This window comes from Moorena sp. SIO3H5, assembly GCF_010692395.1.
Lineage (GTDB): Bacteria > Cyanobacteriota > Cyanobacteriia > Cyanobacteriales > Coleofasciculaceae > Moorena.
This window is the reverse complement of the sequence record NZ_JAAHHS010000012.1, coordinates 1-57,671: the sequence shown is the minus strand read 5'-3', so window position 1 is coordinate 57,671 and position 57,671 is coordinate 1. Positions and strand designations below refer to the sequence as shown.

Genomic DNA, 57,671 nt, shown 5'->3' with positions numbered 1-57,671 from the left:
CGATCCCCCCTACCCCCCCTTAATAAGGGGGGAAAAGAGCAGGGAACAGAACAAAAATCCTGTGTACCTTATAGTTATGAAAAACGCTGTCTTTTTACCTATACCCATTCGCCCACACCCAGTAAGCCTAAAAATGCTCCTTGTCACTTCTTGATGCAGTCGCTCATGGGGGAAACCCCCAAGACCGCGCTGCATCGCTCCCTCAGCAGAACTGCTATAGTGTATTTTTCAAGCTAGTAAGGTACAAAAATGATGATACCTCAGATAATTGTACTCTAGCATTTTTTAGTCTAATGAGGTGCAAGATATTTTTTAAATCTTCCCTGTTCCCTCTTATTGAAAAATTATTTCTTCCCTGTTCCCTGTTCCCTGTTCCCTGTTCCCTGTTCCCTGTTCCCTGTTCCCTGTTCCCTAACAAAAAAATGTACCTCAAATAATTAAAAACTGCTATACATATCATCATGGTTAACACAGACACGACCTTAGAAGAAGGTACCAGCCTAACAGTAGAGACTCGAATCTCCCAAGTGACCGTCTACTCTAACCAGGCAAGGGTGACGCGGCGCACTAAGGTGTCACTGACTGGGCAAGAGCAAGAACTGGTAATCCCTCGGCTACCGATGACCATCGAAACGGAGTCGGTGCGAGCAACAGGGACTGGTACAGGGGTTGTGCGATTATTGGGAGTACGGACAGAAAAAGTCTTTGACTCTGAACCAGTGGGGGAACAAGTTGCTCAATTGAGTGGGCAAATCAAGGAGTTAGAAAAGCAAAAACGCCACCTCCAAGACCAGCAGGCGTCAAAGGAGCTAGCACGGAATTTTGTGGAGGCTTTGAGTGATAAAGCTGTCCAACATTTTTCCCGCAGTCTTGCCCAACAACAGATTGGCGTGCAGGAAACAGGTGAATTTCTGAACTTTCTGGAGCAGCGTCACCATGCAGATGCTAGCGCGATCGCTCAACAACAAGAACAACAGCAAGAGTTACAAAAACAATTAAATGCTCTGAAAGCTAAGCTACAACAGTTGAAAACTCCCCGTCCCCAGGAGAGTTTGAGCATTATTGTCACCTTAGCAGCAGAGGGGGCAGTGGATTTTGACCTAGAAGTATCCTATGTAGTGAATCGTGCCAGTTGGATACCACTTTACGACTTGCGCAGCAACAGCAGTAGCGATCGCATAAATCTGAGCTACCTTGCACAAGTCAAACAAAACACTGGGGAAGATTGGTCCAACGTTAGCCTTACTCTTTCCACTGCTAAGCCTGGACTGGGAACCCTACCCCCTAAGCTGGAACCATGGTACATTGAGGCACTAGACCAACAACCTATCCGAGCTTTGCGAAGGGTAAAGAGTAGAGCAATGTCTAGCTCAATGTCAGAATCATCTCCAGATCAAGACTATGAGGATGAGTCGGAAGCATTGACAATTCGTAGTGCTCTTAGCCTGTCAGCACCAGCACCAGTTGCTGCCCAAGCAGTGGTAGCAGTAGTATCGACAGAAGGAGGTGTGGTTACCTTTGAGTTAGATGGTAATAGCAATATTCCCAGTGATGGTTCCCCGCACAAAGTGACTATTTTCAGTGATGAATATCCTAGTAATCCTGAGTATCTCGCCATTCCTCGGCTAGTTAGCTTCGCTTACCTACAAACTGTTGTTACCAATCCTGTTACTGGTGCAACGTTGTTACCAGGCAAAGCGACTATCTTTCGTGATCAAACCTTTGTTGGTACCACTAAGTTGGAGAATATTGCACCAGGACAAGAATTCAGGCTGAACTTAGGCATAGATGAGGGAGTCAAAATTGAGCGGGATTTAGTAGAGCGTCAAGTTGATAAGAAATTAATTGGCAACCAGCGCCGCACCACTTATGCCTATCGACTAGTAATTACTAATTTGCAAAGTGTGCAAAAAACTTTGGTAGTTAAAGAACAGTTGCCAGTAAGTCGTGATGAAAAAATCAAAGTGCGGCTGAGTCAGACTAATCCTAAAATACAGACCGGTGAGATGGGATTGCTAGAATGGAAAATTGATTTATCAGCCCAGGATAAGCAAGAGCTATATTATCAGTTTATCATAGAGCATTCCCCTGAGTTAAAAGTGATTGGTTTGGATATTTAGCTGGGATACTGATTTTTATGGGTTGTCTCATTACAGGATAATTTGAGTTTTTCAAAAGTAATTTGATACAGCGTTTTTCATAGCTATTAGGTACACAGGATTTTTTACCTATTACCTATTACCTATTACCTATTACCTATTACCTATTACCTATTACCTATTACCTATTACCTATTACCTATTACCTGTTCCCTATTCCCTGCTCCCTGCTCCCTACTCCCTGCTCCCTAACACCAAGGTACCCGATCGGGTACTGCTAAGAGTCTGACTGATGAGCCACACTAGAAGTAGGGAGTATGAAGGGAGGATAGCATTTATGACATTTCAGGCAACTTTTTGCTGCGATACTGCATCATATAGCATCAGGATTGGGAATAATGTTACATTTTATTGCGATGAACGGAAAATGTCAATTGCATAATGTGTAGCTATTAAGTCGATAGATTATATAGAGGCTATAGCGCCAATAGCGCTATAAGCCTCTAGTTGTCAGCTATGTCGATCTGGCAGATATCGGGGTGCCATCTGACTATAGTCAATTCGTCTACCGGGGGAAATTTTAATGACAGTGAATTTCAGCAGATTTTTTCGGGTCTGTAATCCCAGTAAAACCCTGAATCTGGGCAAGGCTGAAGACCAACAATATTACATTGATTTTTCTGAGGTGCGGGGCAGCAATATTATTCGAGAACTCAGACGCACCATTACCTTCTCAGAAGACGAGCCCACCTGTCAGTTGTTTACGGGACACATGGGCTGTGGCAAGTCTACGGAGTTATCGCGATTGAAACGGGAATTAGAACAACAGGGATATCATGTCGTTTATTTTGAGTCCTCTAATGACTTGGATCTGGCAGATGTAGAGATCAGTGATATTTTGCTGACCATTGCTCGTCAGGTGATTCAAAGTCTGGAGGAAGCTAAAATTAAACTCCAACCCACCCGCTTCCAATCCTTAGTGCAAGGGGCGGCTAAGTTGTTAAACTCCGAGGTGACCGGGTTGAAATTCAAAGTTCCTGAGTTTCAGGCCGGTGGTGTAGGGGTGAAAATACCTGATGAGATTGGCCTCAGCTCACAAGAGGACGAGTATTCCCTAGCCTTTGGGATTGGGGAAATTACTACGAAAGCTAAGAATTCTAAGGACATTCGCTCCCTATTGCGACAACATCTAGAGCCACGGGTCAACAATATTTTAGAAGCGATTAATACAGAACTGATTGAACCAGCTCAACAGCAGCTGCAACAGCAGGGTAAAGCTGGACTAGTGGTGATTGTGGATAATCTTGACCGGATCCATAATAAACCTAAGTCAGGGCAACGCAATCAGCCAGAATATTTGTTTGTAGACCAGGGGGAGTATCTTAATCAACTCAAATGCCATGTGGTCTACACCATTCCCCTGATTTTGGCATTTTCTAATGACCAAGAAAACCTCAGGAATCGCTTTGGTTGTGAGCACCAAGTGTTACCGATGGTACGGGTAAAAGAAGCAGATGGTAGTCCCAGTGATGCTGGAATTGCTTTGCTGCGAGAGATGGTCTTAGCCAGAGCCTTCCCAGATGTGGAGCCAGAGCAACGGCTCGGTTTAATTACAAAAGTGTTTGATAGCCCACAGACCTTGGATCGGCTGTGTCTATTTAGTGGGGGTCATGTCAGGAATTTGCTGGTGCTGCTCCGGAACTGCCTCAGGAAAGACGAACCGCCTTTATCTGGTAACTTGCTAGACAGTGTGATTAGTCAGCGTCGCAATGAATTGAGCAGGGCAATTACACCGGATGAGTGGCAATTGCTCAGAAATGTGGCTGAACACAAAACTGTCAGGGGTGAGGAGGAATACCAAATCCTGTTGAAGAGTTTGTTTGTGTTTGAGTATTGTAATGACCACGGATGCTGGTATGATATCAATCCCGTGTTAGCTGATGCCAAAGAGTTGAATGGAAGCTAGACTTCGCGGCAGAAGTAGGGAACAGGGAACAGGGAACAGGGAACAGGGAACAGGGAACAGAGAACAGGGAACAGGGAACAGAGAGTCAGCTAATGCGCTACGCGCACGCGTGCGCGTTCAGCCAAAAAATGTGCGAGAGGTTCATGACCTGATGCCGTCAGCTCTTCATGAACTTCCTAAAGATTATTATAAACAACTGGGAGACAGTGGTCAACTAGACATAGAAATTGAGCTAGAGGAGTTGAAGCGAGCCAAAAAGCTTTATCATCAACAGCCGCTTAAATCCGTATTGGATGTTATTAAGGACTCTCAAAGTTATCCCTATTTGGTGGTTTTAGGAGACCCAGGCTCCGGTAAATCTACCTTGCTGCAATATTTAGCATTAAATTGGGCAAGAACAGATTTGAATACTGCCCTTTCTCTACCAATTCCCTTACTGATTGAATTACGCACCTATATCCGCAATCGCGATAGTGGACAGTGTAATAACTTCTTGGAATTTTGCAATCAAAGCAGTGGCTCCATCTGTCATCTGAATCAACATCAACTGCATCACCAGTTAAAGGCTGGTAAAGTATTAGTGATGTTTGATGGCTTGGATGAAGTGTTTGAGCCAGGGAAACGAGAAGATGTGATTACCGATATTCATCGTTTTACCAATACCTATCCTAAGGTACGAGTAATTGTTACATCTCGCGTCATTGGTTATAAACCCCAACGGCTACGAAATGCTGAATTTCATCATGTTATGCTCCAAGACTTGGAGTCGGAACAAATTCAAACCTTTATCGAGAAGTGGCATGAATTAACCTTTACTAATCAAGCGGATAAAGTTAGGAAACAGGAGCGCTTACAAAAAGCCATAGACACATCCTCCCCGATTCGACAACTGGCGGTAAATCCCCTATTACTAACCATGATGGCAATCCTGAACCGCAATCAAGAATTGCCTCGTGACCGGTCTGAACTCTATAACCAAGCGTCTCGCTTACTGCTCCATCAATGGGATGTAGAGCGAGCATTACTAGAAGATAATCGTGTTGATCCCAAGACTATTGATTATCAAGATAAGCAACAGATGCTGGGAAAAGTGGCATATTTCATGCAGGGAAATCAAGCAGGGTTAGCGGGAAATTTGATTAGTGGAGAGGATTTAGAAACGATTATAAAAGAGGAGCTTAAATTACGGGATGTTAATGACCCGAGAGCCGTTGCTAAGGTAATGATTAATCAGTTGCGCACCCGCAATTTTATATTGTGTTTCATGGGAGCCGATTACTACGCCTTTGTGCATCGGACATTTTTGGAATATTTCTGTGCTTGGGAATTTGTCAGGAAATTTGAAAAAAAACAGGAGATTTCCCTAGAACAGTTACAAACCGAGGTATTTGGTCAGCACTGGCGGGATGAATCTTGGCATGAAGTGCTCAGATTGATTGTGGGCATGATTGATTCCAACAAAGCTGGAGAAATTCTTGATTATTTGATGGCACAAGATGGAGAAGGTGATGAGTTTGGTAATTTATTTCTGGCAGCAGATTGTTTGTCTGAGGTTAGGAATCGGTATGAAATTCAATCAACGGATACTGAATTACTGAATTGCTTCAAAGACTTAAGTGATTATGATCTAAATCATGATTATTACCAGTATGGAGATGAGGCAAGGTTAGTTCGTGATATTCGCACTAAAGCTGTTGTAGCAGTAGCCACCCATTGGCAAGACCATCGAGATACCTTACCCCTACTTCAACAATCGGCTCGCTCTGATAAAGATTGGAAGGTGCGACTTACAGCAATTGAACAGTTAGTTGAAGGTTACAAAGACCACCGAGATACCTTACCCCTACTTCAAGCATGGGCTCGCTCTGATAAAAATTGGTCGGTGCGATGTATAGCAATTGAAAAGTTAGCTCAAGGTTACAAAAACCAGCCATATACCTTAGCCCTACTTCAACAATCGGCTCGCTCCGATAAATATTTGACGGTGCGAGTTACAGCAATTGAACAGTTAGCTCAAGGTTACAAAGACCACCCAGATACCTTACCCCTACTTCAACAATCGGCTCGCTCTGATACTGATTCGGATGTACGAGCTACAGCAATTGAAAAGTTAGCTCAAGGTTACCAAGACCACCCAGATACCTTACCCCTACTTCAACAATCGGCTCGCTCTGATAAAGATTCGTGGGTGCGATGTGCAGCAATTGAACAGTTAGCTCAAGGTTGGCACGATCGCGTAGCGTGGCCTACGGCCAATCAGCCTTGGTTATTTAAATTTTTATGCGTTCGCGTAGCGGCTCTTTCAGAGCATCGCACTCTCAATGACCCCTTTGAGCGTAAGAAAAGCTGGATAGACAATCCTCGACAAATAGCCCTTCAGGCCATCCTCAAATATTATCCTAACCATTCCCAAACCCGATCCTTATTGCAGAATAGAGCAGAGCATGACCCTGATCCTAAACTGCGGCAGTATGCTCAAGAGAAATTAGCAAAATTACGGTAGTTCTGATAGTAATCAAGTATACAGGATTTTTTACCTATTCCCTAAAATTCTCAACTGATTTACCTCACCGAATTTATAACTGCTAGCTATTATCAATAAGCTTTAAAAAAGACTTGACAACTATTATGAAATATAGTAATTTCATGATTGACACCCAGTAAAATACTCCCAAAGTCGCAAACCCTGGGAGAGTCATTTTAGGTTACATTAAATCCAGTCTAGCATCCCTGTTTGATTTGTAAAAATCCAACCATGGGAATAGATTTGAATTTAGAATTTAGAATTTAGAATTTAGAATTTGTAACCAGGTACACAAAAATGATTACACATTTTACAAAAATCAAAGCCTTACAATGTAAGGATTACAGAAATTGAGAGTACGTAATTAATTCTGTGTAGGTGTTTAATTCTACATTCTTAATTCTACATTCTTAATTCTACATTCTTAATTTTACATTCTTAATTCTACATTCTTAATTCTACATTCTTACCTCCTTCGACAACAATCGCTGTCTTGATGCAGTCGCTCCAATAACGGTTTAGGAATTGTTTCGAAATCCTCCAACAAGAAATCCATAATCGCCAGATGGCGCAAGTGACCAGGAGTGGGAGGGTAACAGCGACAACTGGTGTTAAACCAGCCGTTAACAGTTTGAACGGAGCAAGAGCAGATCAAGGCCATATCTTCCCTAGTCAAGTCCCACTTTTGGTAAAACCGTTGCGGTGTCATACCCAATTCGGAGTAACTGTAAAGTCGGATCAAGATTTGCTCGCGCTCGGTCATGGGATAGGGATAGGAATTCTCGCCCTTTAACTCCCTCTGTTGGGCAAGCTGTTCAAGGCGCTCTATTGTGCTACACACACGCTACGCGAACGCTTCGTGATAATCGATGGAATGATAAACAAATCGCTTTTTTGCCATTATTATAGAGTTACCTCCATTGAACTTGGGGGAAAAGCCGCGCTTGCAGGTTGGTGGCCGGAGAGCGCGGTTTTTTTCAATGATTATAATATAACTATTGGCTACTCTTATTGTCAAGAATAAAACAAAAAAAATCAAAGCAATTTACAAAATTTTTCATAAATAGTTACAAAATAACGATTATAATGGTATTTTTTTTAGCTAATAACTTAAATTTCTATAGTAAAGGAAACAGAGAACAGGGAACAGGAAACAGGGAATAGAAAGTAGGAAGTAGGGAGTCGTAAAAAAAATTATCACAATTCATTGATGATTTCTAGATTAACTGTTTATAAGTTGATCAACTTATCTCATGTTAGGATAATTACCCATAATAAAAATATCCCCATCTCCCTATCTCCCCATCTCCCCACACTTCCCTTATTTTTTACAAATATGAGATGCACCCAATTGATAGTATTACTTGAGGGTCTCCTTAAAGGTATCCTCAAACTGATCGTTAGTCATTTTGCCAGCTTCTAGGTCTTCAAACAGGGTTTGAATTTTTTCTGTAAGCTGCTGATATGCATCTGGGTCTCCAAGCAAGGCTTTTTGCTTTTTCTTAAGGAGACGAAACAACCAAGGCTGGATAAATCCTGACTTCGGTTCTTGCCATAACCCTTTGCCTTGGCGTTCCGCATCTGCCTCTGCCAACAGAAGAGAGATAGCCATCTCCCGAGGGCACTTACTAAAATAATCGTAATAAATCAGTGATAATCCTTCTTTTACTAAACTATGCTGAAGAAACGTGCCATCCAATAAGTAAACTTCGCCAATTCTACGATTGTAGCGAGTGTCGATGTCAGTAATTCTTAATTTAACTTTATCACCGTTTTCTTCGACCAAATTTTTGACCCAGTCTTTACCTTCATTGCCCCACTTAAATTGACTTTGATAGAGGGCATTGTCCTGATTTTTATCCTCAAGTTTTTTGTAACCCCACCCCTTAGGAGTTTCTGGTGCATCAATGTAAACGAAACGCACTGTAATCTCTTCTCCGGAGCCATCAATCACATCAATGGTGTCAGCATCGGAAACTTTCTTAACAGCGTAGGTTTCTAGGGACTCAAAGTATGGCGGTACTTGAGGAGGAACTGACCCTACTTTACTTAAAATTTCAGTAATCAAGTCTGTCATGGTGTAAATCCTATCAGGACTCAGATAAAAGTAATCGATGAACAGGCAATCAGTGCCTCAAATCAACAGTTGATGCTATTCTAGATTTAAGACTAACCATAGCAAAACACTTACTAGCTGTCTATGGGCTTCAATCATCCAGAAGAAAAGGACTAAGATTTAATCGCAGACGGTTTTTTATCACTAATTATCCTGACACTATATAACCTGACAAGCATTATTGATGGTAGTTGTGTCATCAGCGGTTAGCGGTCAGCGGTCAGCGGTCAGCAGTCAGCTTATTTTATTCAAAGGTGCGCTACGCAAACGCTGCGCGAACAGTACCGTGGCCACAGGCCAATCGCTGATAGCTGAATGCTGATAGCTTACCTTACCTCAAAGCCTTTACCCCGTCTTCTTTCCTAGAGCGATCGCTTATGAGTTGGGTAGCCCACTGTCCTAATAAATTGTAGGATAATAGTTTTGGGAAATCTTTAGTCAAAATAGTACACAAGATAGTACAGAGGAAGTTATATGTCCCGATATAGAGGCCCGCGTCTGCGGGTCGTTCGCCGTCTGGGTGATTTGCCCGGTTTAAGTCGTAAAACACCCCGCCGTGCCTATCCCCCTGGTCAACATGGTCAAAACCGTCGGAAACGCTCAGAATATGCGATCCGTCTCGAAGAAAAGCAGAAACTGCGCTATAACTACGGAGTGACTGAAAAGCAGTTAATTCGCTATGTCCGTAAAGCTCGTCGAGCCACCGGTTCCACTGGACAAGCTTTGCTGCAACTGCTAGAGATGCGACTGGATAACACAGTCTTCCGGATGGGTATGGGAGGTACCATCCCAGCGGCTCGTCAGCTCGTGAATCATGGTCATGTTACTGTAAATGGTCAAGTAGTTAATATTGCTAGCTATCAGTGTCGCCCTGGCGATGTGATTGCGGTTAGAAACCGTGATCAATCCCGCCGTCTAGTAGAACGCAACTTGGAATTTCCTGGCTTAGCAAACCTTCCTAGCCATTTAGAGTTTGATAAGAACACCTTCACCGGGAAGGTGAATGGGATTATTGATCGGGAATGGGTAGCATTACAAATTAACGAGCTACTGGTGGTTGAGTACTACTCCAGGAAAGTCTAACCCGGGTTGAAGGTTAACAGGTTGAAGGTTAACAGGTTGAAGGTTAACAGGTTTAAGGTTAACAGGTTGAAAGTTAACAGGTTTAAGGTTGAACGCGCACGCGTGGCGGAAAGGCCAAGGTTCTAAGCTGGAACCTACTAAGCTCGAACCGGCTAACCTGGAACCAAGACCAAGAACACCTGTAACCTTCAACCTTCAACCTGAATAACCTTCAACCTTCAACCTGACTAACCTGACTAACCTGCTAACCTGCTAACCTGCTAACCTGTAACCTAAAAAACTATCCGCCAATTTGTGACATCGTCCTTGTATATGAACTATCAGTACCAGAGTCTCTCTCCTTAAAGTTGATTTCTGGTTTAATCATCAGCAACTGTCTGACCTGCTCTCTTAAGTCAGCGGTATCAACGCCGCTGCGTAGAGCAGTTTTTAAGTCAACTTGACCTTGTTCATTAAGTAGGCAGGGACGCAGCCAACCATCAGCAGATAGACGCATCCGATTGCAGCGATCGCAAAAACATTCTGACATCTGACTAATAAATCCCAGGGTGCCTTTGGCACCAGGAATCTGGAACACATCAGCTGGGCCATTACCCCGGACACTCGATTCTATCAAACCCCAGCTTTCGCGAATCCGCTGCCGTAATTCTTCCGAAGGTACCCACGCTCGCTCACCAAATAGCTGGGAGTTCCCGATGGGCATAAACTCGATAAATCGAACGTGCCAGGAGCGGTCAATGGTTAGAGCAGCTAAATCCAGCACTTCCTGGTCATTAACTCCTGGAATTACCACCACATTCAGCTTTAACGGGTCAAATCCAACCTGATGGGCAGCTTTTATCCCTTCCCAAGTCTGTTCCCAGCGCGAACGTCCCCGATTGCCAATAATTTTGTCAAATGTCTCTCGATTGAGGGAGTCCAGACTAATATTAATCCGCCGTAAACCCCCCTGGTAGAGTTGGTTTGCCATACCAGCCAGTAAAAAGGCATTGGTAGTCATGGCTAAATCTTGTGTTTCTGGTAAAGATGCGATCGCTCTAACTAACTCCACTACACCTGGACGCAATAGGGGTTCACCTCCAGTGAGGCGAAACTTTCTAAACCCTACCGGGATAAACACCTCCTTGAGCAGAGTCAGCAGTTCTTGGTCAGTGAGTAATTCTTGGCGTAGGATATAGTCAAGCTCTGCTCCTTGAGGCATACAGTACTGACAACGGAAATTGCAGCGGTCAATCAAGCTAATCCGGAGATAGTCTACAGTATTCATCATTGCTGGAACCATCGGGTTTCAAACAGTTTTGGTAATAGGTTATATCTATTCCGGAATAAGTCCCTCAGCCCTTGTAGCTAATGCTATGCAGCATCTCTTTCCAAGAATCCAGTGATACTGCAACGGTTAGGGTGCATTCCTTTTCTTGCAAAGCCTATTATGTGTTGTGTTCCTCAAGGGAGTGTCACAATTGCCTACTCATGGTTTACTGCCCTACCTAAAATCGAGAAGAAACTACCAGTATCCTAGATTTAGGGGCAATGACCGACAAACCAGATTTTATTCTATACGCACAACACGGATGGGCGGATAACTCTAAAGCGATCGCAAGCCTTGCCCAATCCTTAGCCACATCCCGCACTGCCATCATTGCTCCCGATCTCGGTTGGTTCAAAACCTGGCTCTGGATAGAACCCCTAATCAACCAACTCGAACACATCGTCTTAGATACCATTGTCACATATCCCCAAACACCAATCCGAATTATTGGTCATTCCATGGGTGGCTTAATTTGGCTAGAACTCCTCAGTCGTCACCGAGACTGGTGGTCACAAGTAGAATCCTTAGTGTTGATTGGTTCTCCTATTGGTGGTGCCGATCTAGCTAGAATTATTGACCCCTTGGGCATTGGTATTGGTATCGCAAAGGATTTAGGTATCAACCGCCGACAACTAGCAGAGTCCATTGGCGCAGTGATTCCCACATTAGTAATAGCTGGTGATAGTGATCACGGTAGCGACGGTACGATTACAATACAGACAACCAAGTTTTCTCCTAGTCAATTCGTTTGTTTACCTAATCTGCGTCATGCTGCTCTCAAAAATCATCCGTTAGTCGCAGCAGAAATCCAGAAATTTTGGGCGAATCCAGTTATAACAAAATCTCCTCCACCAGAAGACTTTATTACTAGCTTAATTCAACAATTACACTCCGTCCCAGGTATGACTGATGGTCATGGTCGCAATTTTCACCGAGCCAAGACCTATATAACATTTAAAAATGGCATTTCCATTCGGACTTGGCAGAATCCTTTACTAATACACCATGTATTTGTAGCTAGCCCTGAAGGAGACTGTCTCTACAGTGGTTTTGTAGGTTGGATACATACTCAAGCCTTATATCAAACCCTTCGGAATATAGCAAAGAGAACAGGGAGTACTCAGTAGCGATGCAGAGGTCAAACTGGTATAACTAAGCGTCCGCAAATTTCACCTGTTTACATGACGACCTCCCTACCTAAATCTGGATATACCTTACCAGTATTCGCCTGTGCCTCAGCCATAGCCGCCCTCCATCAGTTACGCAACGGTCAACCCTTTGAAACGGTGTCAGTGGACTTAATTAACCCTCCTGAAACCGCAGACATTCCCATTGAGCAAGTGGCTAGGATTCGAGAAGGGGTAGCGCTAGCTATCACTCACTCTAACCCTGGTGATAACCTTGACCTTACCCGTAATACCCCGATTTGGGCAGTCGTAGAATGGGGTTCCTCCGAGCAAACTGAATCGATACAGTTATTAGGGGGTGAAGGAATTGGACGACAAATCAATGCCGGAGGGAAACCAGCCATCTATGCTTACGCCGAGAAACTATTGCACCATAACTTGAGTGCTTTGCTAGCACCGTCAGAGAAAATTCAGGTGACGATTATCTTGCCAGAAGGGCGGAAGTTGGCACAGCGTACTTCTAATTCTGCCTTTGGTGTAGTAGAAGGACTTTCCCTACTAGGAACTACTGGCATTTCCCAGCCTCTGAGTGCTCCTGGTCAATTAGCTGCTTACCAGGAGGAATTAAAAGCAAAAGCCAGCAAATTGCTAAAAGAGCAAGCCTCCTCACATTCGAGAACACTAGTATTCTGTGTGGGAGAAAATGGCTTAGATTTGGCGCGAACCTTGGGGATTAATCCCGAGCGGCTGGTTAAAACAGCCAATTGGCTCGGACCGTTGTTGGTAGCAGCTGGGTACTCCCAGGTGCCAGAAATTTTGTTATTTGGTTATCATGGTAAGTTAATTAAACTGGCTGGAGGCATTTTTCACACTCACCACCACCTAGCTGATGGACGACTGGAAATTCTCACCGCTCACTGTGCGCAGTTAGGAGTACCAACCCCACTGATCAGGCAAGTATTTGGCAGTCAAACCACTGAAGCTGCTCTGAATTGTCTGCGTCAATGGGATCAGACTCAGGGCACTGATTGGGTAAATCAGGTTTATCATGCGATCGCATTGACCATTGACCAACGCTGCTTTGACTACATCCGCAAACACAGTGAGCAGCATATCCAGGTGGGCTCTGTATTGTTCGATCGCGATCGCAAGATTATAGTTACCAGTGCCACAGGTTGCACATTATTTTCAAATTTGTGATAAATTTTTATAAATCTTCATACATTGGCAGGCGGATTTTGTAGCCGAACCCAATGTATGATAAATTAACCTGATTATCAGCTGAAACTTCGGATTTCAGGACATATAAACTGAAACCCTGAAAAATCTCGTGACTAGAAGTCACGAGAGTGTCAACAGACATACCACTGCCAGGCAGGTCTATGAAGTGCGTGTGGGAGTGGAAACTGACATAACCGTAAACAGATAGAGTTCTGTATCGTCGATGAGAGTCTACGACTCAGACTAACTGGTTAATGCCAGCGCTACCATCTACATCAAAGTGTTGGGGCGTTGAAGGATTAATTTACGGAAACCATCAGCTTTCAACCTATCTGTTCATAGGAATTAATTTATGCTGCCCAGAAGCACACCTAGGCAGCGACCTGTTCGTACATTCACACAACTAAACATGACGAACACAGCAGTAACCCTAAGGACCAACAAACTATCTTATCAGAAAGAGGCATTGCCTGTAGCCTCTCTAGGAGAGCAGTTGAATCGCCAGATAATTGTGATTCTGGACTTCGGCTCTCAATACTCGGAACTGATTGCTCGTCGAATTCGCGAGACTAACGTTTACTCCGAGGTACTATCCTATCAGACCACAGCTCAACAGCTACAGCAGCTTCATCCCCAGGGCATCATTCTATCTGGAGGTCCCAATTCCGTCTATGACGATGAAGCCCCCCTATGTGATCCAGAAATTTGGAATCTCGGCATACCCGTGCTAGGGGTTTGCTATGGGATGCAGTTGATGGTGCAACAACTAGGTGGAACAGTCACCAGGGCAAAAAAAGCTGAGTATGGCAAAGCCGCCTTACTAATTGATCACCCCACTGACTTACTGAGCAATGTGCGAGACCACTCAACCATGTGGATGAGCCACGGAGATTCCTGTGTGACTTTGCCAGATGGCTTTGAAGTCCTTGCCCATACTCAGAATACCCCTTGTGCCACCATCGCTAACTATCAGAAAAAACTTTATGGGGTGCAATTCCATCCAGAGGTTGTGCATTCAACCGATGGTCTTGCCCTAATCCGTAACTTTGTTTACAACATCTGCGAATGTGAACCCACTTGGACCACTGCTGCTTTTATCGAGGAAGCGATTCGAGAAGTGCGTGCCAAAGTAGGGGACAAACGGGTTTTGCTGGCTCTGTCTGGTGGAGTAGATTCCTCTACCCTTGCTTTCTTACTCCATCGCGCAATTGGGGATAAACTAACTTGTATGTTTATTGACCAAGGCTTCATGCGCAAAGGGGAACCAGAGCAGTTGGTGAAGCTATTTGAGGAAGAATTTTGTATTCGAGTAGAGTATGTGAGCGCTCGCGATCGCTTTTTGGAGCTCCTTGCTGGTGTCACTGACCCAGAAGAAAAGCGTCGCCGCATCGGTCACGAATTCATTCGCGTCTTTGAAGAAGAATCCCAGCGTCTTGGTCCATTTGATTATTTAGCTCAGGGTACCCTCTATCCCGATGTGATTGAATCAGCCCATACCAACGTTGATCCCAAAACCGGTGAGCGGGTAGCTGTGAAAATCAAGAGCCATCACAATGTCGGAGGCTTACCCAAAAACCTGCGCTTCAAGTTAGTAGAACCATTACGCAAGCTATTTAAAGACGAAGTGCGCCAACTCGGTCGTGACCTCCACTTGCCAGAAGCGATTGTGCGCCGACATCCCTTCCCTGGACCAGGATTGGCGATTCGCATCATTGGTGAAGTAACCTCAGAACGCTTGAACATTCTGCGGGATGCTGATTTCATCGTTCGAGATGAAATTCGCCAACAGGGAATGTATAACGACTTTTGGCAAGCCTTTGCGGTGTTGCTCCCAATACGCAGTGTGGGAGTAATGGGGGACAAGCGCACTTACGCTCATCCGATTGTATTGCGCTTTGTTTCCAGTGAAGATGGTATGACCGCTGACTGGTCACGAGTACCTTATGACTTACTTGAAACTATTTCCAACCGGATTGTTAATGAAGTCAAGGGAGTTAATCGGGTAGTGTATGATATTACCTCTAAACCTCCTGGAACCATAGAGTGGGAATAGTGTCTTCAAAGGGTGATTAGTGATTAGTGATTAGCCATTGTTAATTGCTCAAATGACTCATCACTAAACAATATAAAACCGAAGTTTCCAATTCAGTGAAACTTCGGTCGATACACTATGGCAAAACCAATATTAAATAATTTTCAAATCTTCTTACTCCGTTTTGTTTGTGTCAACAGCCCCAGTCCTACCAAACCAAGACCGATAACACTGGTAGGTTCTGGCACCGACTGGTACTCGTAGGTCAATGTAACTTCCCCTGCTACCTGTGTCTGAAACCCAGAAAGCAAATTGCCCGCACCCGTTACTGTGGAAGTACCAAGGGCTGTGAAGATCAAGTCCTGGTCTCCAGATCCTAAAAAGTAACTCAACTCAGAGTCCCCAGACATAAACGTATTACTTGTGCGATCGGAAGCGGTACGCTCAGGCAATGTGACTCCAGAAGATCCTGCGAAATCAAGTACACCGTCATACCTATCGAGAGCAACCTGTTCTGAAACTAAAGGCATCACCTCAACTAGGGTAATATCAGGTTCACTCAAGATTAAGGCAATTTCAGATGCCAGGTCCAAGGTTACTGTACTCGGAGCGCCTTCCTGGCTTTCCGCACGGGCATTTCCCTTGACAAATCCGATCAGGTCAATCGTGACAGTTTCGAGAGTCCCCAAAGCCTCATCAAATTTGGGGATAATGAAAAATTTATCAACAGTTGTCGGTCGCCAATCAATGGTTTGAGTATGGGTGATACTAGCTGCATTCGCTACACCAGTAGTCGCCAGCATACCAACCAAAGTAGTCGCAGTAGTTGCTAGAAATACTTTCAGACGGGAATAGGTCTTTGCCGTGGATTGAGTCATGGTACTAACGAGTGATTAAGGTCTTCTGGTCATATCTCTGTAAAAGTCACTCCAACTTCGGATTTAGCTGGAGAGCTAATTTGTGTCTCTTTGAGCTCAGCAACTGTAGCGATCGCATAAATTGCCTGATTTCCGACAAAAAGCTTAAAATTTAGGAATTACCACCAGTTGTAAGGGTTTGTCAGTATAGATGCGGTTAAGCAGTTAAGTAGTAGAATAAAATTAAAGTAAACTGTTAAGAAAAGGTAACTTCGGACAAGGCAACACGAAACAGAGAGGGATTCAATGCCTTGACAATTCTTGACAACGTTAACTTTATTTATTTTCAGGTACTTACCACTAGGACTCTGTTGACCTTGCAAAACCAGCTCAACAAACTTCTAAAAGCTGACCATAATAGTGATGAAATTGGAAGAGCAAACTGTGATTTTATCCGATAGTCATAGGGTTGTTCATGGTAGCTCAATCAGTCAATCCCAATTTTTTTTGTCTATAAATTTATCGTAGAAACCTCATGTTTTTCATCAGGTTTAAATTAAGCTTAAAATGTATGTTAAATGTATATTTTTTGTATAAATACTTTTTGTACAAAATCCGTATTGATAATCCCTTTATTTTTAGGGCTATAACTTTAAATCTTATTCATAAAGTAAACCTTATCCCAATTTGATTTATTCGAGCTACAGATGGTGAGGAGGTTACAGGTTACAGGTTACAGGTTGCCAGTTCCCGGTTATCCCTTACAGGTTGCCAGTTATAGGTTATAGGTTACAGGTTATATCAAATCTGATAGAATCTGAATTGTTTACAACTTGCATTTGCCTCAATTAACTCTCTTCCCATCCACCCATCTCTCCATCAATGTTTACAATTAATATGTAAATTAAATTTATAAAAATAGTTGTAGATAAGTTAATTATAAAAATGGGGTGAAAAAGATAAAGTCCACTTCTTAATTGGCAAGAATAAATAAATTAGTTTAGATGCCAACTGCTCTATTCCCAGTTCAGCTTTTACCCTCCTGGGAGGGGTTAGGGGTGGGTTCCTGTTCCCTAAAAACCCATAAATATGTAGTTAAAAACTCGCAAACCCTTATACTTTGTAAACTTACTAATTAATACCATTAAGAAATCCCCTACCTAAAGGCAGGGGATTTAACCTAAGTGCTCATATTTATATTGTAGCTAAGTAATGGTGTTTTATCAATAAAAATAATAGTTTTAAACGGAATCAACTGCCATAAATAAAACTATCATTATTAAAAAATAATAGTTTTTTAATAAAAAAACTTTAAAAACAATGCAAAAAAAACAGAAAGCTTAAAATCATAACCTTACCCCTTAATCTAATCCTACCACCATAGTAAATTAAGCTAACTTGGTATTACTACTTTACTCTAGGTCACGACATGGGATCAGAAATGTAGCACCTAATAAGACCAAACTAGCTATCGTTATTGGCTCAGGAGCAGACTCTAAATCATCAACACTCACTAAAGACTGATTAAAGTGAAATCCAATGGGATGCTGCCTAGGAGATTGCTGCCAGCTCAAGCTAGTTTCACCAGTGAGATTTTGACTTGCTACCCAAGAGATACGATCATTAAGACCCTCCAGCAAAATACTCAGAATAGTGCCTGGTGCAACGGTTTGACTACTAGCTAACTGAGCAAGTGCAGAAACTATACAGACAGCAGCAGCAAACGTTTTCAGTAATACTTTTAACTGAAAGTGATTGCTGAAGATAAGTTGTTTCCGTTCTAATAGTGTATTAAGCTTGACTGGTGAGATATCTACAAACGTTAATCCTGCTTCATATTTAGCTGGTGAATCTAAACCAATTTCCCTTTGCCAGGCAATTTTAACCATAGAAGTAGCTGTGTAACTTATTCCTGGTAAGCAAAACTTAATTTTTTTATGCTCCCCAGTTTTTAATGGTTTGTTAATGTAAATTTTGCCACCGCCTCGACTCAGATTAACTACTAAATCATTTTGTTCGGAAATCAGTCCTTCTATCTGATAATTTAGTAAGGTTATATGACGTGGAAATTTCCTACGCTCTTTGAGTAGATGAGTGTTAGTCAAATTAATCTCCTGAAAGATAGGTGTTAGGAGTTTGGTGTTAGGAGTTACGGGTTAGGGGTTAGGTGTTTGGTGTTAGGTGTTTGGTGTTTGGTTAATGAGTAATGGTTTTAGTAATTAATGCCTGAGTTAATACCTAATATCCCTAATATCTCAAGTCTACAGCCTAGGGCCTAGGATTTTTCAGTAATTTCTTATTGTGCTTGTCTTAATGATTAACACCTGTTGAGTATTTTTGATGGTTGAGAGGATGAGGTTTTATTCCGATTGCCTAAGTTATAGTTTTGTTTGATTAACCGATTGTAAGTTCGATAGGGCATATATTGCAAAGGATTATAGCCAGAAAACCGTAATATCAATACACAAGCCCAGGAATACTTGCCAGAAATGATTGCTTCTATAACTTGATTTAATTGTTCAGTACTCATAAATCTATATAAAGGTAGATGCAACTAAGCAAAGGGTTTAATTCACTGTAACAACTCCTAAGGAAGTTGTGCTAGGTGAAGTTCTGAAATGATAGCAGATGGTAAGATTACCGATCCTGCTGTGTATAAATCTATTCTTTAGACCATAGGTTTACGTTTAGGTTTGCGTTCAGGTTTGATTTAGTATGATTTATGTATATTTATGTATACTTTTTTTTTGAGGTATATGAGCATTCAAAAAATGTTATAATTACTCATAAACAACGAAATAAAAAGCACAGTAAAACTGCCATAAACCTTGACATAGTCCATGGCAGTTAACTTATTGGATATCACTGATTAAGACCCCTTATGTAGATAGTCTGCTTAATACCCCCCAAATCTCTTATCGCCTTACTGGGCAAAGATTTGACTTTATCAACAGATTTTTTACTCTGAAAGGAATGCCCAGTTAATTTTTGATCACAAATTAACTAAATTGGACGCATAAACTTGTGAATAAGAACCTGGTTAAGTTGTCAATATTAGTTGAATTGAGTGGGCTTATCTACGTCAATCGTTTTAATAACCACAAGCTGGTTTGTGTTCCTTGACATTAAGTTGATCAGTATAAATAACTAATCAGATAATTTCAATTTATGTGTACGCTTGTTATAAATACATACTGTTTTGTAGTAATCGCTAATCGGTAATTTTTTGCTCAATTCCCAATTACATTATTATCAATTACCAGTCAATTATCTTTAGCCTTAATAACTAAAAATGGTCTAATAGTTAAGATTGACTGTCCTTGATTTTCACTCCTGATGATCAAGTTAGCAAAGCGATGCAGTCGCTCATAGGGGGTACTTCAATGAGCGACTGCATCAAGACATGATCTATATTTGATTGCAACTTATACCAAGTTTACTTAAAATTAATACTTAAAATTAATCAGTAGTAACTGCTTACCTTATTACTCATTAACCCCATCACTCGTCATCTGTTCAAAGGGTAATATCTTTTCTGGAAGCGCCACTTAGTCTTAGGATTAGGTATAGCAAGTGTTAGAAGTCTTATCCGGATAATTTTTTAGTAACTTATTCAGCTGAAGTTGAGGCGTTGAAATAGGTGTTGCTGGCAGACCCAACAGACAATCTAGATTGTCTGGTGAAACTGTTACAAACTGTAAACCAGCTCTATATTTTTCTAGAGAATTTCCTTTAGAACCTTTGCACCACATGACTTTAACTGTAGCAGTAACTGTGTGATTTTGTGGCAAGAAAAACTGTATTTTTATAACTTGACCGACTGGGATAGGTTTTTCACTGCAAATGCTGCAACCTCCTCTACTAATATTAAGGACTGGCTGACGAGCTGAGAAGAGACCAGCCAATCGATAAGAAATAGAGGTTTGTTGGCGAGGTGATCTTCTTTTTTCTCGCATGCTGCTGGCATTAATCATACGCTTGACATTTGTTAAGTAAAACGTTTCCCTGTCTTGATGTAAAGCGTGAGTGGGGAGGGGCTGTGTGCGGACACAGGTTCCGCACACAACCCCGTGGAAACCCTCGTGAGGCCACTGCATCGCTTTTTATTTGTCCATTGTCTCAACCCGAGGTTTACGCTATGGTTCATCTATCTGTTTGACTCTGTATGGTTTTTGTATGAGTTAAGAAGACATGAGATAATCGTAAGCATTTAGCGATCAGCTTTGGTCTACTAAGCTCTTGAAGCAAGGAAAACTTAGGCATTTGGCTGAGGAGCGTGAGTATATGATTATTTGTGGACAACCCTCAAGAAACTGATAGCTGATACGCGACAAGCGCTATAGCTGAACTCAGGAGGGTAGACACTGCTGAGCTGCATGAAGCTGTTGTAATAATGGAGGACACAATCTATGGCTTATTTCTGGTTCAAGGCGTTTCACTTGATTGGTGTAGTGGTTTGGTTTGCCGGTCTGTTTTATCTGGTGCGTCTGTTTGTCTATCATGCAGAGGCTTCACAGGAGCCAGAACCTGCCCAAACCATTCTCAAAAATCAGTATGAGATTATGGAAAAACGTCTCTACCACATAATTACTACCCCAGGTATGGTGGTAACGGTAGCGATGGCAATTGGTTTACTGCTAACAGAACCAGAAGTGCTCAAGCAAGGTTGGTTACATATCAAGCTGGCTTTTGTAGCACTTTTACTGGTCTATCATTTCTATTGCGGTAGGATTATGCGACGGCTGGCTGCCAATGAATGCAGTTGGACTGGTCAGCAGTTTCGTGCTCTTAATGAGGCACCTACTGTCTTGCTAATGGTAATTGTTTTACTGGCAGTGTTTAAGAACAGTTTGCCTACAGATATTACGTCTTGGTTAATTGTTGCGATGGTTATAGTAATGGCTGCCTCAATTCAGCTGTATGCCAAAAAGCGGAAGCGGGACAAAGAGAAAAGCTTGGCTACCATGTCCCAAGCAGAGCCTCAGCTTTGATTATCAGCTTTGATTAATAGTCATTGGGGACCGATGTTAGTCCCCATAGGAAAGTATAATAAGGGCTTAATGTTTTTGCCCTTGAAGTTAACCGTTTACCGTTGACTTGAACTGCATTGGCTGGGTGACATGTTTCGTTTATTTTTACTGACTTAACTTATCAACCACGATTAACAAACAATCGATAACATCTTAGAGTTGCCTTATGTCCGCTATACCACTTAAATTAAATCTTAATGACGGTTCGGTGTCTTTTCCATTCACCGCCGATGCTGCGAAAAAATTAAAAGGTGAGGTTTACCAACTAATGCAGAGTCTGAAAGCTGCTGCTCAGGTATCTAGTGGTGGTAGACCCAAGCCTCAAAAACCGATGGAGTACCAATTTACTGGGGATGTCTTTCTTGAGATTTTCTGCAATCCCAATATCTATCCTTCTCCATTTGCTGCTAAAGTCTTAATTACTCTCAGAGATGATCGCATCCGCTTGAGTACGGAAGCTGAACTTACTCGTGTGCTAGAAGATGTTAACCTGTATTTGGAACAAGTCAGCTGAAGGCTTGGGTGTCATTTCCAGCTACTGTTGTCACGTGACATCCTGCCTAATGTCTCTCAAGAAACTAAGGTCAGAGGCAACAGGCGGGTCAGAGGCAACAGGGGGAGATGGTTAAGATGGGGAAGAATTTGTTAACCGTTTCGGCTCTTCCATAGCAGATGAACTGCACGTCCTTGGGACGTTCTTAATAAAAAATTTATGGGAAATCGTTAGTATAAATGAACTCCAACAATCTCCTGGAATTACTGCACACTGGGTTTCGCGCCTCCTTGGGGGCAACAGCCTCTTTCGTTGAAACCCTGCAAGACCCTCAAAAGCGTGAAGAAAGTCTGGCTCAGCTTCAGTCAGATTTAAATCAACAGGTGACTGAGTGGGCGGAAAAAGGAGAGACTACTGAACTTGAAGCCCGACGTTTTATTGATCAGATCTTGAATCAACCAGGTAATCCCGTGGGTCCACCGACAACAGATACCTCCAGTGATCCTGCTGCACCTTCATCTAGCAATCCTGTTCAGACCAATGCACAGGATGATATTGAGGAACTGACAACACAACTTGCTGATCTTCGCAATCAGTTAGAGGAGTTGCGTAAATCAGACAGTAATAGTTAGATTGACGCGGAGCGTGAAAAAACTCAGCCTGAGTGGGATACTAAAGTGGGAGACTAATAGGCTAGAAATCAACCACGGGAAACAGAAACTCTGCTCAATCTCTGGCATTTCTGTTCCCATCTAATCTAATGGATTTACCCACTCAGCGCTGAGATACCATCAATTCAAGGCTTTTTAAAAATGGCAGTTTAAAACTCCCCAACACCATTCCCTGAAGTTTGCTGATATGTACTCAACCGCTTACGGTTGCCCAACCAATCCGGTTAGTCACTATAGCCTTTATCGGTGGCATTGATGGGGTTTTGCTGGTTACCGACTCGATCGCACTTTTTATTCTAAAGATCAGCTTCTATGCCGTTTGATTGAGGTCCTTTAGTCATTTTCCCATTGTTGAGAACCAATCAGGTCAGCAATGCGGTCTCTGAGCAGGAATTCGCACTGCTCTAGTTCACACTCCACACACAGCCATTCTCGAGCTGGAATATATTGGCAAAGAACGTAAATAGGCTGTTGACGACTGACAAATCCTTTATCCACCAAGCGACGTGCTTCGTCTTGGATCACATCGATTGAGTAACGGATAGAAGGGGTAGATGGCACTGTGTTAACACTCATGGATATCTTATCAGCTTGATCTAAAAAACGGGGATACGATTATCTTAATCGAAATTTACTTACTGTGAAATAAAATTATTTCAGTATAAGAAGTTACCATTGACCAAGATTTGTTGATAAGGATCTTCAAATACCTTGGCCAAGTTGTCAAAGTCTAACCCATGCTCAGCTAAAATGGCTACTGGGTTATAACTGAGCCATTCATCATTGGCTGTAGGAGCTACCGTCCTCTGAAATACCCTATCTCTGTATGGATCACCTGATTGCCAAACCTGTCTGACCACTCCAACGAAATAACTTTGGTTGAGTAACCAGAATATGGCATATATTTTAGAGACTTTTTGTTAAATAAAGCTTAAATCCTTGCGTAGGGTTGGATAGGGGGGGAGTACTTTAGCAGTGCGACCTTGGTCGGGTTTTCCGACAAGGGTGAACGCGCACTAAGAGAAAAGCTCATCTTCTAACAGAGCTTTCCGCCGTAACCAACCCATATTCATCACTCTAGCTGTCTTAAGATTTACTTTATAAATAGTCTCTCAATAATCAAGGGATTGGGAATAGCAGTACAGCTGGAATTATTGCTGTTTCTTTAGATTGGATTGGGTATTTTGTCAACTCCAATTAATTGACAAGAGCTATATGGTTCTGTTATACTCCCGTATTTTTTTAAAAAAATATTTACTATCGGTATTGCAGTAGTTCATCTTCATCTTGTCCTCTGATCAAGCTGTAGAGGGGCAAATTGGCAAAAATTATCTTAAAACTCAATAAAACTTAAATAAATCTCACAAAAGTATCTATTGTTGAGCTTTCGGGTAACAATGCTTCAAGAGCGATCGCTTGAGCTGCTGGCATCTGCCCGTAAGAAAATACATATGGTGTTTCCGGTGGCAACTCTGGCAGGAACTGCTCTAACACATAAGGACTACCGTAAATCACGAGAGCTTGTAAATCCCCAGTTTTCAACAACATCTTAAGCCATGCCCTAGCTACTGCTGTCAATCCAGCACTACCCCGAAACGGGTTACCTCGGATAAATAGCTGTAGCAGAGTAGTTTTAGCACCAACAGGATTATCGACTACTTCCGAAGGTAGGGTCGTGTGACTATCAACCAGTTGGAGTTTGTAACCCAGCCTTCTTGGTAAAGCGACTGCTGGTGTATGCTGCCCCAAAAAGTCACAAGCTAAGAGATCATCGACCAAAATTAGATTACGTAATGGTTGATTACTGCTGCTGGGTATTGATGATAAAGCTAGAAAACCTCTACTTATCTGGGAAGCTTGGAGAATATCGGCTACAGTCGTGATTGTGCTTGGTTGAGCTAGTTGCGAGAGCCAATTGGGGTTGGGTTGAAATGTTATCGGTTGTTGAGCTGGATCATCTTCATTTAAGCTGGACTCCAGGACAGGTTGTGAGGGCGGGTTTTGTAGAGATGGTATTTGTTGTGCAGCGGAGTGTTCGTGTAAACCCTCTCTTTGAGAGTGATACCCCACTTTACGTTTTGCACGACTGATGCGCTCTACTGATGCCTGAATCCGCTCCCGTGAGATCCGTCCTTGTTCGACTGCTTGACAGACTGCCTTAATTGCTGTTTCAGGATTAACGGGCATTAAGAGAATATCAGCACCGGCTTCTACAGCCATGACTGTGGCTTCATCGGCACCATAGCGATTAGCAATTGCCCCCATCACTAGAGCATCGGTCACAATCAGTCCTTCAAATCCCAAGTCTGTGCGCAACAGTTGAGTCAAAATCGCTGATGAGAGGGTGGCGGGGTGTTGGTCATCCCAAGCTGTAATTAGGAGGTGAGCGGTCATGATGGCATCTACCCCAGCAGCGATCGCATTGGTAAAGGGAGGCAATTCAACCGTAGCTAGTCGGGGTGGTGAGTGGGGCAAGACTGGTAAATCCAGATGGGAATCTGTAGCGGTATCGCCATGACCGGGAAAATGCTTGGCAGTGGTTAAAACTGGATAGGGTTGGGTTCCTTGGATAAAGGCAGAAGCCAATTGGCTAACGATTTGAGGGTTATCACCAAACGACCGGACATTGATAACAGGATTTTGGGAATTGTTGTTGACATCAACCACTGGTGCCAGGATCCAGTTAATCCCAATTGCCAACGCTTCAGTAGCGGTGATTTCTGCCATGGTACGGACATACTGCAAAGCTGGCTCAGGATCGTTTTGGGCAATGGCTCCCAGTGCCATCGGTGGGGGAAACCAGGTGGCACCGGCAAACCGTTGACCCACACCTTCTTCAATATCAGCAGCGATCAGTAAGGGAATTTTTGCCCACTCTTGGAGTTGTTTCGACCTGAGGGCAAGTTCCACAGCACTCCCGCCTAGTAAAATAACACCCCCAATACCTAACTCTTGCAACCAACGCTGCAATTGTTCGGCTGGGGGTTCCCAAATCGGATACTGAATTTGGTGATCAAATAGGTAGCCGGATGCTCGAACCACTACCATTTGCGCCACCTGTTCTGCTAGGGAAAGGTTATTTAGATCAGGCAGTGACTTTGGGAGAGAATTCAAGCTTGTGCTCCAGAAATATCGTCTTCGAGTTGCTTGCTCTGGCGTTCTTGAGAAAGCTGATTCAGTAAGTTCAGCATCTGATCGCCTCCTTCGAGACCACGGTCTTCAATAAACATCACCTCTGGTGTGCGGCGCAGGCGAATCCGCCGACCTAGTTCTCGGCGGACATAACCTGTAGCTGATTTTAATCCAGCCATTGTTTTGGATCTGGCCTCATCAGTACCATAGATACTGACATAGATCTTAGCGTGCTGGAGGTCACCAGAGACATCAACGTTGGTAATGCTAACCATCCCACTACCGACCCGGTCATCTTTGATATCGTTAAGCAACATTTGACTAACCTCCTGCTGAATTAGGGAGGAAACCCGAAAAACACGGCGATTTGTAGTCATGACGTTCCCTTTGTTAAAGTATGGGCATCATCGAAAGCTGCGCGCACCTAGTCTAAACCTACTCTAAACTTAGTCTAAACCGGACTGAAGCCGAGCATCCCACGTAGGGTGAAAACCATGAATATAGAAACTCCTACGGCTATGCCAATTAATGCGATCGCAGTTAGGGGGCGGTTCAGTAGTGGTTTTACCAGCAAAAACACGGAATAGAATATTCCTAGAGTAATACTGATTAGATAGCGTGGGTAACGAGATACATTTTTAAAAAAGTCTTCCATTGTCCTATAAATTCTTATAGTGCCATTTTTAATACTGGTAGCACTTTTTTAGCTTCTTCCGTACTTATTCTGCTAATTTGTCATAAACAATGCCAAAAATTTCCCCCCTCTTAGTAAGGGGGGATTAAGGGGAGTTAGCACAGGATAAGTAGGGGCTTTACCCTACAATCACTTACTCAACTCCTTGAGGCAAAAGCTCTCGGTTTTCCTTACGACTGACTTGTACCTTACCCTCTTCATTGACATCAACATAGGCAATATCTCCTTCCTTAATGCGACTGGAGAGAATTTCTTCTGCCAGCACGTCCTCCAACAACCGCATGATGGCTCGGCGTAATGGTCTTGCCCCGTAGCTGGGGTTGTAACCCTCTTCGATCAAACGGTCTTTGAATTTCTCGCTGACTTCTAGAGTAATGCCTTGTTCGTACAGACGACCAAACACTTCTTTTAACAGAATCTTGGCAATGTCCTTGACTTCTTCTTTGGTCAACTGACGGAAGACGATAATCTCATCTAAACGATTCAGGAACTCTGGGCGGAAGTACTGTTTAAGTTCTTCGTTCACTAGATTCCGAATTCGATTGTATTGGGATTCTGCTTGATTATCGCTGAACTCGAAGCCCAGTTGTCCGCCACCCTTTTCGATAACCTTGGAACCGATATTGGAGGTCATGATCAGCAGGGTGTTTTTAAAGTCTACTGTCCGACCCTTGGAGTCAGTCAACCTGCCATCCTCTAGGATTTGCAGCAGCATATTGAACACATCTGGGTGTGCCTTTTCAATTTCATCGAACAGCACTACTGTGTAAGGACGACGACGCACTGCCTCAGTTAGTTGACCACCTTCGTTGTAGCCCACATATCCAGGAGGAGAACCTACCAACTTACTAACGGTATGGCGCTCCATGTATTCGGACATATCTAGGCGCACCATGGCTTCTTCAGACCCGAAGAAGTAAGCTGCCAAAGACTTAGCTAATTCTGTCTTACCGACCCCTGTAGGTCCAGAGAAGACAAAACTGGCAATAGGACGGTTGGGATTCTTTAAGCCTACCCTTGCTCGACGAATTGCTCGGGAAACGGCTTTAACCGCATCTTCCTGACCAATCAGGCGCTGATGCAGGGTATCTTCCATGTGCAGTAATTTCTCTGACTCTGATTCAGTCAGTTTTTGTACCGGCACACCAGTCCAAGAGGCAACAATGTGAGCAATGTCCTCTTCATCTACAACTGGGCTGTCATCAGTACCCCGAGATTCGCTCTTCTTGCTTTGGGCAATTGAGCGAATTTCCGCCTTTATTTCCATTTCGCGATCGCGTAGTTCCCCAGCTCGATCAAAGTCCTGGGAGCGTACCGCATCATCTTTTTCTTTTAGGACCTGACGCAGTTCTTTATCTAGCTCTTTTGCTGCTGGGGGCAACTGGGAGTTAATCAAACGCACTCGGCTTCCTGCTTCATCGATCAGGTCAATGGCCTTATCTGGCAGGTAACGGTCAGAAATATAACGGTCTGAGAGGTTTGCTGCTGCTTCGAGAGCCTCATCGGAAATTTTCAATTTGTGGTGTTGCTCGTAGCGCTCCCGCAAGCCGTATAGAATCTCAATAGTTTCTTCTACTGACGGTTCACCGACCATTACTGGTTGGAAACGACGTTCTAGGGCTGCATCCCGCTCAATGTGTTTGCGGTACTCATCCAAAGTTGTCGCTCCAATGCACTGCAATTCTCCCCTTGCTAAGGCTGGTTTGAGGATATTTGCCGCATCAATTGCGCCTTCAGCTGCACCTGCACCAATCAGGGTATGAACCTCGTCAATCACCAGGATTACGTTAGATGCCTGACGAATTTCATCCATAATTTTTTTCAGGCGTTCTTCAAACTCACCCCGGTATTTGGTTCCAGCCACCAGTAAGCCAATATCGAGGGTAACGACTCGCTTTTCTTCCAAAATGTCTGGAACATCATTGTTAGCGATTCGTTGGGCTAAGCCTTCTGCGATCGCAGTTTTCCCTACCCCTGGTTCTCCGATCAATACTGGGTTATTCTTGGTACGGCGTCCCAATATCTGGATTACCCGTTCTATTTCCTTTTCCCGTCCTACTACTGGATCTAGCTTGCCTTCACTAGCCATCTGGGTTAGGTTTGAGCCAAACTCATCGAGAGTAGGAGTTTTCGTACGACCTTGAGATGCTCCTGCTGTGACTTCCGCCGTTTCACCCAACATTCGGATAACTTGGGTTCTGACTTTAGACAGGTCTACTCCTAGGTTTTCCAAAACCCTAGCCGCTACGCCTTCTCCCTCTCGTATTAGCCCAAGTAGCAGATGCTCTGTACCAATGTAGTTATGGCCTAGCTGGCGAGCCTCTTCTAGGGATAGCTCCAGAACCCGCTTTGCTCTGGGGGTAAAGGGGATTTCGACAGCAACGAAGCCGGAACCCCTGCCAATAATTTTCTCAACTTCAATCCGAGCGTCTTTGAGATTTACGCCCATAGATTTGAGGACCTTGGCAGCTACGCCAGTTCCTTCTCCAATCAAACCCAGGAGGATTTGCTCTGTGCCTACGAAATTATGACCTAGGCGACGTGCTTCTTCCTGAGCCAGCATGATCACCTTAATGGCTTTTTCTGTAAAGCGTTCAAACATGGCGTATTCCCATCACCTGTTGCATGCCCGTGTAAGCTGATTCTAGCACAGGTAAATCAGCCCACCGTTGATTTTTACACAACTCCCAGCAATTGAAACAGTTATTTACTTACTTTCCAGCCATTTATAGTGATTAGCCATTAACCAATTTCCAGGTCAATCGCAGCCAAGCGCTGTTTAATTTCCTCGTAACAATCAGCCATTGTTTTCTCAAATTCAGGGGTTTTCAGACCCCCTCGCCATAAAATCAGAGCATCCTCTCCAGTGTCTTTGTAATAGTTTTTTCGTCGTCCAGCTTCAGTGAAGCCGAACTTTTGGTAAAGAGCCAGTGCTGCTTGATTAGATGGTTTCACCTCTAAGGTTGCCCACTTTAAATTACGCTGTTTAGCTTCCTTTAGCAAGGAATAAAGCAATAATTGACCCAAACCTTGACTTTGGTAGTCAGGATGGACTGCCAGAATAATAATATGGGCTTCCTCCAAAATTGACCAAAAACAACCTAAGCCTACCAGGCAATTGGGTAATGAGGTGATGGGAACACCTGTGCCTTCAAGCAAAGTTTCTTTTTTGCCCCCTTTTGGAGGAGCTTCCAAAACCAACAACTGACTGTTGGGGCTATCCAACTCTCGCTCGTAACCCGACCGAGTCCAAAGTCCACCAAAACACAGCTGATCTAGTGCCACTGCGGCACTTAGATGCTCTGCTTTGAGGGGTTTAAGTTTTAAGACAGTCACAGCCTTCAATTGTACACTGATTAACGAGACGTAAGTTCCAACTCTAAAGCAAAATCAGGAAAATAATTACATAATGCTATCGACTCAACCCACTCAGGTTAAGAATTCAGGGCTTCAGTATCTCAATTCATCTATCACTCCAGACCCAAACAATGGTGGGTCAAACCCCTCACCGAATCAGAAACTCCTACCTCTAACCGCCAAAGTTAACAGCCGTGACTGCTTGGAAATTGGTGGTTGCGATGTGACGACTCTAGTCGAGCAATTTGGATCCCCCCTTTACATTCTCGACGAAGTAACCTTTAGAACTGCTTGTCATCAGTATCGGGAAGCCTTTGCTAACTACTACCCCGGAGAATCTCTAGTCCTCTACGCTTCTAAAGCCTGGAATTGTTTAGCAATTTGTGCGATCGCAAACTCTGAAAGCCTCGGAATCGATGTGGTTTCTGGTGGTGAGCTGTACACTGCTCTACAAGCTGGTGTTAGTGCTGACAAACTCTATTTCCATGGCAATAATAAATCTACTAGTGAACTGGAACTAGCTACCGAGAGTGGCTGCACCATCGTAGTGGATAACTGGCTGGAGTTAAAAGCCCTGGCTTCGTTACCACAACAGAGTATCCGGATCATGATTCGCTTGACCCCAGGGATCGAGTGTCACACCCACGAATACATCCGCACTGGTCACCTAGACAGTAAGTTTGGCTTTGATCCCGATACCTGGGATGAAGTTTTTACCTTTATCAGCCAACACCCAACCCTCAACTTTGTTGGTTTACACGCCCATATTGGCTCTCAGATTTTTGAGAGGCAACCCCATCAAGATCTGGCGAAAGTGCTAGTTGAGTGTATTGTTAAAGCGGCTGACTACGATTTACAAGTACAAGAGATAAATGTAGGAGGAGGCTTAGGGATTTGTTATCTAGAATCCGATGACCCCCCTAGTATTGATGATTGGGTTAAGGGAGTCTGTGACTCCGTTGTTGCTGCTTGCACTTCTCGGGAACTCGTCCTACCAAAACTGCTATCAGAACCTGGGCGTTCCATTGTTGGTCCAGCCTGTGTAACAGCCTACACTTTAGGGAGTTCTAAAGTGATCCCCGAAATCCGGACTTACTTGACAGTTGATGGAGGTATGTCAGATAATCCGCGTCCGATTACCTACCAATCCGTTTATCGCTCTGTGGTTGCCAACCGGATGTCAGATCCCCTAACCGAAAAAATCACAATTGCTGGTAAACATTGTGAATCAGGGGACATTTTGATTAAAGATGCCACCTTACCTCAAACTCAACCAGGAGATATTTTAGTGGTAATGGCTACTGGTGCCTACAATTACAGCATGGCATCTAATTACAATCGGTTACCCAGACCAGCAGCAGTTTTAGTCAAGGACGGAGAAGCCCAGGTGATTGTGCAGCGGGAAACTTACCAAGATTTAATTCGCCTAGATCGAATGCCAGAACGACTCACCCAGAGCATAAATTAGCTAAAAGCTAAAAGCTAAAAGCTAAAAGCTAAAAGCTAAAAGCTAAAAGCTATTGGTTGTTGATGGTTGACTTTTGGCTAACCGCCAATCATTAACCATTAACCATTAACCATTAACTTTTTAATAACTAATCACTTGGCTGACGCTAAAATCAAGCCAGTTCGATTCCATCTCCATCCTTAATTCTTTCCTGAACGTTCAATGCCTCCGTTGCCGGGTCCTGGTACTGACCATAGCTGGGCTCAGTCATTGTTGCTTCACAGCATCGATGTTGGGTTGGTTCTAGCCCTTACTTATCTTGTGCTCCTCATCATTGGGGAGCGACGCACCTTATGGATGGTTCGAGGGCTAATTGTCCTGATGTTAGCCGCAGCAGTAAGTAATAGGTTAGGGTTGACGCTATTGAGTTTTGTGCTAGAAAAGTTGGTGGTTGGCTCAGCTGTGGCAATGGCTGTCATCTTCCAATCAGAGTTTCGTCGATTTCTTGAACAGTTAGGTCGAGGAGAGATTGTTCAGTTGTTTCAAGGACAACGACGTCCCACTCCTAAGCCTGACAGTGTAATCAATGAAATCGTAGACGCGGTCAAAGAGTTGTCTCAAAATCGAGTTGGCGCTTTGATAACTTTAGAAACCAATGGTCCAATTGATGAGCGGGATGTTTCTGTACCAGGTGTTCAGCTCAATGCTGAAATTTCTAAAGAACTACTGCAAACCATTTTCCAAACAACTACGTTGTTACACGATGGAGCTGTATTAATTCGTGGCTCTCGGGTTGTGGCTGCGGGGGTGATTTTGCCTCTTTCTGAGCGCACAGCCTCTCGGAAGCTGGGTACCCGCCATCGGGCTGCCATGGGAATTACAGAACGTGTCGAAAATTGCCTTTGTATTGTTGTATCTGAAGAGACGGGTTCAATTTCTTTGGCGGAAAAAGGAGGATTGTACCGACCACTAACTAGCACGAAACTCAAACAATTGCTAGAGGAACGATTTTCTCCAGTCGTGGATCGTGAGGTAGTTGCTCCAGGTCTACGCAACCTAGGTCGCCAATTCAAGTCCCAGGGACGGGTGCTAGTTTCACGTTTCCTCCGTCTTCCATCATCAACGTCTCAAGAGAAAAAATAACTGCTATGCAAACTATCCTAAACAAATTACCAAGCGACCTTTCACCAGACCGTTTGCCTAGACATGTGGCAGTGATTATGGATGGCAATGGTCGCTGGGCAAAACGCCGGGGACTACCTCGGGTTATAGGACATCGGCAAGGGGTGGAGGCTCTCAAAAAACTACTGCGTTGTTGTGATGATTGGGGAATCAAAGCCCTTACCGCCTATGCATTTTCTACAGAAAACTGGGGACGTCCCTTAGAAGAGGTCGAGTTTCTGATGACCTTGTTCGAGCGAGTTTTGGCTAGAGAACTTCAAGAAATGATGGAGGAGAATGTTCGGATTCAGTTTGTGGGAAATTTGACGGCCTTACCACCATCGTTGCAAGCACAAATTGAGCATTCTATGAATGAAACTCTGAATAATACTGGCATTCAGTTTACTGTGGCTACTAACTACGGAGCACGCCAGGAAATTATACAAGCCTGTAGAGCCATTGCTACTCAGGTCCAGCTTGGTCACATCCAACCAGATGACATTGACGAAGCCCTATTTTCACGCCATCTCTATACTGCCAATATCTGTGACCCAGACTTGCTAATTCGCACTAGTGGGGAAATGCGCTTGAGCAATTTCCTGCTTTGGCAAATGGCTTATGGGGAACTCTACATCACAGATACCCTATGGCCAGATTTTGACCGTGGACAGTTTCACCGTGCTTTGTCTACTTATCAGCAGCGTGAACGTCGGTTTGGAAAAGTCTAAGAATGGTTAAAGGTTTTTTAGTTGAAGGTTTTTTAGTTAAACGCGATCGCGTTTAACTAAAAAACCTTCTAACCTTCTAACTTTCAATGACCGCAGACCCTTCACCCACTAAGGACCACAGAAAACTGCATCTTCTATATCTTTGCGGCTGAGGGAATACTTGAAAGATCGTTGAACATCTTGTCCATCTTCCCCAGACTTGAGGTAGCGCACGATTAGCTCCTCTACCTCAAGGCAAAGTTCTGCTTTCCAGGTAGGCCGATCAACACGCCAGCAATGTAGATCATTACTGTCTTGTTCACATCCTAGTATTTTCAGCCAGCTTTCTATTTCAGGTAGAGGGTGGTTATACAAGGGGGTATCACCTGGCGGAAGTGTCATATCGAGTCCGGTTAACTATTTATAATTATTGGTGGTACATCAGTATGAAATTGAAAATTATGAATGGTCACATGACAATTTTCAATTAACAATTAAGACAATTAACATTTATGGGATAAACCCTATTATAAGGGATTAACCAGACTTAATCTTATAAGTTATTCTTGATCAGTTATTCTGAGGAATGGGTTATCTGGGTTTTTTGGGCTGATTGGTTATTAACCGGTATTTGACTATCCAAATTATCAGGTTTTGCCTGTTGAATAGAATTAATCTCGGGTAAAGTAAGCAAATCATGACCACTGGGTTTAGAAATTAGCAGAGCAGCTTCACCTTGGGTTAATCCAATCGCTATGGCTAGTAGTAAGCAGCCTAAAAAGGTTAGTCCTAAAATGAATAGGACAAAAATCTCCCCAGCTGAAAGGGGGCGGTCAGTGGGATCAAGGTAAGCTGAGGACGAGGAGCTTGGTGGCTTTTGATTAACCGGATTGTTTAAACTAGGGGGTGGCTGAATCACATTGAGGCGGGAATAACCAATTTTTTGGTCATAGATTGCTCGTCGCTCTGGATTACTCAGGGTAGCATAGGCTTGGTTCAGCTTTTGGAATTTAATCGTGGCAGTTTCAGTGGGTAATTCGGTTGTATCAGGATGATAGCGCTTACTGAGTTGCCGATAGGCACGTCTGATAGCTATGGGTGATGCACTAGGGTGCAATCCCAGTATTTCGTAATAACTCGTGGAGTTTGGGCTTTCGCGATTCCTAATGTTTTGTCTGACCCGATCTTGTGCCACTTCAGTTTTATCCTAACTGGTTAGACAACGCTTTCGATTATTGTGACATTTGGAAGGATCCTGATCGTTTAATCAGGGCACAAAACCTAACAATTACGGGTTACCAAGCTTCACTTCGCGTATTATAGTGAGCATGGGAGCGGTTATCCTGACCCGTGGTTAAACCATTCCTTTTCAACTAAGGTTTAGCTAATTGCAATATCAAGAGCTAAATTAGGTTAAATGTGACATGCCACACCACGAATTGCTGACAACAACAGCCACCCCAAGGTATTAACCCGAAAATCAAACAGAGTTACATCCAGCAGATTGAATAGAGTACAGCTGCTAAAAGCCACCAGATAACTAAACAGAATTAAGTTGTCTTGATGCCAATCTTGTCTAGTGGTAGTGGTCGCAACGGTTGACCAAACCCTTAATAGTTGGATACCTTGAACCATAATCCAGCCAACTAATCCACTCAACATCAGTGTGCCTGGGATCCCAGTTTCAGCAGTCAACATTAGAGGTAGATTATGGGGATGACCAAGCCAGACTTCCATTTGTGACTGGTAAAGAGGAGTGAAATTGCGTAACCCCCAACCAAACCAGGGACGTTCCTGAATCATTGACCAAGTAAATTTCCACTGGGTTGTCCTCAAGGTAGCGATGGGTCGGTCGGGATACAACTGGTCAGACAATCGCATCCAAAAGTATGCTGGGACAATACTACGCAGCCATTGACGCCCTAGCATTGGACCAAATGATGCCCAAAGAATACTACCAACAGCAGCAGTAACTGCTGTCACTACCCAGTACCAACCTAAGTAAAGGGCAAAGGCAAGGCAAGCCAAAACAGCGATTATCCAAGCATTGCGGGAGGTGGTCAAAACTAATGCGATCGCATTACCGATCACCACCACACTCAACAACAACAGCGGATAATCAAATCGATGCCAGCTCCAACGCCTAGCTTGAAACCTCTCAATCCACAGCCCTATTCCTAAAATTAATGGTATTTGTAGATAAGCGGCTAGGATATTGGCATACAAAAACACTGAATCCATCCGACCTGGAGGATTACCGTTAGCTACCAAGGTTGAACCAAAGACTAGTGATAAGACTTTTGGGCTAGTCCAACCCAAAACCATCTGAGCAAAGCCCAGGATGGTTACTGCTAGGGAAGGAATAACTAGAATCCAGGCTAATTGCCTCAGCTGTGCTGGGGTTTTGATGAGCGTAGACAAACCAGCGAAAACGGCGAAGAAGGGGATAAAATTGCCTAAACCTAGGAACGCTTCTGTGGGGTTATAGGCTAAACTAGCAGTAATGAGCAACCAGATACTCAAAATAGCCAAGCCCCAGTTTAGGGGTTTTGAGATCATACTGGCGTACTTTTGCCGCCATGTATCTCCCACAGCTAGTAATAACCCCACTGCGCCTAAAGCTGGAAATAGGGGAAAGATAAGAGTTCCCAGCTTAGCGCAGTTCCAAGCTATTTGTAGGTGATTGTCTGAATGTCTATTCTTTCCCAAGAACCAATTAACCACTAACCACTACTATCAATCTAAACTGGTTCCCAGCACTCAGCACGAGTCAGGCGAATTTGTGCTAAGGTTAAGATAGTTGGGATAATCCGACCGTAGTTGGTTGCGATCGCTCTCCAGCCCAGGTCAACGAAGAAATAGCTCCACATGATCGGACCTAGGCAGGCAAAAACACTCCGAGTAACCCCATAACGAGCAGCACTGAGTGCCATTCCCTGTCGTGCTGTTTGTAGTGTAAAGTAGTTCTGAAACTGAGCTGCTGCTGCCAAACCCCCCTTCACTAGGGCTTGTTTAGCCACCTGATAGCGAGCGAAATGTAGGGCAAACTGGCGTGCAACCTGTTGTAGTATTATTGGCTTTAGAATTGAGGTCAATGCTAGGGCGCTACCACCTTTGAGTAAAAACTCGATAGGATTGTGCTGGATTTGAACAGGTAAGGGTTCAGGGAGTTTTGAATTAGCTAAGGATTTTTTTACCTGTACTGTTAGGGATTGCTGCTCTTGGGTTGGTAAGCGTTTCCAGGTTTTCTCCATTAGGTGAAGAAATATTTCTGCTTCCAAGTCAGTTGTAGTCAGACGTTGATAGTAAGGAATTTTGAGGTAACGACAAACTTGAATCAGGGCTTGTCGGTAGGTTACTTCACTCGTTCGTCCCTTGAGTACTGTTACTCCATCTGCTGCCAAGAAGCGAAATCGCTCTTCCAGGGAATCCAACCAAGCTTCACGGTTTTGGCTTTGGATATCGATTGGCTCAGGGAGCTGAAGGTAATCTAAGGGATTAAACCTACGACAGAATAGAATGTCTGTCATTTGTTGTAACTCTTCAACGGTTGCTAACTCTAACGCAGTTCTCAGCTCATCCAACGTTCTTCCCTCCACAACCCCGTTTTTTGTGCTGTCATCTATTCTACTCCTATCAGTTTTCTAGTAGGAGTTTGAATCTACTTTGATGTATTAAGCTGTTAGGCATTTGGCAGCTATGCTGAAGCGACGGCTGCGCCTTTATGGGTAGATTTGTCCCACTTGTGCTTTGCATCAAGACACAGACAAGAGTTTCAGGTTTTTTTTTGATTTAATCAAGCAATGCAGTCGGCTCAACTAGGACAAGGAGGGAATAAGGGAATTACCGCCATGGGATTCTTGGGTATTGGCAGGTTTTAGACAGGCTAAACCAAAAAAACAATGAGTTGCTTGAGTTACTTGTATACTACACTTGCAATACACTTAAAATGAAGCGTCAAGTTTTTAGGGGCAAGATGACTCAAGAAATTTACCGCGATTGGCGCAGTCGTTTTACTCCAATGGTTTTGCTCGAATTAGGCCACGCGGGGCGCGTAGCGGCTCTGAACGCGCCCCGCGTGGCCTTTGGCCTTAAGAGTATCGCAACAGAAGTCTTGACACTTACCACAGCCGATCATGCTCAGTATGCTACTCTGGTAAACGGTGACTACATTAAAACTTCCCATAGCCAGCAGCGGTAAGGATTTTGAAGAAACTTTTATTGATGAAGAGGCGAGTTCAAGTTAAACCCAATTCTAAACATCAAAAGATAGAAGACAAGGCCAAAGGCCACGCTACGCGATCAGACGATGGGACACTCAAGGTGCATTTAAAGTCACCACCTGTAGATGGGCTTTGCCAATCAGGAGTTAATTGGGTTGCTTGCTCAAAGGATTAATGTACCAGAGTCTCGTATCAAAATTAAGTCAGGTTTATCCTCAAGGAATAAATTCATTGAAATCAACACCAATCCCTAGCTAGCTGCAATAGGTCACCGATGACCAATAGTCAGGATTAGCCCAAATGTAACTTAAATCCCTGGGATTGGAGGATAAGTGCGGACAATAGAACTCCAAGCAAATCCAAAATCCCAGTTGATAGCCTTCGTGGTAAGCACGGAGCTAGAGTCCAAACAGCGCCAGACTGACAAGCAATCGGATATGCTTAGTTTTGGTGTATTAGTATTTTATTTAAACAACACAAGTGTCAATCTCTTCATCTACTGCCCCAGAAGTCAGCACACTTCAGAAAACTGTAGTTACTATCGTTATCGCCATGTCCCCTTTGGGAGTAATCGCTGCGATAGTAGTTATGTTGCTTCAGAAACTGAACGTCCAGCCTCTCGATATTGGTCTTTTTCTCGGGATGTACATCCTGAATTTCATCGGTATTACCGTCGGTTATCACAGGCTTTTTAGCCATCGTGCCTTTCAGACTGGACCCTTTATAAGGGCATTCTTAGCCATTGCTGGATGTATGGCCGCTCAAGGACCAGTCACTAGCTGGGTTCACCATCATCGCTGCCATCATCTTTACTCTGACCAAGACGGAGACACTCACTCACCCCATCTTCACCAGGGAGGATTTTGGGGATTTATCCAAGGGTTTTGGCATTCCCATATTGCTTGGATTGTGAATGTGGATTGGCAGCCTCCCTATAAGTATGCTCCTGACCTAATCAAGGACAAGCTGATCCGAAGAATAGACAACCTCTACGTCTTTTGGGTATTGCTGTCCCTGTTAATTCCTGGTTTCCTGGGTGGAGTCTTGACTGGTTCTGTCTCAGGAGTCTTAGGTGGTTTAATCTGGGGCGGAGCATTTCGGATTTTTCTGGTGCGTCAAATCACTTTTTGTGTCAACTCAGTTTGCCACTTGTGGGGAAACGAGCTTTTCACTACCTCTGATATGAGCAAGAACAATCCAATCGTAGCTATCTTGACCCTTGGTGAAGGATGGCACAATAATCACCATGCTTTTCCAAACTCAGCAAGATTTGGACATCATTGGTGGCAACTTGACCTGGGTTGGTCCTTCATTCTGCTGCTTCAGGGCTTAGGACTGGCCTGGAATGTCAAATTACCATCCAAAGACGAACTGCAACCTAGAAGTATCTAATCCCAGGATTAAGAATTTCAGGTGAACTACCTATCGCTGCGCACGCCCCTCGCGAGGGGCTTTCTAGTTCATGGGGTACTGTGTTCTAGACGCTTAATAGACAATATCTCTAGATGTTCCCTCCCCCTGTTAAACTAGAAAAGGCTATGTTGCTCAAAGCTAAGGTTGTAAAGCCTTGGAGTGTAAGAGCAAGCTGCGCTATGGTCATGGCTAGCATGTCAAATCCAGGAGAACAACATTAGTGCTAACACTTGGCGTAAATATCGACCATATTGCCACAATTCGTCAGGCACGGCGCACTGTAGAACCTGACCCAGTGGCAGCAGCGGTGTTGGCAGAGCTTGCTGGTGCGGATGGCATCACCGCACATCTAAGAGAGGACCGACGTCACATTCAACAGAGGGACATTGCTCTGTTAAGACAAACGGTGCGAACTCATCTGAATTTGGAAATGGCACCTACCGATGAAATGGTAGCGATCGCTCTAGAGGTTAAACCCGATTACGTTACCCTCGTACCAGAAAAACGAGAAGAAGTGACTACCGAGGGAGGGCTAGATGTAGCAGGGCAAATGCCTCGCCTTAGTGAGGTTGTAGCCCAGTTACAGAGCGCTGGTATTCCCGTTAGCTTATTTATAGACGCTGATCCTGCCCAAATCGATGCTTCTGCTAAAACAAAAGCTAAATTTATTGAGCTGCACACAGGGAGTTATGCAGAAGCTACTGATGAAATCAGTCAGGCTAAAGAATTAAAAGTGTTGGCCTCCGGATGCCAACAAGCGATTGCTGCTGGCTTACGAGTCAATGCTGGTCATGGTCTTACCTACTGGAATGTTCACCCGGTTGCTTGTATCGAAGGTATGGAAGAACTCAATATTGGTCATAGCATCATTGCTAGGGCATCTCTGGTAGGTATAGAACGGGCGGTCAGAGAAATGAAACAAGCGATGCAAGGTAAATTTTGAGCTTTCCTTAGTAAATGAAATTATGCAAACTTACTACTACGTTTTAGCCAGTCAAAAGTTCCTTGAAGAAGAACCATTGGAGGAAGTACTTCGGGAACGTACCAGGCACTACCATGAACAGGAAAAAGAAATAGACTTTTGGTTAGTCAACCAGCCAGCATTCTTGGAAAGTGCCCAAATGTCCCAGGTCAAACAAGAATGTCCGCAACCAGCAACGGCGATCATTTCTACTAATCCTAAGTTCATCACCTGGTTAAAGCTGCGCCTAGAATTTGTCAAAACTGGTGAATTTCAGGCACCATCAGATAGTATACCTGACCCTCTAGCGTCTCTGGCATCAGTTTAATGGTTAGTTTTTTGCTTCCAAGACAGTGGCTATCGGTCTACTATCTAATCATCTATGACCAGGGAAACAATACAGTTTATTTTACAAATTTTCTCGATAGCACTGGCTGCTTTAGCTGGTGTCTTTGATTCGGTGTATGCTCAACCAATAACTCCTCAATGCCAACCACCACAAAACGACGAGTACATTTTGTTAGTGCTTAGCCGAATTAGGAAAAATCACGAACAAATTCAAAGAATTTTACCTAATAGCGCAAAAACTGATTTTTGTCAATATTTGGAAGATAGAGTAACTCGGGTTGGCGGTTTCAGAGGGATTAACGATGCCAAAGATTGGGCACGCTATCTGGATCAGGTAGTTGGATATTCAGCTTTTGTAGTTCAATCTCCACCGTCAAGCCAGCCTAATACTATACAGCCTACTACCATACCAAGTTATACTCCTCAGGGATTGGGTGATGGTTATGCGGTTCTGGTGGACTACTTCAATCAACCAGAAGTGGCATCCCGACTAGAGCAACTACTGGGCGTCAATGTTGGCTTGGTTTCTTATGCTCAGCGACCTTACTTACTGACAGTACACACAACTAGTGAAACCCAAGCTAACTCAATCTTAAGGCGACTGAGCGCAGAGGGTTTTTGGGCAATGGTTGTTGATAGTCGCCGAGTTACCCTACTAAAACGTAAGGTAGTNCAGGGATTTTCAACTAGCTGTACCAGCCCGTAAGGTTGTTTACTACTTCCCGTTGATTAGCTGACTGCTGACAGCACCTCAAGTAGCGTGGCCAACGGCCAACGGCTGAATACTTACCCGAAAACAATGCTAATGGAGTAAATCAAGCAGTAGTATAAATTCAAAAATAATGGTAAAAAAAGACGATGCTCAAAAAAGCTTTAGTGACCGGATCAGCAGTGGGAATTGGAAGATCGATCGCTCTCGATTTAGCTAGTAAAGGATTTGATGTTGCATTTCACTATAACCGGAGTGAAGAAGCAGCCAAGCAAGCTTGTGAGGAAGCAGCGACTCACGGAGTAAAAGCGATCGCCCTACAAGCAGATGTAACTAACCCCGAGCAGGCAAAATCTCTGGTAGAACAGACGGTTGAGCAATTAGGTGGTTTGTCTGTTGTAGTCAATGTTGTAGGTAATTATCTCTACAAACTAACTAGCGAAATATCAACAGAGGAGTGGCATGAAATTCTTGACTCCAACCTTAATTGCACTTTTTACATTACTCAAGCAGCAATTCCCTATCTCAAAGCAGCTAACTGGGGACGTATTATCAATTTTGCGACTACACGTGCACATCATGTGACAGCACGTGAGAACCATGCAATTTATATCATCGCTAAAACTGGGATTATCATTTATACCAAATCTATAGCTAAGGAGTTGGCAAAAGATAATATCAAGATCACTGCCAATGTAATTGCACCAGGAGTAGCCGAAAATTCTATTGGCTTAGAGGAAGTGGTACCTCTGTTACCCATGAAAAGACCGGCAACCTTGCAAGAAATGAACAATGCTGTGTGGTTTTTTATTAATCCCGAAGCAGATTACATAACAGGACAAGTCTTGGAAGTATCGGGAGGCTATCAGCTATAGAATCTGATTCATATCCTGATAGGATAGCCTTGATTTATGACATTAAAATTATCGGTTAAAGTCTTATAAATATGCTTAGTTTAAAAGATTTATATGAAATTTATGACAAACATCAAGATTCTTTTGATGCAAAAGTTGAAGAATTCACCATTGGAAACAGGTTTTTTAACTTTAATGAAAAACCAGCGATTTTAGGAGTGATTAATCTTTCCACTGATTCTGCCTATAAAACTAGCATCTGTTATAGTTCAGAACAAGCAATTAATCGTGCTAAAGTTTTGACGGCGCAAGGTGCCGATTTAGTAGATATAGGTAGTGAAGCTACAGGGGCAACATCGGCAAGAGTAGATGATTTTAAACAAAACAGTAAACTTATACCTGTTATTGAATCTCTAAAAAAAGAAAATGTATTGACATCTATTGAAACCTATTATCCAGAAGTAGCTAGAGAATGTTTACGGGCTGGTGCAAATGTTATTAACTTAACTGGAGGAGAAAATAGTCAGGAAATTTACAAGGCTGTATCTGAGTTCGATGCAGGAATTATTATCTGTTACTTGCAAGGTAAAAACGCAAGAGAAATCGGTGAGTATAAATTGACTGATGATCCATATGATTATTTGGCGAAGGAGATAGAAACAGCAACTAAACTAGGTGTGAAAAAGATTTTTATCGATCCTGGGATGGGTTTTGACTATAAAAACTTTGACGACAAGCATAAGTCCCTGAGGATTAAATATCAAATACAAACTCTTTTAAATTCTTTTAGATTGAGAAAGTTAGGGTTTCCTATTTGTAATATACTTCCCAGTGCACTGGAATATTTTGGGGAAGAATTCAGAAGTGCTGAACCTTTCTTTGCAGTCCTAGCAGCACTAGGTAAAACCGATTTGTTGAGAACTCATGAAGTACCTAAGATTAAAGCTGTTTTAGATACTCTTAGTTTATTTTAAATCAAAACTAATGACATCAAGTTTTACCTCCTTTAACGAGGCGCAGTGGGCTCCCGGCTCCTCTCCGTGGTGTTGTGGCTGTCCTAAGTGTGCTTTTTCCTTCGCGTTGATCGAAGCTGCAACAGATTATGATTTTGCTATCGATGTAGTGGGAGAAGACTTATTCAGCCTCAAGAAACTTGAGGAACTGTGGATACGTCTGTTTGACCCAAGGGCTGAGAAACCATTTGAATGTGTTGGGGAAAAGTGTGAAACTTTGATGGCATTAGTTCAATGTAAACAACAGCGTATCAAGAATGGTCAACCCTTCGGTGCTCTTGCTGAGATACCAGATGTTAAGTTTGACAACTCTCTGCTGATGATATCTCCTCCCAAGAATAGTCCTACGCCTCACAGAGATAAACTAGATTCTGTCTGCAAATTCTGAGTACTTCATAGCGTATGATAAACGCTATATATGATAGTAAGTATAGATTTGCTTTTCCAGATAGTCTTCAATTAACACGCGAGTGTAGCTATTGAGAGGAAACTCCAGAGCTTTTTCGGGAGTCACCCATGCCCATTCCTCAATTTCTTCGTTGGGAGTGATGCTTTCCCTGGCAGAAAAGGCATAGTAATTAACCATGATGAAATGGGCTTCTCGCACAAACTGTGAGTCCAACACTGCTTCTTGTAGCAACCCAAAGCGTACCTGGGTCAAATCTAGACCAACTTCTTCCCGAAACTCCCTGAGGAGTGCATCCTCAAGAGTTTCACCCCATTCTACTTTACCTCCTGGTACACCCCATTGACCCCGCCATTTAGTGGTTTTGACAATCAAAATTCGTCCACTTGTAGTTAAGACAAGTGCCCCTACCGTAGTCAAAGGAAACTGCCCCTGCACAGATAGCCCTCCATTTGTGATTTCCTCTGGAATCCCATTGAAATGCTTGTTTTGTTGAATTTTTTGTTTCACAGAGATACCTGGAATAGCTTAGCGCAGTTTCCAATCTTTAAGGATCACAATTTGATATCACCAATCACCAATCCTAATTTCTGGGCTAGTGGGCAGTAAATCAGGATTTTGTGAATTTCAGGGTAATGGTCTAAGCTATTCCCTGTTTAAAACTTGATTGTCCCAATACTCTACCATGCCCAAACGCGCTTATTGTCTAGTTGAGCAACAATGAACGACCCAAGAGTGAAAAACTGTCACATGCCTTCTATCCACTGGCAAGGCATTTCAGGGGAAGTCTGATCTGCTAACTCTCGAGACCTTAAATAACTTCCAGGCCATCAGGAGCTGTTATGTATAATAGTTAAACTCCCCAGGCAAGATTCGAACTTGCGACCAATCGGTTAACAGCCGACCGCTCTACCGCTGAGCTACTGAGGATTGCCAAACAATTGCTCTTCACATCTACTGATTATAATCATAAATTACAGAGTCTGGCAAGTATTTTCGCAAATTTTTTTGAAATCACTGTTGTGTAAGGAGTTTTGAGTACATATTACAGTTAGCGCAAACTAGTCAACAGTAGTTAGTCAGCTAACTATCAGCCAGTCAGTAGTCAACAATATTATCCTAATGGTTGACTTCTTGCCACTGATTACGAGGCTTGAGTGGGGAACCGCTTGATTCAACGTTGACGTTGAGCAACGGTTTTTGGTTAACCCCTGATTGCTTTTGTTTTTCTAACACTGCTCTGGCTAATGCAGCTTTTCGTTCCACTTCTTCCTTTAAATGCTGCTTACGGGAATACTCAGCTATCTTGATTCTCGCTTTCTGGTAGGTGGGGGTTTCCTTAGGGATTTGAGACAAATACACTAGCGCTTGAATAAAGTTACCCTGTCCTCCTTGTTCATAGGCTTCTTGTAACAAGTACTCTGCTCGAATCTGTTGCTTTTGCTGATATTCCTTCAGCTTTGGTTGGACTTTAGCACCGGTGCGGGTTTCTGGATGGATTTGTTCGAGTAGTGCGATCGCATTGCTAAAGTCTTGGGCTAATGCTTGTTTGTAGGCTTGCTTTAATAACCCTTGGGCTTGTGCTTCAAGGCGAGGTTTTGCCTTCTTGACTAAGGGCTCCATCTTCTTTTGCCAAAAGCCAATTGAGGGCATTTTATCGTATCCCTCAAGCACATCTGACCATCGTTCTTGATAAAAGGCTTGCTCTGTAGCCTTAAATACAGCTTCAGCACCTTGCCATTGTTGCTGCCACTGTTGAACCGTGTCTAGGGATTGTTCATAGATCAGACTATCGCTAGGAATTGATTCTGCTAGTGCGATCGCTTCGTCGAAATTACCGGCTTGATAGTGTTTGATTGCCTTTTGTAGAATATCAAATTCAGAACGAGACGCAGAAGCATTGAGTAAAGCATAAAGTCCAATTAAAATAGCTATACCATTGGAGCTTGCTGCTCCGAGTCCGATTCTTTTCAGTAAAGGTGGCAATTTTGGCCAGCTATACAGGGCAAATTCACGAACATACACTTTCCAATGTAATTCCGGCTCATCAGTGCTAAGTAATAACTCATTCTTACTAGTTTTTGATTTTTTATTGTTAATTTTTGAATCGTTATTACAATTTTTTGAGTCTTTAATACTAAATTTTGATTCTTTATGACAACTTTCTGAGTTTTTATTCTTAAGCGTATCTTGCTCAGTTTTGACTCCTGAGTCAGACAATGGCGTTGCCTGTTTTAATTGTTGTGAGCTAGACTCCCTAGTCAGTGCTGAGTGTTCAACTTTGACTTCTGAGTCAGACAATGGCGTTGCCTGTTTTAATTCTTGTGAGCTAGACTCCCTAGTCAGTGCTGAGTGTTCAACGGTAACCCTTGAGTCAGACTTAGCATCTAGCACGTTTAATTCAAAAGTGTCATTGTCACTAAACTTGATACTGAGTGCTGAGTGCTCCGTGATCAGTTCTGAGTCAGACTTAGCAATAGATACTTTTAACTCAGGACTTTGAGTACACATGAGTGTTTTAAGTACAATTAAGGCATCATTAGCTGACTGATAGCGTCGTTTGCTGTTGTAAGACACCATATGGTTGAGTACAAACGCCATTTTATCGCTAACCGATACATGTTTTCGCCAATCAATCTCACCAGTCTCAGGGTCAGCCAATTGCATTGGGGTCATGCCTGTGAGGGCGTGAATCGCAATCATTCCTAGGGAATAAATGTCACTGTTAGGAAAGGATTGACCAGCAAGTTGCTCTGGGGGTATGTAGGCAAAGGGACGAATTGTTTTCGATGCATCAGAATCAGACGATAGGATCTCGCTCAGATCGGCTTGGATTGACTTTGAATTAATCAGCTCAGCAGCACCAAAGTCAATCAAAACTAGCCTACAGTCTGACTCTCGTCTGATTAGGTTATTGGGTTTGAGGTCTCTATGAATTATTCCTTGGCGGTGAATAAATTCTAGGATGCCTAAAACATCTTCTAATAGTTGAATGCACTGGTTTTCGCTATAGCGTTTATTACTGTTTTGACTGAGTGGTAGTTCAGTACTAAGAGTTTCTCCGACAATTAAGTTTTGAACTAAGTAAAATCCCTGGTGATCTTCAAAATAATCAAGTAGACGGGGAATTTGGTTATGGCTGCCCAGTTTGATCAAGGTTTGAGCTTCATTGAGCCAGAGACGTTTAAGAAATTGCCATTTTTGAGGATCATCGCTTTTGGGCTGAAGATACTTAATCACATAGCGGGGATAGCTCTGTTGTCGGGTATCCTCTGCGATATAGGTTTTGCCAAATGCCCCAGCACTTAAAGATTCAATGATTTTATAACGCCCGTTGAGGAGCTTTCCCCATAAGGAATGATTTGGATTAATTTTCAAAGAATTTTTTCCTACCAGAATCACTTCTATTTAGTTTTTTTCAAGAAACCAACAGTGTTTCCGGAATTAGTGGTTTGCAGAAGTAATTAGATTTGCTGTAGTGTCACCCGGTAGGAAATTGGATGTAAGCAATCAGCTATATTAAATCAGCTATATTAAATAAGATATATTCAATCAGCTATAGCAGTCCCCAGGGTAGTTAGGACATGACAAAAGTCTCAAACCTAAGTAAGCGCAAGAGTTTGACTTGTGACTTGTGACTTGTGACTTCTGCTATATCAGTGATCAGCCATTTTAATGATTAACCTTACTCCCGTTGCGGGATGATCTGACCATTGTTGACAACCCCAAAGCTTCTACTCTTCTCCCCTCTTCCCTCTCCGGATTTTGTCCTCATTTGCTACAACAGAAAGCAACTGGGTATCAAAACTATATGCCAGGATAGATATTAGATTTGTGTTCTTCGGTGGTCATCATATCCGCTTCTTAAACATGGAAAGTTGAAATTAGCACTATGAGCAAGGATTTAGACTTTAGCCCCCAGGGCTATGAAATTAAACAAGAATTAGGACAAAATCACGCTGGGGGTAGAGTCACCTACCTGGCGACACAACTGGAGACTCAGCAACCGGTTGTGATTAAGCAATTGCAGTTTTCCCAATTAGGCACTAGCTGGGCAGAATACGACACTTATGAGCGAGAAATTAAACTCCTGCAGCAGCTCAATCATCCTAGTATTCCTCGCTATATCGATTCTTTTGACACTCCCACTGGATTTTGCTTAGTCCAAGAATATAAACCAGCACCTTCCCTCGCGGAAAATTACCAGTGGACACCACAAGAAGTTAAGCAAATTGCGATCGCGGTCTTGGAAGTCTTGGTTTACTTGCAACAGCGCCAACCTCCTGTGATTCATCGAGATATTAAACCAGAAAATATTTTGGTTGATAGACAGGGAAACTTGAAGGTGTATCTAGTAGATTTCGGTTTTGCCCGGATAGCAGGTGGGGATGTGACCCTCAGTAGCGTTGTTAAAGGTAGTGTAGGGTTTATGCCACCAGAGCAGATGTTTAATCGGCAATTGACCAAAGCATCTGATCTGTATAGCTTAGGAATAACCCTGATTTGCTTGCTGACAGGGACAAAATCTAGCGATATCAACACCTTAGTTGATGAGAATTATCGGATTAATTTCAAATCACTGTTGCCCAAGCTAAATCCTCAGTTTATTCATTGGCTGCACAAAATGGTGGCACCTAACCTCAAACATCGCTATCCCGATGCAGCAACTGCCCTAAAAGCCCTGAAGCCAATTGATGTGGTGAATGATCTCACTCCTCTAAAAACACTGTTGCGGGCGATACAACCAACAAAAGCAGTAGTAAAACTTGCCACCCTCAGCCTTGTGGCTGCTTCTTCATCAGCTATAACCTATGGCTGGGTCACTAGTCCAGCCAGACAATTGCTCACCAGTGGAGAATGCCCAGGCTGCAATCTCCCAAATACCAACCTACAGGATAAAAACCTCAAGCAAGCTAAGCTAGAGGGGGCTAATCTCAGTGGTGCCGACCTAGAGGGGGCTAATCTGTGGAGAGCTAACCTCAGGGGGGCTAACCTGTGGGGTGCTAACCTAGAGGGGGCTAACCTAAACGGTGCTCGCTTGAATGGTGCTAACCTGGGCGGGGCTAATCTCAAGGGCGCTAACTTTGACATCAGGAGGGCTAAGCGCCAAGGCATTAACCTCAAGGGTGCAACTATGCCTGATGGCTCTATACATAAGTAAACTTTTATGCATTAAAAATGCCGGAAGCATTCAGCGGTCAGCCGTGAGCTAAAAGCTCACGCGTGCGCGTTCAGCCGTCAGCTTGAAAGAAACCTTAGCACCTCAATTAGCGTGCCCATAGCCCATAAGCTGATAACTGAACGCGCACGCGTGGGCTTAGCCCATTAACTGAACGCGCACGCGTGGGCGTAGCCCATTAGCTGATAGCTGAATGCTGATAGCTGAATGCTGATAGCTGATAGCACCTCAAGTAGCGTGGGCGTAGCGCATTAGCTTACAACATGCCTAACAGCAAGGCAGAAGGCAGAAGTTAGAAGGCAAAAGGGACAAGAGTTTCAGGTTTTTTAGTGATCTAAGCCAAGGTTGTTTAAATGGGCAACAGCTTAGTCATATCCTGTCTTTTTTAAGACTTATCATTATGGTTTTTTTCGTCAATTTACAATCGATAATTGAAATTGAAATTGACAATTAACAACTAACAATTAACGATTAACCTAAATAATTAGGTGGGCTTAATTATCCGTAAAATAGCGATTGAGATTCAAAATGCTGAAAACCCATTTAATCAAGGCTTTCAGCTTCATTTTCGTATTTTGAGTTTTAACGTTTATTTATGCCCACCTACTTATAAAGTGATTAATCTGACTCGAGATCACTATTAAATTGGCAGATGTGACCAGAACGAGCACGAGAGTATGTCACTGTTGCTATCTCCTTCCAGATTCGCTGTAGCTTGAGTCTAAATTGCTGCTCCGAAAGAGTTTCATCTAACTTTTCTTTAATATAGTTTCGGGCAAGCTGGATCGGTTTGGTAGAGAGAATCAGAGAAATGAATTCTAACTGCTCATTTTCTTCTTGTTCAGGAGTAAATTTTGGGTCAAGAGAGCGGATAGCTTAGTTATCTATCTAACAGTTTAATGAAACTGACATAGGTGCGGGTTTCATCGAACAATTTGTCTTCATTGACTTTATAGAATAAGGGTCCGGTAGCTAAGTCGATTTCCCGTTGACCGCTAGCTTTAACCTGCTCATCTAATAGAATGTCAGCAGTTTCCTCTTCCCATTCTCCGCAGCTAGTGCGAGTGCTAACCGAGAATTGGTTTTCGTCACTTTCCCAAATTTGTTGATAAATATTGGTTTCGCTCATGTCTCTATTTTATAAGTCAAATGATGTAAAGGTTGTTGAGGATATCTATGCCAAGTTAAATGATTGAATTGATGCTTAACGGTTAACGGTCAATAAATTTATCCTAGGCTGACTATTTTCAGGAGGAGACAGTACCCTTGAGGGTACTTTTTTATTGCTCAGTCACCCAGGGGGTAATCTCAAATCGGACTATTAAACTCTTTTAACCCACTCCACCCATTCCAGCGATTCCGTAAGGTAGTGACAATGCAATAGTTTTTTTTACCCCTTGCATCTTCTCCAAAATGTGAATATAATAATAGTATTGTTAAAGCAATGGTTTTACAGCCATGATGATTTCTACCGCACAAGCCGCTGATTTACTGGGTGTTTCCGCCACTCGCGTCCGTTACCTTCTGGGCAAGGGCAGAGTCAAAGGAGCGTATAAGGTCGGTAGAACTTGGGTGATTCCTTTGTTTGATGGCATGCCAGTGGTCACCCCTGGCACTCGTGGACCAAAGCGGAATTGGTCAAAGCGTACAAATTACACGAAGGCTGTGATCCACGTTAATCAGAAAGTCATTCGCCAAAATCACAACACTGGGCAACGCAATCCAGTAATTACGGTAAAACGAGGTTCTAAAAACATTTACGGTCATACGGTAGAAGTCAATGGCCCTTGCCGGGTGATGTATCGCCCTGATAATCCGCTACATTGTGGCGCAAGGGTCTGGATTGAGACTATCTCGGATTTTAAAGTGATCTGAGCCAAGACTTTCAGGAGGTGACAAGCAGCTTGAAAGCATGAAGCAGCAAGCTTTAAATCACATTGACATATCCTTTTGACGAAAAGGACAGGTTTAGCATTTCTAGTTGAGATGTAAACCTAAGAGGTATTTTTTTACTGTCCAATAAAACTCCGTATATCTTTCCCTTCTTGCCTTTTGCCTCTTGTATGCATGCCTCTTGCCTCTTGCCTCTTGCCTTTTTAAGGAATACGTGTATTTACAATCCAGATACAAACGCGATCGCTTAAGAACGATAAACCCTGACCCGCTTATCAGGCTTTTGCTTTCTGACCCATGCTAAAAAATTCTGCATCTGAGGGTCATTTTTTAAAGCTTCACAGGTATTCAATTCGAGAGCTAAACGAGCATTTGGGAATAAAGCATGTATTTGTCGGTGACATGCAGGGCAAATAGTAATCGTTGGACCAGGTTTCATCTTTTTTCGCTTAGTATTTTGTCGCGGTATCAGGTGATGAACTGTTAATCGGTCTACATCTCTTCCACAAAGTTCACAAGTCATTGATAATTATAAAAGTTATGATTTTGGTGAGGTGCTTTCGTCCTAGTTTTTAGGGAGTAGGGAGTAGAGACTAAGCAAGAGGCAAGAGGCAAGAGGCAAGAGGCAAGATAAAAAAAATCCTGTGGACTTCATTACTACGATAACCGTAAAATACTCAGTGTTGAATATCTCAACTAAACATCCAATATCATGAAAGCTTGGTCAATAGTTTCCTATCTAGTTATCGGTATAGTTATCGGTGCTTTTTTAGTGATTATACTACAAAAGTCTACTAAAGTAAATCAGTTACTCAGACGCTACGGTATCCTGAGTACTTCCAGCATTAAGGATAATCAAACCAACCCAGTTCCTGCCAATTTTCAAGGCAAGATGTCCTTATTTATTTTGGCAGGACAGTCGAATATGTCAGGAAGTGGTAAGCTGACACCTGCTAGTTCCGTTACTGACCCCAGAGTTTTTGTTTTTGGAAACGATTACCGCTGGCATCTAGGCCAAGAACCGATTGATTCACCAAGTGGACAAGTTGATCACGTCTCGGAAGATAAGTCAGCTGGAGTCAGTCCTGGGATGGCGTTTGCTACGGAATTGCTCAAATACGATCCTGAGCTGATTGTTGGTTTAATTCCCTGTGCTAAATGGGGTTCTAGTATTCAAGAGTGGCAAAAAAATCTCAGTGAAGATACTTTGTATGGCTCTTGCTTAAAGCGAGCCTATGCAGCTTCACCAATGGGAGAAATTAAAGGTTTATTATTCTTTCAGGGAGAAAGTGATGCCCTTAATCCTCAAGCCTACCCAAGTCGAAAATTTTTCCCTAATCAGTGGGCTGATAAATTTGTTAGGTTAGTAAAAGATTTCCGTGAAGACTTAGGTAAACCTGAGTTACCAGTAGTTTTTGCTCAAATTAGCACCACTACTGATCCAGAAAAGCTCCCGAACTGGGAAACCGTGAAAGCGCAACAGGAAACAGTCCAGTTACCAGCTACTGGGATGATTACTACAGATGACTTGGCTTTGCAAGACCATGTCCACTTGACAACGGAAAGTTATTTGATTGTTGGAAAACGATTTGCTAAAGCATTTTGGCAACTTATTCAAAGATAATACTCAAAGATAATACTCAAAGATAATAGGGTGCATCAAGACAGGGAAAACTAGAGGAAACGTCACCATTGATTCCGGTCAAGCTTGATGAACATCTTATCTAAAACAGTTCCAGGGTTTTTAATTGCTAGCATCGCCATCATTCCAGCAATTCCCACAGTGGTGATTTCAACACCAGCTGCTAAAGCTGTTGCGCAACAAATTACTGTTCGCATTGATGGTCCAAAACAGGGTGGGAGTGGGATAATTGTTGAACGCCAAGGAAATACATATTACATCCTGACTAATGCTCATGTGCTACAAAAAGCTGGCATCTACAGGATTCAAACCCCTGATGGCAATCGTTATCCTGTAGACTCTCGCTACATCAGACGGATGCCAGGAGTAGATTTAGCGATATTACCTTTCATTAGCACCTCTAACTACCCAGTTGCTAGGTTAGGGAATTCCCAGCAAATCAGTGCAGGTCAAAGGGTTTATGTTGCTGGATGGCCCCGTTCTGGAGGTGCTTCTCGACAACGGCGGTTTATTAATACCGAAGGATTGCTCACGGAGGCTAGTTCTAAACTTCCTAGGGGATATGCTCTAAGTTATACCAATTTGGTCAGAATTGGCATGAGTGGTGGACCGGTATTAGATAATCAGGGGCGGGTAATTGGTATTAATGGCATGGTGAGGTTAGTGGGGGATTCTGACACAATTGTGGCATCTGGGATTAGCATTGACACCTATTTAACCTGGCGCTCTCAGCTGAAACTGCCAACTCCTGTAAAGACTCCTCAAGTCGGTGTCTCTCCTACAGCTGCATCTGCCAAGACCGGAACAGTTTTCTACAAGTTGGCCAATACCCTTAAAGTAGGAACTGGCTCAGTTAGTTCTGTGGGGATTGGCAGCGTTGCTCAAGGGAGATCAGTCAAGGGATTGATGGCTGCTAGTGGTCATAGTGATGGCACTATCTCTCTGTGGAATCTGTCAACTGGTAAATTAATTCGTAGCTGGCGAGGTCACGGTGGCGCAGTGAATGCTGTGGTGATTAGTCCGGATGGTCAAACCTTAGTCAGTGGCGGTGATGACCGTATGATCAAAACCTGGAATCTTAACACGGGTAAACCTTTAGGTACTCTGACTGGACATCAAGATACGGTCGCGACTTTAGCCTTCAGTGCAGATAGCAAAACTTTAGTTAGTGGTAGCTGGGATAACACCATTAAAATTTGGCAGCTGCCTAAGGGTAAACTGTTGCATACCCTTACCGGACATTTAGGTTCGGTGAATTCTGTTGAAATCTCTCCTGATGGCAAAACCTTAGTAAGTGGTTCTCAAGATACAACTATTCGGCTGTGGAATCTAACTACAGGTAAGTTAGTGCGTATCCTCAAGGGACATTCTCGATCAGTATCGTCTGTGGCAATTAGTCTAGATGGGAAGACCTTAGCCAGTGGTGGAGGAGACGGCACGATTCGCTTGTGGAATCTTAACACTGGTAAACTGACTAGGACCTTGACGGGTCACACAGATGGAGTGTGGTCAGTAACGATGACTAGAGATGGAAACACCCTAATTAGCGGTAGTTGGGATAAGACCATTAAGTTGTGGGATATGAGGAGCGGTCAGTTGAAAAGCACCTTAAATGGCCATTCGGGCTATGTTGTGGCTGTTGCTTTGAGCCAGGATGGTCAAACCCTTGTTAGTGGTGGTTGGGATCAGCAGATTAGAATTTGGAGAAAGCAAATCTCTAATTAACTTGAATTAACCTGAGTTTAAAATTAGCGATGTGGCCTTCGGCCTCCGCTTCGCGAGTCACGCAAAGCTTCCGCGCTTATGCGATCGCACTCCTAGGCATTCCTAAACCAGTAATTGAGATAATTAGTATCTGGTTAAAATTGCGATAATATCTCAAATACTATCTCAATTTAAATGTCACTGTTGTCTATAGCCCTTTTTAGCCTAATCAGGTACACAGGATTTTTTCCGTGTTACCTTTTGTCTTTTCCCTGTTCCCTGTTCCCTGTTCCCTAAAACCGAGGACTCTGTACCTCACCTAATTTAAAACTGCTATACTCCATCAACCGGTCAAATAATCCCAGGCTTTAATAAATGCAACAATTTGGCTGACTGGAGGCAGAGTTGATACTGGTCTTGATGGTGTTGTAGTGTCTTCAGATTGATCGCTCCAGCTTGATTGGTTCATCAGATACTTTCCAAAGTCTTGATTATAATAAATGCTTAATGAGTAGTCTCTAGAGTTAGTAATAATTGTCTGAGTCGGAGCAATAAAAAAGTTAGCAGATGATTTTATTTCTGGTGCTAGCTTAACGGTTTTAATTGGGTTAAGCTGCTCAATGGTTTGGCCAATAATTGTCAGTAACTTCTTGATTTGCTGTTTATCTTGATGATTTAAACTGTATATTGATCGTGAGGGTAGGCTATTTAATAGGGTGACAATATTGCGATGAGTTTTACCTCCATCTTTGAAGGGGACAATTGCCAAGTAAGCGATAATGAATAAGTCAGCATTGTTGCTTGTAAAGGTAATGGTTGTTCTGCGGACACCCACTTCAATGCTTGGCGGTTGATTGAGCACTTCAGAAACATTGGCTATTTGATTATAAATCGAGGCTAAAGCCAAATTTGCTTTGAGGTCTAACGGGGTATCAACGATAATCTTTACTGTTGGCAGGGTCTCGTTGAAAAAGGTTTTGGCAGCTTCGGAAGACAAACGGATAACTTGACTTTGATCGCCATCAGGACTCAAGTCAACCCATTCACAGATCAGTCCTTCGGTTTTGAGACCAAACCGGGAAACGGCATATAGTTTTGCCCCAGTCAGGGTAGCACCAGTCAAATCTGCTCCAATCCAATTGGCTTTAATCAGCCTTGCCTTACTAAGATCAGCGTGTACTAAACTGGTATTAACTAAATTGGCATTGCTCAAATCAGCCCCAACTAAGGTAGCTCCACTTAATTTAGCGTTGCTGAGATCAGCCCAACTGAGGTTTGCTCCACTTAAATCAGCCCAGCGTAAATTTGCCCCACTGAGATCGGCTCCCCTAAAATTGGCACAGGTGAGATTTCCTTGTCTGATTTCAACCCCTTTGAGATTGCTACCGCTGAAATCGGCTTTGTGCAGATTTGTTCCATTTAAGTGGGCTCCCTTCAAGTTTGCTTGACTAAGGGTTGCCCCCGCTAGATTAGCTTCATTGAAGATAGCGCGGCTGAGATTGGCTTGTCTGAGGGTGGCTTCTCGTAAATCAGCACCAGTGAGGTTTGCTGCGGTTAGATTTGCTCCACTAAGGGAACCACGAACCATCTCAGCACGAATCAGTGATGCCTGAATCAGTTGGGCACCTCTTAAATCAGACCGAATCAAATTTGCTACATTGAGCTGTGCTTGTGTTAACTTGGCTTTGGAGAGATTAGAACCACTGAGTCTAGCAACGTTTAAGTTGGCTCGGCTGAGGTTTGTGCCGCTCAAGTTAGCACCACTTAAGTTAGTTATACTCAGGTTAGCTTCACTCAAGTCAGCACCACTAAGAGTAGCGCCGCTTAGGTTAAGTTCCGTAAGATCCGCAGCTGTAAAATCTCTTACCCCTGCTGCATATTGTTGGATAATTTCCCTGACATTCATTACAATCTAACAAAAATTAATATTTATCATGGCATAGGCTGAATTCGGGTGAGAGACTATGAAAATTGGTATTGTAGGACTGGGATTGATGGGTGGGTCCCTGGGATTGGACTTGAGAGCACAAGGTCACCAGGTCTTGGGAGTCTCTCGTCAACCAAAAACCTGTCAATTCGCACTTGATCACGGCATTGTTGATAATGCGAGTATTGAATTAAGTATCCTAGCCACAGCAGAGGTTGTGTTTATCTGCACCCCAATAGCCGCGATCGCCTCTACTGTCAAGGATTTAGTCAACTATCTTAACAAGGATACCGTAATCACTGATATTGGTTCGGTCAAAATGCCAGTAGTTAGAGACATTGCTCCCCTGTGGGAAAATTTTGTAGGTGGTCATCCGATGTCAGGAAGGGAATACAGCGGTGTGGAAGCTGCGGTGTCGAATCTATTTGTAGGAAACCCTTACGTACTGACGCCAATTGAGACAACACCACCACCAGCACTTGAGAAGGTGGAGGAAATTGTGCGATCGCTTAAGTCATTGCTTTACATCACAACCCCGGAAAACCATGACAAAGCGGTAGCATGGATTTCTCATCTACCGGCGATGGTGAGTGGGAGTTTGATTAATGCTTGTATCCAGGAAAGTGACCCAGTGGTTTTGAGGTTAGCCCAACAGTTAGCTAGTTCTGGTTTTCGTGATACTAGCCGTGTTGGGGGTGGTAATCCAGAACTGCGAGTAATGATGGCTCGTTACAATCAGGAGTCGATAATGCGTACGCTTTTAGGGTATCGCGATCGCCTTGACCAGATAATTGAGGTGATTGAACAGGAAGATTGGTCAAGTCTGGAAAAAATCTTTGAAACCACTCACATAGCGCGGAAAAAGTTTGTTTCCTGAGTTTGTTGAGTTTGTTATTGAGCTAATTAGGAAGCAATAGGACTATGGAACACAAATAATTTATAATTCTGACATTCAATAGCCAATTTCCCTTTTGGTTTCTGTGAAACCTTTGCTCTAGGGATGATTGATTAGTTGGACTATGGGGGATAATTCAGAGGTTGCTTAATATTATAATGATTTTAAGAGTTTTGTATAATCGGCATCTTGCCCGTTCCTTACAGTGCGGTTGCCGTTGGCGAATTTAATTCACCAACGGCAACCGCAGCTTTATTCTTTGGCATCAATTAATTGGGAGATTGGGAAGACTATGGGCATCAAGACCTTTAAAGATCTTTGCTGAAGCAATAGATGCTTTTCCCAGTTCCATGTCTTGGCGTTTTGTTCATTGGATCCGTGAAAAATACGTCCGTATTTTTCAGATATAAAGCCCGTAAGGGCTAAGTAGTCGGACAAAACTTTATACAGGTACCAAAACTTTTGTCCGACTACTGATAGTTGGGCTTAATGTCACGTGAAGTTCCAGTAACTGTCATTTATATTCAAGTCTGTGGTATCCCGAACCAGACTAATCAATTCATCTGTGTTATCGAAAATACCATTGCTATTGGTATCCATATAGACACCTGTGCCTTGGTTTGAGCCAATAGTGACAGAATCTCGCAGCACATAGTCACTAGCCTCACCCTGGAGTTGGAGCTGGTCACCATCTCCAATATTGAAGTCCACGATTAGGGCATAATCATAGGTAGTATCACTATTATAGTAAACATCGCCCTGACCAATAACAAAGGTATCTGCCCCTGCACCGCCAGTAAGAGTATCTCGTCCGTCACCACCGTAAAGCAGGTCATCTCCATCTCCACCGTGGAGTAAATCGTAACCAGCTTCACCCAAAAGGGTATCATTTTCCTCACCACCATAGATACGGTCGTTACCAGCGCCGCCTAGGAGAGAGTCTTCACCTTGATTGCCGCTGATTCGGTCATTACCAGCATCCCCGTAGAGGTTATCATTACCAAGACCACCGTATAATCTGTCATTGTCATCTCCGCCGTAGAGCTGGTCATCACCTAAATCCCCGTGAAGATTGTCATTACCAAGGCCACCATAGGCAATGTCATTGCCAAAGGAAGTGTATATTTTATCATACCCCTCACCAGCATCGAGCCAGTCATCTCCGTCTCCACCATGGAGTAAATCATTACCAGCTTCACCAACTAAGGTATCGTTATCATCGCCACCAAAAAGCTGGTCACTACCTTCGCCGCCAGAGAGAGTATCATCACCTTCGTGCCCCCAGAGAGTATCGTCACCGTCTTGCCCCAAGAGAGTATCGTTACCGAAGCGACCATATAATCTGTCATAGCCTTCCCCGCCTTCGAGAGATTCATTACCTTGATCACCGTAGAGACTATCATCACCCATCTCTCCATAGACAGTATCATTACCTGTGGAAACATATAACTTGTCATTGTCATAACCACCGTAAAGCA

General features: G+C 43.3%; 50 protein-coding genes, 1 tRNA gene and 1 pseudogene. 28 read left to right on the top strand and 24 right to left on the bottom strand.

What is annotated here, in order from left to right; all coding sequences use genetic code 11:
• Window positions 1-140: 140 nt before the first annotated feature.
• The 4 genes from F6K52_RS03180 (at window position 141) to F6K52_RS03165 (ending at window position 6,568) form a co-directional block, all read left to right on the top strand.
• Window positions 141-437: a hypothetical protein gene (locus tag F6K52_RS03180; RefSeq protein ID WP_293073925.1), complete on the top strand. Its 297-nt coding sequence runs from the start codon at window positions 141-143 to the stop codon at window positions 435-437.
• 24 nt (window positions 438-461) lie between these two features.
• Complete coding sequence (locus tag F6K52_RS03175) at window positions 462-2,120, top strand: mucoidy inhibitor MuiA family protein (protein WP_293073922.1); 1,659 nt, start codon at window positions 462-464, stop codon at window positions 2,118-2,120.
• A 562-nt stretch (window positions 2,121-2,682) separates the two neighbouring features.
• Window positions 2,683-4,065 (top strand): ATP-binding protein, encoded by a 1,383-nt coding sequence (locus tag F6K52_RS03170; protein ID WP_293073919.1) that lies wholly within the window; start codon window positions 2,683-2,685, stop codon window positions 4,063-4,065.
• The gene (locus tag F6K52_RS03165) at window positions 4,055-6,568 is read left to right on the top strand and encodes a HEAT repeat domain-containing protein (RefSeq protein WP_293073916.1); all 2,514 of its coding nucleotides are present in this window, start codon (window positions 4,055-4,057) and stop codon (window positions 6,566-6,568) included. Before F6K52_RS03170 ends, F6K52_RS03165 begins: the two co-directional genes overlap by 11 nt.
• Before the next feature lie 487 nt (window positions 6,569-7,055).
• Here F6K52_RS03165 and F6K52_RS03160 read toward each other — a convergent pair whose 3' ends face one another.
• Together F6K52_RS03160 and F6K52_RS03155 are read right to left on the bottom strand one after the other, a co-directional pair.
• Window positions 7,056-7,430 (bottom strand): hypothetical protein, encoded by a 375-nt coding sequence (locus F6K52_RS03160; RefSeq protein ID WP_293073913.1) that lies wholly within the window; start codon window positions 7,428-7,430, stop codon window positions 7,056-7,058.
• 519 nt (window positions 7,431-7,949) lie between these two features.
• The gene (locus tag F6K52_RS03155; protein WP_293073910.1) at window positions 7,950-8,666 is read right to left on the bottom strand and encodes a thermonuclease family protein; all 717 of its coding nucleotides are present in this window, start codon (window positions 8,664-8,666) and stop codon (window positions 7,950-7,952) included.
• A gap of 513 nt (window positions 8,667-9,179) precedes the next feature.
• On the opposite strand from F6K52_RS03155, the gene rpsD reads away from it, so the two are divergent.
• Window positions 9,180-9,788 (top strand): 30S ribosomal protein S4, encoded by a 609-nt coding sequence (gene rpsD, locus F6K52_RS03150; RefSeq protein WP_070395435.1) that lies wholly within the window; start codon window positions 9,180-9,182, stop codon window positions 9,786-9,788.
• A 280-nt stretch (window positions 9,789-10,068) separates the two neighbouring features.
• Here rpsD and moaA read toward each other — a convergent pair whose 3' ends face one another.
• On the bottom strand, window positions 10,069-11,055 hold the full coding sequence (gene moaA / locus F6K52_RS03145; RefSeq protein ID WP_293073974.1) for a GTP 3',8-cyclase MoaA: 987 nt from the start codon (window positions 11,053-11,055) through the stop codon (window positions 10,069-10,071).
• Between the two features lie 263 nt (window positions 11,056-11,318).
• Between moaA and F6K52_RS03140 the strand changes: the two genes are divergently transcribed.
• The 3 genes from F6K52_RS03140 to guaA all read left to right on the top strand — a co-directional run bounded on the left by F6K52_RS03140 (window position 11,319) and on the right by guaA (window position 15,498).
• Complete coding sequence (locus tag F6K52_RS03140) at window positions 11,319-12,224, top strand: alpha/beta hydrolase (protein WP_293073907.1); 906 nt, start codon at window positions 11,319-11,321, stop codon at window positions 12,222-12,224.
• 54 nt (window positions 12,225-12,278) lie between these two features.
• A complete protein-coding gene (cbiD, locus tag F6K52_RS03135) occupies window positions 12,279-13,424 on the top strand; it encodes a cobalt-precorrin-5B (C(1))-methyltransferase CbiD (RefSeq protein WP_293073904.1) in 1,146 nt (381 codons plus the stop codon).
• Between the two features lie 430 nt (window positions 13,425-13,854).
• On the top strand, window positions 13,855-15,498 hold the full coding sequence (gene guaA, locus F6K52_RS03130) for a glutamine-hydrolyzing GMP synthase (protein WP_293073901.1): 1,644 nt from the start codon (window positions 13,855-13,857) through the stop codon (window positions 15,496-15,498).
• A gap of 143 nt (window positions 15,499-15,641) precedes the next feature.
• Here guaA and F6K52_RS03125 read toward each other — a convergent pair whose 3' ends face one another.
• From F6K52_RS03125 to F6K52_RS03110, 4 genes are all read right to left on the bottom strand, one after another.
• On the bottom strand, window positions 15,642-16,355 hold the full coding sequence (locus tag F6K52_RS03125; RefSeq protein ID WP_293073898.1) for a choice-of-anchor E domain-containing protein: 714 nt from the start codon (window positions 16,353-16,355) through the stop codon (window positions 15,642-15,644).
• Window positions 16,356-17,746: 1,391 nt separating this feature from the next.
• Window positions 17,747-18,439 carry a PilZ domain-containing protein gene (locus F6K52_RS03120; protein WP_293073895.1) on the bottom strand — a complete coding sequence of 231 codons (693 nt, stop codon included), beginning with the start codon at window positions 18,437-18,439 and terminating at the stop codon, window positions 17,747-17,749.
• Window positions 18,440-18,651: 212 nt separating this feature from the next.
• On the bottom strand, window positions 18,652-18,864 hold the full coding sequence (locus F6K52_RS03115; RefSeq protein WP_070395443.1) for a HetP family heterocyst commitment protein: 213 nt from the start codon (window positions 18,862-18,864) through the stop codon (window positions 18,652-18,654).
• 1,030 nt (window positions 18,865-19,894) lie between these two features.
• The gene (locus F6K52_RS03110) at window positions 19,895-20,431 is read right to left on the bottom strand and encodes a PilZ domain-containing protein (protein ID WP_293073892.1); all 537 of its coding nucleotides are present in this window, start codon (window positions 20,429-20,431) and stop codon (window positions 19,895-19,897) included.
• 312 nt (window positions 20,432-20,743) lie between these two features.
• Between F6K52_RS03110 and hemJ the strand changes: the two genes are divergently transcribed.
• The 4 genes from hemJ (at window position 20,744) to F6K52_RS03090 (ending at window position 22,851) form a co-directional block, all read left to right on the top strand.
• On the top strand, window positions 20,744-21,325 hold the full coding sequence (gene hemJ / locus F6K52_RS03105) for a protoporphyrinogen oxidase HemJ (RefSeq protein WP_293073889.1): 582 nt from the start codon (window positions 20,744-20,746) through the stop codon (window positions 21,323-21,325).
• A gap of 205 nt (window positions 21,326-21,530) precedes the next feature.
• Window positions 21,531-21,878: a hypothetical protein gene (locus F6K52_RS03100; RefSeq protein ID WP_293073886.1), complete on the top strand. Its 348-nt coding sequence runs from the start codon at window positions 21,531-21,533 to the stop codon at window positions 21,876-21,878.
• 218 nt (window positions 21,879-22,096) lie between these two features.
• Window positions 22,097-22,489: a hypothetical protein gene (locus F6K52_RS03095; protein ID WP_293073883.1), complete on the top strand. Its 393-nt coding sequence runs from the start codon at window positions 22,097-22,099 to the stop codon at window positions 22,487-22,489.
• A gap of 218 nt (window positions 22,490-22,707) precedes the next feature.
• Window positions 22,708-22,851 (top strand): hypothetical protein, encoded by a 144-nt coding sequence (locus F6K52_RS03090; protein WP_293073880.1) that lies wholly within the window; start codon window positions 22,708-22,710, stop codon window positions 22,849-22,851.
• Between the two features lie 10 nt (window positions 22,852-22,861).
• Here the strand turns inward: F6K52_RS03090 and F6K52_RS03085 are convergent, their stop codons facing one another.
• From F6K52_RS03085 to rimI, 6 genes are all read right to left on the bottom strand, one after another.
• Window positions 22,862-23,104 carry a DUF4327 family protein gene (locus F6K52_RS03085; protein WP_070395448.1) on the bottom strand — a complete coding sequence of 81 codons (243 nt, stop codon included), beginning with the start codon at window positions 23,102-23,104 and terminating at the stop codon, window positions 22,862-22,864.
• A gap of 774 nt (window positions 23,105-23,878) precedes the next feature.
• Window positions 23,879-25,642 (bottom strand): glycoside hydrolase family 3 N-terminal domain-containing protein, encoded by a 1,764-nt coding sequence (locus F6K52_RS03080; RefSeq protein WP_293073876.1) that lies wholly within the window; start codon window positions 25,640-25,642, stop codon window positions 23,879-23,881.
• The gene (gene rbfA / locus F6K52_RS03075; RefSeq protein ID WP_008179934.1) at window positions 25,639-26,037 is read right to left on the bottom strand and encodes a 30S ribosome-binding factor RbfA; all 399 of its coding nucleotides are present in this window, start codon (window positions 26,035-26,037) and stop codon (window positions 25,639-25,641) included. The genes F6K52_RS03080 and rbfA overlap by 4 nt, the downstream gene beginning before the upstream one ends.
• 74 nt (window positions 26,038-26,111) lie before the next feature.
• Window positions 26,112-26,315 carry a DUF751 family protein gene (locus F6K52_RS03070; protein ID WP_293073873.1) on the bottom strand — a complete coding sequence of 68 codons (204 nt, stop codon included), beginning with the start codon at window positions 26,313-26,315 and terminating at the stop codon, window positions 26,112-26,114.
• Between the two features lie 172 nt (window positions 26,316-26,487).
• Window positions 26,488-28,956, bottom strand: coding sequence for an ATP-dependent Clp protease ATP-binding subunit (locus tag F6K52_RS03065; protein WP_075903969.1), 2,469 nt, complete (start codon window positions 28,954-28,956; stop codon window positions 26,488-26,490).
• 140 nt (window positions 28,957-29,096) lie between these two features.
• Window positions 29,097-29,690, bottom strand: coding sequence for a ribosomal protein S18-alanine N-acetyltransferase (gene rimI / locus F6K52_RS03060; protein ID WP_293073871.1), 594 nt, complete (start codon window positions 29,688-29,690; stop codon window positions 29,097-29,099).
• Window positions 29,691-29,763: 73 nt separating this feature from the next.
• Between rimI and lysA the strand changes: the two genes are divergently transcribed.
• The 3 genes from lysA (at window position 29,764) to F6K52_RS03045 (ending at window position 33,047) form a co-directional block, all read left to right on the top strand.
• On the top strand, window positions 29,764-31,179 hold the full coding sequence (gene lysA, locus F6K52_RS03055; protein WP_293073869.1) for a diaminopimelate decarboxylase: 1,416 nt from the start codon (window positions 29,764-29,766) through the stop codon (window positions 31,177-31,179).
• Between the two features lie 210 nt (window positions 31,180-31,389).
• Window positions 31,390-32,301 carry a diadenylate cyclase CdaA gene (cdaA, locus tag F6K52_RS03050; protein ID WP_293073971.1) on the top strand — a complete coding sequence of 304 codons (912 nt, stop codon included), beginning with the start codon at window positions 31,390-31,392 and terminating at the stop codon, window positions 32,299-32,301.
• 5 nt (window positions 32,302-32,306) lie between these two features.
• Entirely contained in the window at window positions 32,307-33,047 is a 741-nt protein-coding gene (locus F6K52_RS03045; RefSeq protein WP_293073866.1) for an isoprenyl transferase, read from the top strand.
• 108 nt (window positions 33,048-33,155) lie between these two features.
• Here F6K52_RS03045 and F6K52_RS03040 read toward each other — a convergent pair whose 3' ends face one another.
• The 4 genes from F6K52_RS03040 to F6K52_RS03025 form a co-directional block, all read right to left on the bottom strand.
• Window positions 33,156-33,428 carry a DUF3143 domain-containing protein gene (locus tag F6K52_RS03040; protein WP_293073863.1) on the bottom strand — a complete coding sequence of 91 codons (273 nt, stop codon included), beginning with the start codon at window positions 33,426-33,428 and terminating at the stop codon, window positions 33,156-33,158.
• A gap of 172 nt (window positions 33,429-33,600) precedes the next feature.
• Window positions 33,601-34,221, bottom strand: a complete 621-nt coding sequence (locus F6K52_RS03035) for a J domain-containing protein (RefSeq protein WP_293073860.1) — start codon at window positions 34,219-34,221, stop codon at window positions 33,601-33,603.
• Between the two features lie 218 nt (window positions 34,222-34,439).
• Window positions 34,440-35,750 (bottom strand): O-antigen ligase family protein, encoded by a 1,311-nt coding sequence (locus F6K52_RS03030; protein ID WP_293073857.1) that lies wholly within the window; start codon window positions 35,748-35,750, stop codon window positions 34,440-34,442.
• Window positions 35,751-35,767: 17 nt separating this feature from the next.
• Window positions 35,768-36,610 (bottom strand): YaaW family protein, encoded by an 843-nt coding sequence (locus F6K52_RS03025; RefSeq protein WP_293073854.1) that lies wholly within the window; start codon window positions 36,608-36,610, stop codon window positions 35,768-35,770.
• A gap of 640 nt (window positions 36,611-37,250) precedes the next feature.
• Here F6K52_RS03025 and F6K52_RS03020 point away from each other — a divergent pair.
• The 8 genes and pseudogenes from F6K52_RS03020 (at window position 37,251) to F6K52_RS02985 (ending at window position 42,935) form a co-directional block, all read left to right on the top strand.
• Window positions 37,251-37,503, top strand: a pseudogene (locus tag F6K52_RS03020) (DUF167 domain-containing protein).
• Window positions 37,504-37,729: 226 nt separating this feature from the next.
• Window positions 37,730-38,641 carry an acyl-CoA desaturase gene (locus F6K52_RS03015; RefSeq protein WP_293073850.1) on the top strand — a complete coding sequence of 304 codons (912 nt, stop codon included), beginning with the start codon at window positions 37,730-37,732 and terminating at the stop codon, window positions 38,639-38,641.
• A gap of 241 nt (window positions 38,642-38,882) precedes the next feature.
• Entirely contained in the window at window positions 38,883-39,605 is a 723-nt protein-coding gene (locus F6K52_RS03010; RefSeq protein WP_293073845.1) for a pyridoxine 5'-phosphate synthase, read from the top strand.
• Window positions 39,606-39,627: 22 nt separating this feature from the next.
• Window positions 39,628-39,951: an MgPME-cyclase complex family protein gene (locus F6K52_RS03005; protein ID WP_293073842.1), complete on the top strand. Its 324-nt coding sequence runs from the start codon at window positions 39,628-39,630 to the stop codon at window positions 39,949-39,951.
• A 54-nt stretch (window positions 39,952-40,005) separates the two neighbouring features.
• A complete protein-coding gene (locus F6K52_RS03000; protein ID WP_293073839.1) occupies window positions 40,006-40,677 on the top strand; it encodes a hypothetical protein in 672 nt (223 codons plus the stop codon).
• Between the two features lie 152 nt (window positions 40,678-40,829).
• On the top strand, window positions 40,830-41,555 hold the full coding sequence (gene tmpR / locus F6K52_RS02995; protein WP_293073836.1) for a bifunctional dihydropteridine reductase/dihydrofolate reductase TmpR: 726 nt from the start codon (window positions 40,830-40,832) through the stop codon (window positions 41,553-41,555).
• 71 nt (window positions 41,556-41,626) lie between these two features.
• Window positions 41,627-42,508, top strand: a complete 882-nt coding sequence (locus F6K52_RS02990; RefSeq protein WP_293073833.1) for a dihydropteroate synthase — start codon at window positions 41,627-41,629, stop codon at window positions 42,506-42,508.
• A gap of 10 nt (window positions 42,509-42,518) precedes the next feature.
• Window positions 42,519-42,935, top strand: a complete 417-nt coding sequence (locus F6K52_RS02985; RefSeq protein WP_293073830.1) for a hypothetical protein — start codon at window positions 42,519-42,521, stop codon at window positions 42,933-42,935.
• A 24-nt stretch (window positions 42,936-42,959) separates the two neighbouring features.
• On the opposite strand, the gene F6K52_RS02980 is transcribed toward F6K52_RS02985, so the two are convergent.
• The 3 genes from F6K52_RS02980 to F6K52_RS02970 form a co-directional block, all read right to left on the bottom strand.
• Window positions 42,960-43,463, bottom strand: coding sequence for an NUDIX domain-containing protein (locus tag F6K52_RS02980; protein WP_293073827.1), 504 nt, complete (start codon window positions 43,461-43,463; stop codon window positions 42,960-42,962).
• Between the two features lie 348 nt (window positions 43,464-43,811).
• Window positions 43,812-43,883: transfer RNA gene (locus tag F6K52_RS02975), tRNA-Asn, on the bottom strand.
• Window positions 43,884-44,072: 189 nt separating this feature from the next.
• Complete coding sequence (locus F6K52_RS02970; protein WP_293073824.1) at window positions 44,073-46,331, bottom strand: serine/threonine-protein kinase; 2,259 nt, start codon at window positions 46,329-46,331, stop codon at window positions 44,073-44,075.
• Between the two features lie 514 nt (window positions 46,332-46,845).
• On the opposite strand from F6K52_RS02970, the gene F6K52_RS02965 reads away from it, so the two are divergent.
• Window positions 46,846-48,114 (top strand): serine/threonine-protein kinase, encoded by a 1,269-nt coding sequence (locus F6K52_RS02965; RefSeq protein WP_293073820.1) that lies wholly within the window; start codon window positions 46,846-46,848, stop codon window positions 48,112-48,114.
• 898 nt (window positions 48,115-49,012) lie between these two features.
• Here the strand turns inward: F6K52_RS02965 and F6K52_RS02960 are convergent.
• Window positions 49,013-49,261, bottom strand: coding sequence for a hypothetical protein (locus F6K52_RS02960; protein WP_293073816.1), 249 nt, complete (start codon window positions 49,259-49,261; stop codon window positions 49,013-49,015).
• A 329-nt stretch (window positions 49,262-49,590) separates the two neighbouring features.
• On the opposite strand from F6K52_RS02960, the gene F6K52_RS02955 reads away from it, so the two are divergent.
• The gene (locus tag F6K52_RS02955; protein WP_293073813.1) at window positions 49,591-50,007 is read left to right on the top strand and encodes a helix-turn-helix domain-containing protein; all 417 of its coding nucleotides are present in this window, start codon (window positions 49,591-49,593) and stop codon (window positions 50,005-50,007) included.
• A gap of 265 nt (window positions 50,008-50,272) precedes the next feature.
• On the opposite strand, the gene F6K52_RS02950 is transcribed toward F6K52_RS02955, so the two are convergent.
• On the bottom strand, window positions 50,273-50,548 hold the full coding sequence (locus tag F6K52_RS02950) for an HNH endonuclease (RefSeq protein WP_293073810.1): 276 nt from the start codon (window positions 50,546-50,548) through the stop codon (window positions 50,273-50,275).
• Window positions 50,549-50,737: 189 nt separating this feature from the next.
• Here F6K52_RS02950 and F6K52_RS02945 point away from each other — a divergent pair, with 189 nt between their 5' ends.
• The gene (locus F6K52_RS02945) at window positions 50,738-51,649 is read left to right on the top strand and encodes a sialate O-acetylesterase (RefSeq protein ID WP_293073807.1); all 912 of its coding nucleotides are present in this window, start codon (window positions 50,738-50,740) and stop codon (window positions 51,647-51,649) included.
• Window positions 51,650-51,736: 87 nt separating this feature from the next.
• Window positions 51,737-53,392, top strand: a complete 1,656-nt coding sequence (locus F6K52_RS02940) for a trypsin-like peptidase domain-containing protein (protein WP_293073804.1) — start codon at window positions 51,737-51,739, stop codon at window positions 53,390-53,392.
• Between the two features lie 322 nt (window positions 53,393-53,714).
• On the opposite strand, the gene F6K52_RS02935 is transcribed toward F6K52_RS02940, so the two are convergent.
• A complete protein-coding gene (locus tag F6K52_RS02935; protein WP_293073801.1) occupies window positions 53,715-55,277 on the bottom strand; it encodes a pentapeptide repeat-containing protein in 1,563 nt (520 codons plus the stop codon).
• A gap of 58 nt (window positions 55,278-55,335) precedes the next feature.
• Here F6K52_RS02935 and F6K52_RS02930 point away from each other — a divergent pair, with 58 nt between their 5' ends.
• Window positions 55,336-56,175: a prephenate/arogenate dehydrogenase gene (locus F6K52_RS02930; RefSeq protein WP_293073798.1), complete on the top strand. Its 840-nt coding sequence runs from the start codon at window positions 55,336-55,338 to the stop codon at window positions 56,173-56,175.
• A 510-nt stretch (window positions 56,176-56,685) separates the two neighbouring features.
• Here the strand turns inward: F6K52_RS02930 and F6K52_RS02925 are convergent.
• On the bottom strand, window positions 56,686-57,671 hold a 986-nt coding region (locus F6K52_RS02925; RefSeq protein WP_293073795.1), incomplete at its 5' end, for a calcium-binding protein.

What these genes read in the sequence shown, in the direction of transcription:
- F6K52_RS03175 (WP_293073922.1), top strand. Translation starts at nt 462, where the DNA reads ATGGTTAACACAGACACGACCTTAGAAGAAGGTACCAGCCTAACAGTA.
- F6K52_RS03170 (WP_293073919.1), top strand. Translation starts at nt 2,683, where the DNA reads ATGACAGTGAATTTCAGCAGATTTTTTCGGGTCTGTAATCCCAGTAAA.
- F6K52_RS03165 (WP_293073916.1), top strand. Translation starts at nt 4,055, where the DNA reads ATGGAAGCTAGACTTCGCGGCAGAAGTAGGGAACAGGGAACAGGGAAC.
- F6K52_RS03155 (WP_293073910.1), bottom strand. Translation starts at nt 8,666, where the DNA reads ATGACAGACTTGATTACTGAAATTTTAAGTAAAGTAGGGTCAGTTCCT.
- rpsD (WP_070395435.1), top strand. Translation starts at nt 9,180, where the DNA reads ATGTCCCGATATAGAGGCCCGCGTCTGCGGGTCGTTCGCCGTCTGGGT.
- moaA (WP_293073974.1), bottom strand. Translation starts at nt 11,055, where the DNA reads ATGAATACTGTAGACTATCTCCGGATTAGCTTGATTGACCGCTGCAAT.
- F6K52_RS03140 (WP_293073907.1), top strand. Translation starts at nt 11,319, where the DNA reads ATGACCGACAAACCAGATTTTATTCTATACGCACAACACGGATGGGCG.
- cbiD (WP_293073904.1), top strand. Translation starts at nt 12,279, where the DNA reads ATGACGACCTCCCTACCTAAATCTGGATATACCTTACCAGTATTCGCC.
- guaA (WP_293073901.1), top strand. Translation starts at nt 13,855, where the DNA reads ATGACGAACACAGCAGTAACCCTAAGGACCAACAAACTATCTTATCAG.
- F6K52_RS03125 (WP_293073898.1), bottom strand. Translation starts at nt 16,355, where the DNA reads ATGACTCAATCCACGGCAAAGACCTATTCCCGTCTGAAAGTATTTCTA.
- F6K52_RS03115 (WP_070395443.1), bottom strand. Translation starts at nt 18,864, where the DNA reads ATGAGTACTGAACAATTAAATCAAGTTATAGAAGCAATCATTTCTGGC.
- F6K52_RS03110 (WP_293073892.1), bottom strand. Translation starts at nt 20,431, where the DNA reads ATGCAGTGGCCTCACGAGGGTTTCCACGGGGTTGTGTGCGGAACCTGT.
- hemJ (WP_293073889.1), top strand. Translation starts at nt 20,744, where the DNA reads ATGGCTTATTTCTGGTTCAAGGCGTTTCACTTGATTGGTGTAGTGGTT.
- F6K52_RS03100 (WP_293073886.1), top strand. Translation starts at nt 21,531, where the DNA reads ATGTCCGCTATACCACTTAAATTAAATCTTAATGACGGTTCGGTGTCT.
- F6K52_RS03095 (WP_293073883.1), top strand. Translation starts at nt 22,097, where the DNA reads ATGAACTCCAACAATCTCCTGGAATTACTGCACACTGGGTTTCGCGCC.
- F6K52_RS03085 (WP_070395448.1), bottom strand. Translation starts at nt 23,104, where the DNA reads ATGAGTGTTAACACAGTGCCATCTACCCCTTCTATCCGTTACTCAATC.
- rbfA (WP_008179934.1), bottom strand. Translation starts at nt 26,037, where the DNA reads ATGACTACAAATCGCCGTGTTTTTCGGGTTTCCTCCCTAATTCAGCAG.
- F6K52_RS03070 (WP_293073873.1), bottom strand. Translation starts at nt 26,315, where the DNA reads ATGGAAGACTTTTTTAAAAATGTATCTCGTTACCCACGCTATCTAATC.
- F6K52_RS03065 (WP_075903969.1), bottom strand. Translation starts at nt 28,956, where the DNA reads ATGTTTGAACGCTTTACAGAAAAAGCCATTAAGGTGATCATGCTGGCT.
- lysA (WP_293073869.1), top strand. Translation starts at nt 29,764, where the DNA reads ATGCTATCGACTCAACCCACTCAGGTTAAGAATTCAGGGCTTCAGTAT.
- F6K52_RS03045 (WP_293073866.1), top strand. Translation starts at nt 32,307, where the DNA reads ATGCAAACTATCCTAAACAAATTACCAAGCGACCTTTCACCAGACCGT.
- F6K52_RS03040 (WP_293073863.1), bottom strand. Translation starts at nt 33,428, where the DNA reads ATGACACTTCCGCCAGGTGATACCCCCTTGTATAACCACCCTCTACCT.
- F6K52_RS03005 (WP_293073842.1), top strand. Translation starts at nt 39,628, where the DNA reads ATGCAAACTTACTACTACGTTTTAGCCAGTCAAAAGTTCCTTGAAGAA.
- tmpR (WP_293073836.1), top strand. Translation starts at nt 40,830, where the DNA reads ATGCTCAAAAAAGCTTTAGTGACCGGATCAGCAGTGGGAATTGGAAGA.
- F6K52_RS02990 (WP_293073833.1), top strand. Translation starts at nt 41,627, where the DNA reads ATGCTTAGTTTAAAAGATTTATATGAAATTTATGACAAACATCAAGAT.
- F6K52_RS02985 (WP_293073830.1), top strand. Translation starts at nt 42,519, where the DNA reads ATGACATCAAGTTTTACCTCCTTTAACGAGGCGCAGTGGGCTCCCGGC.
- F6K52_RS02965 (WP_293073820.1), top strand. Translation starts at nt 46,846, where the DNA reads ATGAGCAAGGATTTAGACTTTAGCCCCCAGGGCTATGAAATTAAACAA.
- F6K52_RS02960 (WP_293073816.1), bottom strand. Translation starts at nt 49,261, where the DNA reads ATGAGCGAAACCAATATTTATCAACAAATTTGGGAAAGTGACGAAAAC.
- F6K52_RS02955 (WP_293073813.1), top strand. Translation starts at nt 49,591, where the DNA reads ATGATGATTTCTACCGCACAAGCCGCTGATTTACTGGGTGTTTCCGCC.
- F6K52_RS02950 (WP_293073810.1), bottom strand. Translation starts at nt 50,548, where the DNA reads ATGACTTGTGAACTTTGTGGAAGAGATGTAGACCGATTAACAGTTCAT.
- F6K52_RS02945 (WP_293073807.1), top strand. Translation starts at nt 50,738, where the DNA reads ATGAAAGCTTGGTCAATAGTTTCCTATCTAGTTATCGGTATAGTTATC.
- F6K52_RS02940 (WP_293073804.1), top strand. Translation starts at nt 51,737, where the DNA reads ATGAACATCTTATCTAAAACAGTTCCAGGGTTTTTAATTGCTAGCATC.
- F6K52_RS02935 (WP_293073801.1), bottom strand. Translation starts at nt 55,277, where the DNA reads ATGAATGTCAGGGAAATTATCCAACAATATGCAGCAGGGGTAAGAGAT.
- F6K52_RS02930 (WP_293073798.1), top strand. Translation starts at nt 55,336, where the DNA reads ATGAAAATTGGTATTGTAGGACTGGGATTGATGGGTGGGTCCCTGGGA.